This window comes from Formosa sp. L2A11, from assembly GCF_009796865.1.
Classification (GTDB): domain Bacteria; phylum Bacteroidota; class Bacteroidia; order Flavobacteriales; family Flavobacteriaceae; genus Formosa.
In genome coordinates, this window is sequence record NZ_CP047028.1 from 1038087 (window position 1) to 1095757 (window position 57671).

The 57671-nt window shown below is 31.9% G+C and carries 51 protein-coding genes (2 of these 51 cut by a window edge); 8 read left to right on the forward strand and 43 right to left on the reverse strand.

Translation table 11 applies throughout. The features are described from left to right. Positions 1-283 carry the beginning of a T9SS type A sorting domain-containing protein gene (locus tag GQR95_RS04575; protein ID WP_159022042.1) on the reverse strand. 2930 nt of this gene lie to the left of the window's left edge, so only the first 283 of its 3213 coding nucleotides appear in the window; its start codon is at positions 281-283; its stop codon lies beyond the left edge, outside the window. 570 nt (positions 284-853) lie between these two features. Next, a complete protein-coding gene (locus tag GQR95_RS04580) occupies positions 854-4153 on the reverse strand; it encodes a T9SS type A sorting domain-containing protein (RefSeq protein WP_159022043.1) in 3300 nt (1099 codons plus the stop codon). 359 nt (positions 4154-4512) lie between these two features. Here GQR95_RS04580 and trpS point away from each other — a divergent pair, with 359 nt between their 5' ends. Both trpS and GQR95_RS04590 read left to right on the forward strand, forming a co-directional pair. Next, positions 4513-5481, forward strand: a complete 969-nt coding sequence (gene trpS, locus GQR95_RS04585) for a tryptophan--tRNA ligase (RefSeq protein WP_159022044.1) — start codon at positions 4513-4515, stop codon at positions 5479-5481. A gap of 64 nt (positions 5482-5545) precedes the next feature. Further along, positions 5546-7003 carry a hypothetical protein gene (locus tag GQR95_RS04590; RefSeq protein WP_159022045.1) on the forward strand — a complete coding sequence of 486 codons (1458 nt, stop codon included), beginning with the start codon at positions 5546-5548 and terminating at the stop codon, positions 7001-7003. A 3-nt stretch (positions 7004-7006) separates the two neighbouring features. Here the strand turns inward: GQR95_RS04590 and dprA are convergent, their stop codons facing one another. After that, positions 7007-8107, reverse strand: coding sequence for a DNA-processing protein DprA (dprA, locus tag GQR95_RS04595; protein ID WP_159022046.1), 1101 nt, complete (start codon positions 8105-8107; stop codon positions 7007-7009). A 160-nt stretch (positions 8108-8267) separates the two neighbouring features. Here dprA and GQR95_RS04600 point away from each other — a divergent pair, with 160 nt between their 5' ends. Together GQR95_RS04600 and GQR95_RS04605 are read left to right on the forward strand one after the other, a co-directional pair. Beyond that, entirely contained in the window at positions 8268-9206 is a 939-nt protein-coding gene (locus GQR95_RS04600) for an SPOR domain-containing protein (RefSeq protein WP_159022047.1), read from the forward strand. A 127-nt stretch (positions 9207-9333) separates the two neighbouring features. Then, entirely contained in the window at positions 9334-9852 is a 519-nt protein-coding gene (locus GQR95_RS04605) for an acyl-CoA thioesterase (RefSeq protein WP_159022048.1), read from the forward strand. A 3-nt stretch (positions 9853-9855) separates the two neighbouring features. On the opposite strand, the gene GQR95_RS04610 is transcribed toward GQR95_RS04605, so the two are convergent. The 21 genes from GQR95_RS04610 to GQR95_RS04705 form a co-directional block, all read right to left on the reverse strand. Next, positions 9856-11085 (reverse strand): murein hydrolase activator EnvC, encoded by a 1230-nt coding sequence (locus tag GQR95_RS04610; RefSeq protein WP_159022049.1) that lies wholly within the window; start codon positions 11083-11085, stop codon positions 9856-9858. Further along, a complete protein-coding gene (locus GQR95_RS04615; RefSeq protein ID WP_159022050.1) occupies positions 11082-11852 on the reverse strand; it encodes a DUF4292 domain-containing protein in 771 nt (256 codons plus the stop codon). Before GQR95_RS04615 ends, GQR95_RS04610 begins: the two co-directional genes overlap by 4 nt. Then, positions 11852-13204 (reverse strand): tetratricopeptide repeat protein, encoded by a 1353-nt coding sequence (locus GQR95_RS04620; RefSeq protein WP_159022051.1) that lies wholly within the window; start codon positions 13202-13204, stop codon positions 11852-11854. The genes GQR95_RS04615 and GQR95_RS04620 overlap by 1 nt, the downstream gene beginning before the upstream one ends. A 20-nt stretch (positions 13205-13224) precedes the next feature. Beyond that, positions 13225-14244, reverse strand: coding sequence for a sugar phosphate nucleotidyltransferase (locus GQR95_RS04625; protein WP_159022052.1), 1020 nt, complete (start codon positions 14242-14244; stop codon positions 13225-13227). A gap of 157 nt (positions 14245-14401) precedes the next feature. After that, a complete protein-coding gene (locus GQR95_RS16725; RefSeq protein ID WP_233265999.1) occupies positions 14402-14566 on the reverse strand; it encodes a hypothetical protein in 165 nt (54 codons plus the stop codon). 85 nt (positions 14567-14651) lie between these two features. Beyond that, the gene (dut, locus tag GQR95_RS04635) at positions 14652-15086 is read right to left on the reverse strand and encodes a dUTP diphosphatase (protein WP_159022053.1); all 435 of its coding nucleotides are present in this window, start codon (positions 15084-15086) and stop codon (positions 14652-14654) included. A 1-nt stretch (position 15087) separates the two neighbouring features. Continuing rightward, on the reverse strand, positions 15088-16548 hold the full coding sequence (locus tag GQR95_RS04640) for a lipopolysaccharide biosynthesis protein (RefSeq protein WP_159022054.1): 1461 nt from the start codon (positions 16546-16548) through the stop codon (positions 15088-15090). A gap of 66 nt (positions 16549-16614) precedes the next feature. Further along, positions 16615-17115, reverse strand: a complete 501-nt coding sequence (locus GQR95_RS04645) for a hypothetical protein (protein ID WP_159022055.1) — start codon at positions 17113-17115, stop codon at positions 16615-16617. 152 nt (positions 17116-17267) lie between these two features. Next, entirely contained in the window at positions 17268-18128 is an 861-nt protein-coding gene (gene atpG / locus GQR95_RS04650) for an ATP synthase F1 subunit gamma (protein ID WP_159022056.1), read from the reverse strand. 79 nt (positions 18129-18207) lie between these two features. Next, complete coding sequence (gene atpA / locus GQR95_RS04655; protein ID WP_159022057.1) at positions 18208-19788, reverse strand: F0F1 ATP synthase subunit alpha; 1581 nt, start codon at positions 19786-19788, stop codon at positions 18208-18210. Positions 19789-19843: 55 nt separating this feature from the next. Beyond that, positions 19844-20380, reverse strand: a complete 537-nt coding sequence (gene atpH / locus GQR95_RS04660; RefSeq protein WP_159022058.1) for an ATP synthase F1 subunit delta — start codon at positions 20378-20380, stop codon at positions 19844-19846. 5 nt (positions 20381-20385) lie between these two features. After that, entirely contained in the window at positions 20386-20877 is a 492-nt protein-coding gene (locus tag GQR95_RS04665; RefSeq protein WP_159022059.1) for a F0F1 ATP synthase subunit B, read from the reverse strand. 90 nt (positions 20878-20967) lie between these two features. After that, complete coding sequence (gene atpE / locus GQR95_RS04670) at positions 20968-21168, reverse strand: ATP synthase F0 subunit C (protein ID WP_174545274.1); 201 nt, start codon at positions 21166-21168, stop codon at positions 20968-20970. Positions 21169-21207: 39 nt separating this feature from the next. Continuing rightward, entirely contained in the window at positions 21208-22290 is a 1083-nt protein-coding gene (gene atpB / locus GQR95_RS04675) for a F0F1 ATP synthase subunit A (protein ID WP_159024232.1), read from the reverse strand. Between the two features lie 129 nt (positions 22291-22419). Then, positions 22420-22809 carry a DUF6168 family protein gene (locus GQR95_RS04680; RefSeq protein WP_159022060.1) on the reverse strand — a complete coding sequence of 130 codons (390 nt, stop codon included), beginning with the start codon at positions 22807-22809 and terminating at the stop codon, positions 22420-22422. Between the two features lie 22 nt (positions 22810-22831). Continuing rightward, positions 22832-23050 carry an AtpZ/AtpI family protein gene (locus GQR95_RS04685; RefSeq protein ID WP_159022061.1) on the reverse strand — a complete coding sequence of 73 codons (219 nt, stop codon included), beginning with the start codon at positions 23048-23050 and terminating at the stop codon, positions 22832-22834. Then, entirely contained in the window at positions 23022-23429 is a 408-nt protein-coding gene (locus GQR95_RS04690) for a polymer-forming cytoskeletal protein (protein WP_159022062.1), read from the reverse strand. The genes GQR95_RS04685 and GQR95_RS04690 overlap by 29 nt, the downstream gene beginning before the upstream one ends. 31 nt (positions 23430-23460) lie before the next feature. After that, complete coding sequence (locus tag GQR95_RS16730) at positions 23461-23652, reverse strand: hypothetical protein (protein ID WP_233266001.1); 192 nt, start codon at positions 23650-23652, stop codon at positions 23461-23463. Between the two features lie 4 nt (positions 23653-23656). After that, the gene (locus GQR95_RS04695) at positions 23657-26026 is read right to left on the reverse strand and encodes a lipopolysaccharide assembly protein LapB (RefSeq protein ID WP_233266002.1); all 2370 of its coding nucleotides are present in this window, start codon (positions 26024-26026) and stop codon (positions 23657-23659) included. 106 nt (positions 26027-26132) lie between these two features. Continuing rightward, positions 26133-26840: an ABC transporter ATP-binding protein gene (locus GQR95_RS04700; RefSeq protein WP_159022063.1), complete on the reverse strand. Its 708-nt coding sequence runs from the start codon at positions 26838-26840 to the stop codon at positions 26133-26135. 11 nt (positions 26841-26851) lie between these two features. Then, the gene (locus tag GQR95_RS04705) at positions 26852-28330 is read right to left on the reverse strand and encodes a DUF5687 family protein (RefSeq protein ID WP_159022064.1); all 1479 of its coding nucleotides are present in this window, start codon (positions 28328-28330) and stop codon (positions 26852-26854) included. 109 nt (positions 28331-28439) lie between these two features. Between GQR95_RS04705 and GQR95_RS04710 the strand changes: the two genes are divergently transcribed. Then, positions 28440-29498 (forward strand): ferredoxin--NADP reductase, encoded by a 1059-nt coding sequence (locus GQR95_RS04710; protein ID WP_159022065.1) that lies wholly within the window; start codon positions 28440-28442, stop codon positions 29496-29498. Here the strand turns inward: GQR95_RS04710 and GQR95_RS04715 are convergent. Both GQR95_RS04715 and GQR95_RS04720 read right to left on the reverse strand, forming a co-directional pair. After that, a complete protein-coding gene (locus tag GQR95_RS04715) occupies positions 29495-30514 on the reverse strand; it encodes a glycosyltransferase family 9 protein (protein ID WP_370514530.1) in 1020 nt (339 codons plus the stop codon). The two genes, GQR95_RS04710 and GQR95_RS04715, sit on opposite strands and share 4 nt — an antisense overlap. 18 nt (positions 30515-30532) lie before the next feature. Then, positions 30533-31141 (reverse strand): DUF4254 domain-containing protein, encoded by a 609-nt coding sequence (locus GQR95_RS04720; RefSeq protein WP_159022066.1) that lies wholly within the window; start codon positions 31139-31141, stop codon positions 30533-30535. A 157-nt stretch (positions 31142-31298) separates the two neighbouring features. On the opposite strand from GQR95_RS04720, the gene upp reads away from it, so the two are divergent. After that, on the forward strand, positions 31299-31958 hold the full coding sequence (gene upp, locus GQR95_RS04725; protein WP_159022067.1) for a uracil phosphoribosyltransferase: 660 nt from the start codon (positions 31299-31301) through the stop codon (positions 31956-31958). On the opposite strand, the gene GQR95_RS04730 is transcribed toward upp, so the two are convergent. Further along, positions 31947-32870, reverse strand: coding sequence for a DUF6427 family protein (locus GQR95_RS04730; protein ID WP_159022068.1), 924 nt, complete (start codon positions 32868-32870; stop codon positions 31947-31949). The two genes, upp and GQR95_RS04730, sit on opposite strands and share 12 nt — an antisense overlap. A gap of 40 nt (positions 32871-32910) precedes the next feature. On the opposite strand from GQR95_RS04730, the gene GQR95_RS04735 reads away from it, so the two are divergent. After that, positions 32911-33138 carry a uracil phosphoribosyltransferase gene (locus GQR95_RS04735; protein ID WP_159022069.1) on the forward strand — a complete coding sequence of 76 codons (228 nt, stop codon included), beginning with the start codon at positions 32911-32913 and terminating at the stop codon, positions 33136-33138. Here the strand turns inward: GQR95_RS04735 and purD are convergent. Then, positions 33133-34404, reverse strand: a complete 1272-nt coding sequence (purD, locus tag GQR95_RS04740) for a phosphoribosylamine--glycine ligase (RefSeq protein ID WP_159022070.1) — start codon at positions 34402-34404, stop codon at positions 33133-33135. The genes GQR95_RS04735 and purD overlap by 6 nt on opposite strands. 142 nt (positions 34405-34546) lie before the next feature. Here purD and GQR95_RS04745 point away from each other — a divergent pair, with 142 nt between their 5' ends. Beyond that, positions 34547-35800 (forward strand): phenylacetate--CoA ligase family protein, encoded by a 1254-nt coding sequence (locus tag GQR95_RS04745; RefSeq protein ID WP_370514531.1) that lies wholly within the window; start codon positions 34547-34549, stop codon positions 35798-35800. On the opposite strand, the gene GQR95_RS04750 is transcribed toward GQR95_RS04745, so the two are convergent. The 15 genes from GQR95_RS04750 to GQR95_RS04820 form a co-directional block, all read right to left on the reverse strand. Further along, complete coding sequence (locus GQR95_RS04750; RefSeq protein ID WP_159022072.1) at positions 35778-36557, reverse strand: glycosyltransferase; 780 nt, start codon at positions 36555-36557, stop codon at positions 35778-35780. The two genes, GQR95_RS04745 and GQR95_RS04750, sit on opposite strands and share 23 nt — an antisense overlap. Before the next feature lie 11 nt (positions 36558-36568). Next, the gene (locus GQR95_RS04755; RefSeq protein WP_233266003.1) at positions 36569-37927 is read right to left on the reverse strand and encodes an undecaprenyl-phosphate glucose phosphotransferase; all 1359 of its coding nucleotides are present in this window, start codon (positions 37925-37927) and stop codon (positions 36569-36571) included. 236 nt (positions 37928-38163) lie between these two features. Then, a complete protein-coding gene (locus tag GQR95_RS04760) occupies positions 38164-39024 on the reverse strand; it encodes a CPBP family intramembrane glutamic endopeptidase (RefSeq protein WP_159022073.1) in 861 nt (286 codons plus the stop codon). Between the two features lie 235 nt (positions 39025-39259). Next, positions 39260-40195 carry a threonine/serine dehydratase gene (locus GQR95_RS04765; RefSeq protein WP_159022074.1) on the reverse strand — a complete coding sequence of 312 codons (936 nt, stop codon included), beginning with the start codon at positions 40193-40195 and terminating at the stop codon, positions 39260-39262. Between the two features lie 12 nt (positions 40196-40207). Further along, positions 40208-40693, reverse strand: coding sequence for an asparaginase domain-containing protein (locus GQR95_RS04770; RefSeq protein ID WP_159022075.1), 486 nt, complete (start codon positions 40691-40693; stop codon positions 40208-40210). A 218-nt stretch (positions 40694-40911) separates the two neighbouring features. Next, the gene (locus GQR95_RS04775) at positions 40912-41463 is read right to left on the reverse strand and encodes a RidA family protein (RefSeq protein WP_233266004.1); all 552 of its coding nucleotides are present in this window, start codon (positions 41461-41463) and stop codon (positions 40912-40914) included. A 49-nt stretch (positions 41464-41512) separates the two neighbouring features. After that, positions 41513-43522, reverse strand: a complete 2010-nt coding sequence (locus GQR95_RS04780) for an amidohydrolase family protein (RefSeq protein ID WP_159022076.1) — start codon at positions 43520-43522, stop codon at positions 41513-41515. Positions 43523-43604: 82 nt separating this feature from the next. Next, positions 43605-44726 carry a VCBS repeat-containing protein gene (locus GQR95_RS04785; protein ID WP_233266005.1) on the reverse strand — a complete coding sequence of 374 codons (1122 nt, stop codon included), beginning with the start codon at positions 44724-44726 and terminating at the stop codon, positions 43605-43607. Between the two features lie 104 nt (positions 44727-44830). Beyond that, positions 44831-46738, reverse strand: a complete 1908-nt coding sequence (locus GQR95_RS04790; protein ID WP_159022077.1) for an amidohydrolase family protein — start codon at positions 46736-46738, stop codon at positions 44831-44833. Positions 46739-46880: 142 nt separating this feature from the next. Beyond that, the gene (locus GQR95_RS04795) at positions 46881-48011 is read right to left on the reverse strand and encodes a dipeptidase (protein WP_159022078.1); all 1131 of its coding nucleotides are present in this window, start codon (positions 48009-48011) and stop codon (positions 46881-46883) included. A gap of 192 nt (positions 48012-48203) precedes the next feature. Continuing rightward, a complete protein-coding gene (locus GQR95_RS04800) occupies positions 48204-49580 on the reverse strand; it encodes a RagB/SusD family nutrient uptake outer membrane protein (protein WP_159022079.1) in 1377 nt (458 codons plus the stop codon). A gap of 48 nt (positions 49581-49628) precedes the next feature. After that, positions 49629-52958 (reverse strand): TonB-dependent receptor, encoded by a 3330-nt coding sequence (locus GQR95_RS04805; protein WP_159022080.1) that lies wholly within the window; start codon positions 52956-52958, stop codon positions 49629-49631. Positions 52959-53092: 134 nt separating this feature from the next. Further along, positions 53093-54148 (reverse strand): FecR family protein, encoded by a 1056-nt coding sequence (locus tag GQR95_RS04810; protein WP_159022081.1) that lies wholly within the window; start codon positions 54146-54148, stop codon positions 53093-53095. A gap of 115 nt (positions 54149-54263) precedes the next feature. Continuing rightward, positions 54264-54941 (reverse strand): RNA polymerase sigma factor, encoded by a 678-nt coding sequence (locus GQR95_RS04815; protein ID WP_159022082.1) that lies wholly within the window; start codon positions 54939-54941, stop codon positions 54264-54266. Positions 54942-55533: 592 nt separating this feature from the next. Then, positions 55534-57671 carry the 3' portion of a DUF5916 domain-containing protein gene (locus GQR95_RS04820; protein ID WP_159022083.1) on the reverse strand. Its footprint extends 115 nt past the window's final position, so the window shows 2138 of its 2253 coding nt (coding positions 116-2253); the start codon falls outside the window, past its right edge — the gene reads right to left on this strand; the stop codon is at positions 55534-55536.

Here is a 57671-nt window from a genome sequence, read left to right on the forward strand (position 1 = left end):
CTATATAATCTATAGTTGTATCGACCCCAGAGACATAAGTAACCCCTGTCATTGAAAGTGCATTATTTAAAGAATTGCCTGTGCCTGTCTTAGTAACTTTTAGAGAAATTTCATTGGGACTTACTAATGTGACATCTGTAATACTAATATTATTTATAGATATACTATTCTTAATTGTATTATTAAAACCTGTACCAAAAATGGTGATTTTTGTTTGAGAAGTAACCCTTGTTGGGTAAATATCTGTAACTGTTTGAGAGAACAATGATGTAGTGATTAACATCAAAATAAGGGGTAATATTCTTTTTAAGACAAAAAGATTACCATGGGGAGAAGTAATTTTTTTCAAGATATTGACAGTAAATAATTAATAAAATTTAGAAAATTTTACTACTAACATACAATATTTTAAAAAATAAAAAATAAAAAAAGTTTACAAAATTATTTAATATTAGTAGAACGCTTTTCCTTTATACAAAAAAAACACCTCTAATACCTGTAAATCAAAACTTAACAGATGTTTAAAAACTCATTCACTCAATAGCCTTTTTTATATAAAAATTTATATTCTAACAGCTTAACTGGTAGAAAACAATATTTTATTGGAGATACACCTCAAAAAAAAAGCATTTGAGAAGAGGCCATGAAAAACACAGTACACAACATGCTTTTAAATTGAATAATCATTTTAGGTTGATTAATCTTTCTTTCCATAAATAGAATGTTTAAATAAATATCTAAAAGTTTCATTTTTATGTATTAGAAACTTTTAGATATTTATGGTTAATTAATAGCAAATAATATTTTTAGTTTATATCTAAACGTTATAAATTTCTATTTTTTGGGAAGGGAATTAGTTTATTAGTTTCTTTGTTACAGTATTACCATCTTCTAATGAAATAGACACAATATATCCTCCTCTTGAAAAAGAGAAAGGAGCACTAAACTCTGTTGTATTATTAGCAGAATTATAGTTTATAACTTGTTTACCTGTTAAATCGAACACTTGAATTGCATTAATCGTTTTAGACGATTTTACATATAATGTTCCATTTTTTATATAGGTAAATGTATTCTCAACTAAAGCATCATCTACAGCCAAGGTACTCTCGTTACTCGCCGTATATACTAAAACAAAACGATCTTTAGTTTCTCCTGAAACAGCTGTAAAACTATAAGGCGAATCTCTTAAATCATGTTCAATATTTAAATACGTATCTTTTAAATAAATTTCTTGATCAGCCTCTACAAATTTACTTCCCTTAAGATTATCTATACCTATTTTATACGTTCCATTATCCGGAACATCTATACCTAACGGTACCATATCTGAATTTAAGAAAGGTAATGGACGTCCTTGAATTACCATTTTATCGTCTGATATTAATGAGTATATCTGAAAATCATCAGTGTTTATATAGGCATCATAAAGTCTATCTTTTTTCAAAGTAGCACCATTTGCATATCCTACTAAAGTACTTTTAGATTCATTCTTTTCATTTATCAAATTTAACCAAATCAATTGTTTCTCTGAAGATGCTGTATCTGATTCTGAAGTTGTTCTAAAAAAGTCTGAATTATCGTAATCATTTTCTGAAGCATCATAACGCATATCGTTAGTAAAATCGACATTAAGATCTGTTGCATCACTATCTACTTTTACAAAAAAGCCTTGCCCTGAAGCAATGTTTCCATCGAAATCTACACCTGAAGGAACAGAACCTATACCATTATATACTAAATAATCGTCTTCACTATAATTTATTCCAAAATCTTCATAAAAATCACTAGCATTATCTTTTGATAATACTATTCCGTGCATCCATAAACTTACACTTCCTTCAATATTAGTATTGGCTTCTAAAAATGAATCAGCACTTAAAGCAGAAGGATATGGATTACCTATTAAATTAAAGTTTTTTTCATCGTCGCTCACTTCTGTACCTGTAGATTTCTGTACAGCAATACTTATATCTGCATTATTTGGTGTTCCTACAAAGCTTGTAGTAAAATCGGAAGCACTAGGTACACGAGCGATATAACCTTTACCTGCAACCATTGTTTCACTAGTAACACTTATCCAATTTCCAGATGAACCATTAGCATTTCCATCTGTAGGATCCCACTTGTACATTCTTGAATTTGGAATATTAGAGATATTAAAATCTGAAACAGGAGAAGACCAATATACATAATCGTAAGTATGTAAATCGTCGGCTAAACGCTTCATTGTAATATCTCCCGAATTTATATTGCCGTCTTCATCATTAATCTGTACTAAACTCGCATTGTTTTCTAAAGTAAATGTTCCTGCAGCAACTGCGGGAGCAGTATTACCATCTTCAAGCGTATAACTTGCTTCATAGGGCTCTACTGTTATTTCATTATAAAGGGTAAGTGTTTTTTTAGAAGGAATAACAACATCATTCCCTGCTTTTACGGTACAGTCGCAACCTACAAGATCTGTATCTTCATTGTAATCATTATAAAAAATTAAACTTTTATCTTGATCGTTTATAGTTATACCTGCCTCATCATATAGACTTGAAATACTCCAAGAAGTCCCATCCCAGGAAGCAGGTGTTCCCCCTTGCGACAAAGTAACAGGCACTGTTATTGAGCCAAACTCGTTAGATACTCTTACGTTATAGGTCGCTAAATCTGATTCTTCAACGTTATCTATAGTAAGAGAAGCATCTGTATCTGATAAATCTTCGTTATATTTTTTCCATTGGTAATGCAATGCTTCATCTGTGCTAGCAGTACTTCCAGAAAACCCTCCATCTACCTCAGCAGAAACTGTAAAAGTAATGTCTGTATCACTAGGTAATCTACACACATATCTAGGCAATAAAACATCGGCGGTAGGCGCTTTTATATCAAAAGCACTTTTATTATATGCTAGAAAAGATAAATCACATTTTCCTCCTGCCATTAAATTAATATTATTTACATTCCCTATGTACGAATCTGTATCATTAGAATCATCTGTAATATCAAAATCAGACAACTCAAGACCAACCATTCTTAGTGGTCTAGTAGCATCATCTCCTAATTTTTTTTGCACAGGGGTAGAAGTCGCAAAAGACTCTTCTTTCATGCTGTAAAAATCTACATACCAAGTTGTTAATAACGATGCCCCAGGAGTTTTTTCATCATATATAATTAATTTAATGGGTCTTCCTACAACATTTCCATCTTCGTCTGCATAATAATAAACATCATAACCATTTGTACCTCCTGGTTGTGCAATTTGTGTTATTAATAAATCTGGCGTACTATCTGTTACAGCTCCCACTAATCCATTACCACTAAAAAATTTGATACTTGAATTTTGATTAAAGTTTGCAATACCTGTACCTAAATCCAGACCATTTACTCCATCTGTAATTACATCGTAGGCTGTAAGTCCCTTTATAAAATTGGAAGTTATGGTTGAACCTTCACTTTTTTCTCCATCTACATAATCTGCAGTACCAATATAGTTATCTGAACCCGCGTCCCCTTCAACTCCATTTGTAGAATATGCTTTAAACGTTTGTTCTACATACTGAGCAGGATCTGATATGTTTATTTCTCCTGACAGATTAGATTTTAACATGTCATTATCTACACCTGTAGAATACACAATACCATTATATTTAAAACCTAATAAATCATTACTATTATCTAAACGTACAGAAGAAGTAGATCTCCAAAACACAGGCGTACTATTTAAAACCTTGAGTTTAGAATAAATTTCTGTAATTTTTGTTACTGCATTTGTACCTCCTGAATTTTTTAAAACTCGAGTTCTAGGAGCAATATAATCTATATAAAAACTAGTAGCTGTGCCATCTATTTTTAAGTTCCCAGTAACATCATTTGTTGTTGTTGTTGTAGCTGAGTTTTTCGTAATTTCAAAACTCATTTCTGTAGAGCTTACAAAAGTCGTACTAGAAGTACTTATGTCATTACCTTTAATAGAAAATTCAGTTGACGATGTAAACCCTGTCCCTATAACTGTAATTTTTGTTTGGTACGTTACTCGCGTTGGAGATACACTTGTTACCGATTGACCAAAAAATTGAGTAGTAATAAATAGTAATAAAAGAAACGGTATTATTTTTTTAAAGGGCGTACAAAATTGCACGAGAGAAGTAATGTTTTTCATAAGTAGAATAGTTAAGTCTTCTAGCTATAATTAACCTCACATACTGCTAGCATACAGTAGTAAGAAAAAATTAAATACTAACTTTGATACAAAATTAAGAAGTAGAATAATTGTAACAAAAAATTCAGACCATATGCACATTAATTCCTATGAACGGTTAAAAAAACACTACAAAAGGACTGAGCCTCTGATTTTTACCGTAACACAAAGTAAGTTTTTGCTTACAATAAAAATACAACTATAATTTAGCATTCTATTTAAATAGCTTATTTTGAAAAAAAATGAAATGGTCTGTAACAATTAATTTATACTTTTTTATATAAAAAAAGTACCTTTACCTTTCAATAATTATAATTATAATGGCAAGAATTTTAACAGGTGTACAAAGTACAGGAACACCACATTTAGGAAATTTATTAGGAGCAATTATTCCTGCAATAGAAATGTCTGAAATAGATGCTAACGAATCGTATTTATTTATAGCAGATATGCATTCGCTAACTCAAATTAAAGATGCAGAAACACTTAGACACAATACCTATTGTGTTGCCGCGACTTGGCTTGCCTTTGGATTAGATATTGAAAAAGTAGTATTTTACAGACAAAGTGATATTCCTGAAACAACAGAATTAAGCTGGTATTTAAGCTGTTTTTTTCCATACCAACGTTTAACTTTAGCTCATGGTTTTAAAGATAAAGCCGACAGATTGGATGATGTAAACGCAGGGTTATTTACATATCCAATGCTAATGGCTGCAGATATTTTATTATACGATGCAGAAATTATTCCTGTTGGAAAAGATCAATTACAACATATTGAGATGACACGTGATGTTGCATCTCGTTTTCATGCTAAAATGGGAGAAACATTTGTAATACCCGAAGGAAAAATTCTAGAAAACGGTATTTTAATCCCTGGTACAGATGGCGCTAAAATGAGTAAAAGTAAAAATAACCTTATTAATATTTTTCAAAGCGATAAAAAATTACGCAAGCAAGTAATGAGTATTCAAACAGATAGTACTGCTCTCGAAGAACCAAAAGATTGGAGTACATGTAATTGTTTTGCTATTTATAGCTTATTAGCTTCAGAAGAACAAATAGCAACCATGAAAGCTAATTATGAAAACGGAAATTATGGTTACGGGCATGCAAAACAAGCGCTTTTTGAATTAATTGTAGAGCGTTATGCGACCCAACGCGAACGTTTTGACTACTACATTAACAACCTAGAAGAAATAGATAAAGCCTTAGCTGTTGGTGCAGAAAAAGCTAAAAAAGTAGCACAGAGCACTTTAGCTCGTGTTCGTAAAAAAGTAGGATATTAAGAAGCTAACACAATAAAAAAATTGTATTTTTAATTTATATTGTTTTCTTCCTAAATTATAATATATGCTTCGCTTTAAACCACTATTTTTTTTATGCCTTTTTGTGGGTATTCATTTTGGATACGCACAAGAAGGCTTAAATTTTTCAGTTAATAATCAATTATATCTTAAAGGAAATTCTGCACTAATAGGAAATAATATTGTTAGTGAAGATGATGTTGAACCTTTTGACGACAGATCTACTTTTAACGATAAAATTAAAATGCAGTTTATAGATGTAGACAACGATAAATCTACATTTAGTTCCAGTCAGGCTGTATTAACACTTCCAAAAAACTCAAAAAAAATAGCTTACGCAGCGCTATATTGGAGCGCTGTTTACAAATACGATAAAGGCGTAAAACGTACATTAAATAATCAAATTATTTACAAAGGGAACGATGAACGCACGCTAGATGTTAACAACATATTATTTAAAACTCCAAAAGGTGAATACACCCCAATTAAAGGTTTAAATGTATATGATAGTTATTTAAATTCCACATTCAACGATTCGAAACCCTATGTGTGCTATGCAGATATTACCGAAATACTTCAAAATACAGATACGCTAGACGGAAACTACACCGTAGCAAATATTAAAGCGACAGAAGGCTATATTTCTGGAGGTTGCTCTGGTGGTTGGTTAATGTATGTTATTTATGAAAACCCCGACGAAAAACCTAAATATTTTACGACCTACAATGGTTTTATAGAAGTTAATAAGAAACCCGTAGATATTACTTTTGCCGATTTTAAAACAGATGAACAAGGCGATATAAAAACAGCGCTCTCCATAGGAACTTTAGAAGGAGACAGTAAATTAAAAACAGATATGTGTACCGTTTTCGACTATAACAAAAACAAATATGTACCATTATCTACGCCTTTAAGACCTGAAAACAATTTCTTTAATAGCACCATAACTATAGATAATAAATATTTTAAAGATCGGACTCCAAATAGCATGAATACTTTAGGTTTCGACTTAGTAAAAATGACACTTCCTAACAAAAACAACAACATTCTATCTAATAACAGTTCTGAATTAACTATTAAATTAAAAACAAAAGCAGATCGTTTTTTCTTGTTTTTTGTCGCTTTTGAAACTGAAATTAGTCCGATTTATTTAGAAAATAAAAACGACGATTATTATATGACGGTAGATATTGACACCTATGCATTACCACAAAATGAAGATGTTCTTAAAATAGAGAAATTAAAAACAATCTCAATCCCCAATTTAGAACCAGGATATTACCTTGTAACCAATGTATTTTCCGTAGAAAGCAATGCCGAAAATTGGAAACAGTTTTTAAGAGAAAAAGGACACACTCCAAGATCTTATAAGAACCCTAAAAATAATTGGGATTATATTTATTTAGAAATGAGCGAAGACCCTAATGTAGTCTACCTAAAACAACGTGAGTTATCGCGACTGGATTATTTTGAAGATATATGGGTTTTAAAAATTAATATGTAACCTTTATATTAATTCGAATAATTTCCCTGGCAACGGACGAATAACACCTTTTAATTCCATATTTAACAACACACTGGCCGTTTTAAAAATAGGTAAACCACACTCTATTGCAATAGTATCTAATATTTGTTTATCTGCCGTTTTTAAAAAATTAAAAATTAGCTGTTCCTGATTATCCAACTCTACAAACAGTTGTTTTTGTATCACTTTTTGTTTTGCTTCTAACTGCCAATTCAACATATACGCAACATCTAAAGGCGTAGATAACAGCTGTGCTTTTTGTTGTTTTATTAAATTATTGCACCCAATACTTAACCTATCTGTTGGCCTACCAGGCACAGCAAAAACATCTCGACTATAGCTATTTGCAATATCTGCAGTTACTAAACTTCCGCCACGCTCGGCAGACTCTATTACAATTGTTGCAGAACTTACCCCTGCGATAATACGGTTACGTTTTAAAAAGTTATTCCTATCAAACACGGAAGAGCTCCAAAAATCGGTAAGAAAACCACCATGTTTATCAACATCTGCAACATATTTTTTATGCACTTTAGGATAGGTCTGATTCAAACCATGGGCTAAACATCCTATAGTTTGTAAACCATTTTTCATGGCCGCTTTATGCGCAGTTATATCTGTACCATAAGCAAACCCAGAAACAATAACTGGATTAAAAGGAGCGAGTTCTTCAATTAGTTTTTCACAAAAAGCAATGCCGCTCGTGGTAATTTTACGAGTACCAACAATACTAATTATACGCTTAGATTCTAAATCTATAGCACCAGATTGAAACAATAGAATTGGGCCATCTATACAATGTTTTAATTTTTCAGGATAATTAGCAGCTTTAAAATACAAACAATTAATCGCGTGTTCTTTAATAAACTCCAACTCAAGTTCTGCTGCTTTTAAATGCGTACTTAAACCTAACCCCTTTAATCTTAAGGTTCCAATACCATCAATTTTAGCTAGCACATGCTTTTTTTCTTTAAAAACAGCTTCTGCAGATCCACAATGTGCTATTAATTTTTTAGCACCTACATCTCCAATATTAGAAACATGTTGTAATGCTAAAACATATAAAATTTCATCTTCAGTCATAGTCCTATAAAACCAAATTCAATTAAAAAAGAATATTTTTAATCATTTTACTAAATTTAAACAATTGATTTTTAACACACAAGAAACTTTTTGCTTTGGTGTTAATAAAAAGTTATACACCATATTATGAACACATAAAATTTTAATTAACTTTGCATTTATGCAATTAGAAAACTACATAAGCGACCTTTTATACAGATACGAATGTGTTATCGTTCCTGAGTTTGGAGCGTTTTTAACACAACGTGTTTCTGCTAAGATAAATACAAGCACAAATACTTTTTATCCGCCTAAAAAAGCGATTTCTTTTAACGAACAAATTCAACAAAATGATGGACTTTTAGCTCATTATATTGCTGATGTAGAAAAAATTCCTTTCGAAATTGCACTAGAAAAGATAAAAAAATGTGTTGGTTCTATTAAATCTCAATTGGTTGAAAAGGAAACTATTTCTTTAGAAAACATTGGGTCTTTAACACTAAATGAAGAAGGCAAGGTCACATTCGAACCTTTTAATCATTTAAACTATTTAACAGATGCATTTGGATTAAACCAAATGGTTTCTCCTGCTATTTCTAGAATTGAATATAAACGCGAAATAGAATCTATAGAGAAAGTAATACCGCTTGCAATTACACCAGAACGTCGTAAATCAAGACCATATTTACGCTATGCTGCTGTAGCTGTTTTAGCTTTAGGTATTAGTAGTTTTATTGGTTCTAAATATTATGTAAATAAGGTTGAAAGTCACAACCAAATTGCACAAGAATCTGCGAACACTCAATTAGAACATAAAATTCAAGAAGCAACTTTTGTTATTGAAAACCCATTACCTGCAGTAAAATTAATAGTTACTAAACCTGTGGGATCTTACCACATTGTAGCTGGAGCTTTTCGCGTAGAAGAAAACTGCGATAGGATTGTTTCAAACCTAAAAGCTGAAGGTTTTAATGCAAGAAAAATTGGCGTAAACAAATACGGATTACATCAAGTGATTTACGATAGCTATGAAAGTAGAGAAAAAGCTTATGAAGCTTTAAATGAAATCAGAAAAAACGGTAATCCAGATGCTTGGATGCTTGTAAAAAACTTAGACTAAAACACATTTTAAAATTATATAAAGCGTTATAAGTATTTCTTATAACGCTTTTTTTTATAGAGGTAAAATCTAAATTTATATTTGGAAGTCACCCCTCACTTTGTACCTTTAACTCAAATAAATTTCTATGGAACCAAAAACAGCAGAAGCTACTAAAACAACATTAACAGATCTTGTATTACCAAGCGAGACAAATCCCTTAAACAATATGTTTGGAGGAGAATTACTAGCGCGTATGGATCGTGCCGCAAGTATTGCAGCGCGTCGTCATTCAAGACGATTTGTAGTTACCGCCTCTGTAAACCATGTTGCTTTTAACCATGCAATACCATTAGGTAGTGTTGTAATTGTTGAAGCTAAAGTTTCTAGAGCCTTTAAGAGCTCTATGGAAGTGTACATAGATGTTTGGACAGAAGACAGAGAATCTGGGCTTAAAACAAAGGCAAACATTGCCATTTACACATTTGTTGCTGTTAATGACAGCGGAAGACCAATTCCTGTTCCAGAACTTATTCCTGAAACTGAATTAGAAAAAGAACGCTACGAGGCTGCCTTACGCCGTAAACAATTAAGCTTGATATTAGCAGGCAGAATGAAGCCTAATGAAGCAACAGAATTAAAAGCGCTCTTTTTAAAAGACGAATAACACTTACATTTTATAAAGCCACAACGAAGGATTTTGCGTTGTACTTTCCTTAAAAATACTAAAACTTAATGTAGTATCTCCAGTAGAGCTATTGGTAAATACCTGACCTATAGCTTGACTGGTTACTACTTTATCGCCTTTCTTAACATACACTTTAGATAAGTTTTTATAAGCTGTAAAATAGTTACCATGCTGAACTAATACGGTTGGATTCCCTTTTTTCTGAACAATTATAGCATACACTTCGCCATTAAATACAGCACGAACTTCTGCTCCTGGACTTGTTGCAATACGCACACCATTACTATGTATTGTAGCCGATTTAACAATTGGGTGAGGCTGATTTCCATAACGTAATGTAACCACTCCTTTTTGTACTGGCCAAGGTAATTTTCCTTTATTAGCAACAAAACTAGCCGCTAGACTTTTAGCTTCAGGTGTTAAAGCAAAACCTTTAGCTGTTGTACTTTTTCCTGCTTTTTTATTAGATTTTGCAATAGCTTCGCGAATTAATTTCTCGATTTCACGATCAATTTTATTTGCTTCTTGTTGCTTTTGTTTAATTTGAGATGAATACGTTTTTAAATCCTTCTGAATAGAAGCCATTAAAGTACGTTGCTGTCTGCGCTCTAACTCCAACTGTCCTTGCGCTATACTATTGTCTTTTATTAACTCCTGCTTATCTGCTTTTTGTTTTAGCAAGTTTGCATTTGCAACTTTTAAATCTTCAGTTTTAATTTTAATACTTGCAGCTTGCTCTTTTTGGTAAGTTGTATATTGCGTAATGTACTGTAAACGCTTATATGCTTGCTGAAAATTGGAAGACGATAATAAAAACATAACACGACTTTGCTCACTCCTACTCTTATAAGAATGCACAATCATCTGGGCATAATCCTTCTTTAAATTTTCTAAATCCTCACGAAGTTGAGTAATCTCACGCTGATTTACTCCTATTTCGCGTGTTAGTAAATTAGCCTGTTGGTTAGTAACTTTAATTAAATTACTACGCACATTAATTTTATGATTTAAATCTTGAATTAATGATAATTGCGATTTCTCTTTCGATTTATTTTTGAACAACATGCTGTTTATTTGCTCAATCTCATTACGCAATTCTTGTCGGCGATTTTCCAACTCCTGTTGCTTTTTACTTTGGGCAAATACAGAAACACTGCTTAATAAACAGATAAAAATAACAACTAATGTATATGGGAACCGTGCTTTAATCATTTAAGTTCTATAGCTTCAAAACCTGAAGGAATTTTAAAAGGGAAATTTAATTTTTCGTTCAAAGATACAGATTTGAATTGCAAATCTATAATAGTTTCGCTTCTAGCTTCAACTGCATTTATTTTTATTTGCTTTGGAATAATCTGTTTTTTAACTTCCTGATATTTTATGTAGTCTATTTGCAGTATGCGTTGATCCTTTGGTTGAGATAATTGCTGAGACATAATTTTAAAATATGCTGGATTTATAATGTAAAACAACTCAAATAATGGCTTTTGTGCTTCTGGCTGCACTAAATATGATTCCTCGTAAACTGAAGATTCATATTCATCTGCTTTTAAACTGAAAAGAGCTTCTCCTAGCAACAAATTCTGAACTTTATTAAAGTCTAATTCTGTTCCTAAAAAGTCACTTAATAATTTATAATCTCCTTCAAAAAAAGTATTATCTAGTTTATTATAAAAACGAACTTTATCTGGAGTAATTAACAATCTTGCGGCAGAAAAAGGACCGTTTAACCATATGGTTTTATCTTTTTCTATCCTTAAATTTATGGCTACAGATTTAGAATTATCACCTTGAGAATAGACAGCTTTTACTTTTGCAGAAAGTGTTTTAAAGTTAGCTTCTTGCCTAGAATTTTCTTTAATTAATTGTTTTGTGTTTAATGTTAAGTTGGTATCGGTTTCCGTTAATGTTTTAGCCGATTTACACCCAACAGTTACCATTAAAACTCCGACTATTACAATGCGTAGTAGATGTTTCATTACTTTGAATTTTCAATTTTATTTGCTTTATCAGTAAAGCGTTTTGCTTCTTTAGGCTGATTTAAACCCAAATAAGATTTAGCGATTTGGTAATAAAAATCACTCTCTAGTGCAGTATTATCTATTATATAATCTAAGCCCATATCTAACTGCTCTATGGCTTCTTTAAACCTATTCGTTTTATTTAAAGACAAACCTGCCATTAAATACAATTCGGGCTGAGATGGATATTTAATTAAAGCGTCTTCTACTTTTTTATAAGCTACATCAAATTGTTCTAGATCAATATAAATTACAATTATATTTCTTGTAATACCATAATTTTCACCTTCCAATTGGAGCGCTTCAGAGTAATAATCTATTGCTTTTTGCTTGTCTCCTTTTGTTAAATAATATTGTGCTAATTCTACAAGTGTTTTTCCGTCTTTAGAATCTCCTACCATTGCAGAAACAGCGACAAGTTCCTCTTCGTATTCTGGATGTTTTCTAACAAATTTCACAAAATCTGCAAGCACTAATACTTTTGCTTCTGCTTTTATTTGTGGACTTTTCATGGCAATTTCCATAGATTTAATAGCTTTTTCAGGCTCATTATTATCTAAGTAAAATTTATATAATGCCAAATGTACTAATTGAGAATTCGGATTAATTTCTAACAATTTCTTAGCCGTATCGAAAGCTTTATCGGTATCTCCGCTCTCACTATAACGATAAATTAAAGCCAGATAATTAGACTCTTCATCTGGATTATTTTCTACACGTTCTTCAAGATTTTCTATTTGCTCTTTCTTTTGTCCTGTCGCATCATAAATCTGATTTCTTAAAAAATCACGTCTTGAAGACAGTCCAAACTCTGCATCTAAATCGTCTAAAACTTTAAGTGCCTCATCGTAATCTTTGGTACGCACAAACAAAGCCGCTAAATCTTCCTTATAATCCGGATGATATTTAACCAACTGTTTAAGCGTTTTTATAGCCTTATCGTAATCATTCTGTTTAGCATAAACATCGTAAAGCTCGTCTAAATACCACTCGTTATCTGGTTCTAATTTTACTGCCTTTTTTAAAGCAATTTCTGCTTCACCAAAATTTTTGAGTTTATTATAGTTTTTGCCCATTTCAAAATAGAGCACAGACTGCGTATCATCTATAGCTATACATTTCTGAAGCGCTTCTACAGACCGGTTATAGTTTTCTATACCTTTTTGCTTTAATGCTTCGAAAAATAATTCCTGAAATTGATCGTCTAAATCCTCCGTGGGTATTGTAGCAGAATTAACTTGAGCATGAGATGTCATGGAAACTAAAAATAGCCCCAAAAAACCAAACGTAATAATGGTTCTAAATCTCATGCTCATGTTATGTATCTCTCTTATTTTAAAACTGAATAATCACCTATACTAATGGTTTTAAAATTCCCATCGAATTCTACATAATTACCAATCATTGCATCATCTAAATTAGTATTTTTAATAGTTGAATGATTACTAATTATGGTATTTTTAACGGTTGAATTTTCTAAAACACATCCCATACCAATAGATACATTTGGACCAACAGTTGTATTTGTTAACACAACATCTTTACCAACATAACAAGGTTCGATAATTTTAGAATTATTAAGAATCACAGAATCGTCTATTAATTGCTCTACACCATCTGCATGTAAAAAACCTAACATTTTACCATTAGTTTCTACAGTTACAGGCTTGTTACCACAATCCATCCACTCATCTACTTGGCCTGTTTTAAAAACTTTTCCTTTAGCCATCATGCCTTTAATACCATCGTTAATTTGGTATTCTCCACCATTTATAATGTTATTATCTAACACATGCTGAAGTTCATCTTTAAGAACGGCTATATCTTTAAAATAGTATATCCCGATTACAGCTAGATCACTAACGAATGTTTCAGGTTTTTCAACCAATTCTACAATTTCTTTACGCTCGTTTAATTTTACCACACCAAATGCTTCTGGCTTATCTACTTTTTTTACCCAAATAACGGCATCTGCATCCGGATCTAAATTAAAATCGGCACGAATTAACGTATCTGCATAAGCCACAACTGCGGGACCAGAAAGAGACGCTTTAGCACTCATAATCGCATGACCAGTTCCAAGAGGTTGATCTTGTCTGTAAATAGATGCTTTTGCTCCAAGGTCGTTTGCAAGTTTGGTTAAACTAGCAACAACATCGTCTCCAAAAAAAGCAGGATCTCCTAAAATGAAGGCAATTTCTTCTATAGGTTGGTTAATTACTTTTGCAATATCTTTTACCAAACGGTGAACGATAGGTTGTCCTGCAACAGGAATTAATGGTTTTGGTACTGTTAATGTGTGTGGGCGTAATCGCGAACCGCGACCAGCCATAGGTACTATGATTTTCATATATATGCCTGCGAAAGCAGGTATCTTTTAGTTAAACTTCATCCCTAAATACATAGGAACATTCTATCTTAGTTTGTTATAATTTCAATTTAGACTTAAATATATCCAATAAGGATTCATTTCTTCAATTAATTTAATTTTTCCAATTCCTCTCCCTTTACTTAAATTGGCGCGCTCTGGTCACCGCTTCATTTCCGTTAGAAAATTCTTCAAAATAAATTAATTTGTCACAATTATATTTTGCAGTAAAAGCATCTGGATATACCCTTAATTTATGTTCTTTAACGCGTTCTTCAATATCATTTGTTACCTCAATATTCAAAACACCTTGAGGCTATAATATTCATAATATAGACAAACCATAAATTCATTTTTATCGAGTTAGAGATTCCTGCCTACGCACGAAATTACTTCTTCCCAGTACTTCCAAATCCACCTTCTCCTCTTACCGTTTCAGAAAGTGATTCTACTTCTTCAAACTGAGCTTGTTCGTGTTTTGCAAATACTAATTGTGCAATACGTTCTCCGTTCTCAATGGTGAAATTTTCGTTAGATAAGTTAACCAAAATCACGCCTATTTCACCTCTGTAATCGGCATCGATAGTTCCTGGAGCATTTAGTACGGTTATACCATGTTTTGCAGCTAAGCCGCTTCTAGGACGCACTTGTGCTTCGAAACCAACAGGTAATTCTATAAACAATCCTGTTTTTATAATTGTGCGTTCTAAGGGTTTTAAAGTAATCGCTTCGGCTGTAAGCGCACGTAAATCCATTCCTGCAGATGCTTCAGTTTCGTAATGAGGTAATGCGTTATTCGATTTATTTATAATTTTTACTGTCATGTTATCGTTTTAATAGACTTTGAATATCTTCTTTTTCAAACTTATAAATTATCAGCATGAATACTGAAAGTAATCCGATACCAACTACATAATTCTCTCTAAAGAAATAAAATGAAATAATTGAAAAGGTTACTGATATTGATATATAAGCACTTATTTTTTTAATGTTATATGGAATTGGATAATATTTTCTTCCGAAATAATAAGACAACATTACCATACTGCTATATGCAGCTAAGGTTGCAATTGCAGAACCTACATAACTAATAATTGGTATAAGCCAAAAGTTTAAAACTAATGTTACTATAGCCCCAAAAATAGAAATATACGCCCCAAATTTAGTGCGATCTGTAATTTTATACCACACAGATAGGTTATGATACATCCCTAAAAACAGATAAGCTAAAAGGATAATTGGCACTACAGACATGGCCTGCCAATAGTCTTCACTTTGTATAACAATTACCTTTAAAAGGTCTGCAAATACAATAACACCTAACAAGATTAAAGATCCAATGGTAACAAAAAACTCTAAAATTTTGGCGTAGCTTTTTTGCGGATTTTTAGTATTAGCGTGGCTAAAAAAGAAAGGTTCTATTCCTAAACGATATGCGGTAGCAAACAACGTCATAAACAACGCGAGTTTATAACAAGCCGAATACATACCAACTTGTGTATCTGCAATATTTTCAGGTAATATTTTACTTAATAAAATACGGTCGAATGTTTCGTTTACAGAAAAGGCAATTCCAGAAATTAAAACAGGAAAAGCGTAACGCATCATACGTTTCCATAAACTGGCATTAAATTGATATTTGACTTTTATATAAAACGACAGTAATAAGAGTAATGTTACTGCACTAGCTACTAAATTAGCTATAAAAATATAATTGATTTGATAATCTTCTTTGCAAATAGTATCTAGAAAACCAAGATGATAAGACCAATCTTTTAAACCTAGAAGGAAGAATAAATTAAGCCCTAAGTTAATTACAACATTCACAATTTTTATAATCGCGTATGTCATAGATTTTTCGTTAGCACGTAACCATGCAAAAGGTATAATAACCAACGCATCCAGAAGTAAAATCCAGATAACAAGTTTAATATACTCGACCTTAATTTCTGTGATATAAGCAATCTGATTTTGAAATATCAATGCCAATCCAAAAAACACAAAAGATGAAATTGCTAAAGAGATGGTAGAGGTTCCTACAACTACATCTTGGTCTTTCTCCTTATTAAAAAACCTAAAAAAGGCGGTTTCCATTCCATAAGCAAGAATAACATTAAATATTACAAACCAAGAGAAGATAACCGATACGGTACCATATTCCGCAACCGAGTTTAATACTCCTGGCGACGTATATAATGGCACCAAAAAAAAATTAAGCATACGAGGCAGCACTGTTGCTAAACCGTAAATAAATGTCTGTTTAAAAAGGCGTTGTAAGGTGCTCAATATATTGAATATTCTAGGAGGATAAAAGTATTGAAATCAGTAGAACTAAAAAAGGAAACACACTAATTATTGGTGTTTAGGTCTTGCCTTAGGTATTAATGGTGCTTGTTTACGATACAGACCCTCATATTTAAAATATTTAACATCTCCTGAATCTGTATAACGAATTATACATGCACTATCTTCTAACTGAAACTTTGCCTGTTTTTCTGTACTTTCTAAAACCATTTGGTCTGTAACAGCATTAGCTTTTAAAATGGAGATATTTTGATTAGATGCATTCACTTTACGACCTACAAACAATAACGGATTATTGTTATTTTGTTTTAATGGTAATTGATAGGCTTCAAAATAAATACTATCTAAGGTAATATTGGCAGGAAGTGCCTCTTGTAAATCTACAAATATATTAATACCAGAGCCTCCTGTTTTTACTCCAGATGTCCAAGATTTTGTATAGACTTCTTTAATAGCAACCGGAGCTTCTTTTTCAATTTTTTGTGAAGCACAGTTTGTAATAGAACTTAGCAAAACACTAAATAAAAAAAAGATTTTTAAAAATTTCATAGTGCACATTTTGTATTTAATAAAGATAGTAAAAGCAAAGATACAGTATAAAAAAAGCCTTGCTAATTGCAAGGCTCTATATTGTAATGTGACATTAATGTTTAGACTACTATCTAAAAATTATTATAATTTGCTTAATCTATTAGTAATTACTAATTATTAAGAGCTTCTGCACCACCAACAATTTCTAATATTTCATTAGTAATTGAAGCTTGACGTGCTTTGTTATAAGTTAATTTTAATTGATCTCTTAATTCTGTTGCGTTATCGGTTGCTTTATGCATAGCCGTCATACGTGCACCGTGCTCGCTTGCAAACGAATCTCTAATCCCTTTAAATAATTGATTTTTTAAAGACTTAGGAATCAATTGTTCTATAATTTCTAATTTTGATGGCTCAAAAATATAATCCGTATTTACATTTTCATCAACTTCAATAGGTGAAATTGGTAAAAACTGCTCTGTTGTTACAATTTGAGTCGCTGCATTTTTAAATTGATTGTAAACAATATCAATCTGATCGAAATCACCGTCTACAAACTGCTTCATTAAAGATTCAGCCATTCCAGAAACATTTTCAAAAGATAAATCATCGAAAATATCACTTCTATTTTCTATAATTTTATTTGTTTTCTTAAATGCATCATTTGCCTTTTTCCCAACAACAAGATAAGATATGTCTTTACCAGCATATTTTGTTTTAGCCAGATTATTTACCTCTTTAATAATGTTAGAGTTAAACGCACCACACAAACCTCTATTAGAAGTTACAGCTATAAGAAGTACTTTGTTTACTTCTCTTTGTTCTGAATATTTATTAGATATATTAGAATCTATAGTTGCACTTAACGTTACTAAAAGTTCGGAAAGCTTGCTTGAATAAGGACGCATAGCAGTAATAGCATCTTGCGCTTTCTTAAGCTTTGCAGCCGATACCATTTTCATGGCACTGGTAATCTGCATCGTTGAAGATACCGAAGCTATTCTGTTACGTATTTCTTTTAAATTTGCCATGTTTTATACTAGAATAAAGTATTGAGTATTCAGTAGTGAGATGGTTTAAACAACCTCACTACTCAATACTAAAATCTAATTAAGCTTTAAATTTTACTGATAATTCTTTTGCTACGGCTGTTAATGTATCTGTAACTTCATCAGTTAATTTTCCTGATTTTAAAGTGCTTAATACATCTGCATGCTTAGCTTTTAAAAATTCAAGGTAATCACTTTGAAATTCTTTTACTTTATCAACAGGTACGTCTTTTAATAAGTTTTTAGATCCTGCATAAATAATTGCAACTTGATCTTCTACTTTAAACGGATCGTTTTGAGCTTGTTTTAAAATCTCTACGTTACGTTTACCTTTATTAATTACATTTAAAGTTACAGCATCTAAATCTGATCCAAACTTAGCGAAAGCTTCTAGCTCACGGTATTGTGCTTGATCCAGTTTTAAAGTACCTGATACTTTTTTCATAGATTTAATCTGAGCGTTACCACCAACACGAGATACAGAAATACCTACGTTAATTGCTGGACGTACACCAGAGTTAAATAAATCTCCATCTAAGAAGATTTGTCCATCTGTAATAGAAATTACGTTTGTTGGGATATATGCCGAAACGTCTCCTGCTTGTGTTTCAATAATTGGTAAAGCTGTTAAAGAACCACCACCTTTTACAATTGGTTTTAATGAATCTGGTAAATCATTCATTTCTTTAGCAATTTCATCATTATTAATGACTTTTGCAGAACGTTCTAATAAACGAGAGTGTAAGTAAAATACATCTCCAGGATATGCTTCACGTCCTGGTGGACGTCTTAATAATAAAGATACCTCACGGTAAGCTACAGCTTGTTTAGATAAATCATCAAAAACAATTAAAGCTGGTCTACCAGTATCTCTAAAATATTCTCCAATAGATGCTCCTGTAAAAGGTGCATAAACTTGCATTGCAGCAGGATCTGATGCGTTTGCAGCTACTATTGTAGTATAAGCTAAAGCTCCTTTTTCTTCAAGGGTTTTAGCAATTAAAGCTACTGTTGATGCTTTTTGTCCAACAGCAACATATATACAATATACAGGCTCACCTGCATCGTAAAATTCTTTTTGATTTAAAATGGCATCAATACAAACAGCAGTTTTTCCTGTTTGTCTGTCTCCAATAACCAATTCACGTTGCCCTCTACCAACTGGGATCATAGCATCAATTGCTTTAATTCCTGTTTGTAACGGTTCTGTTACTGGCTCTCTAAAGATAACACCTGGAGCTTTACGCTCTAAAGGCATTTCGTAAGTTTTACCAGTGATTGGTCCTTTACCATCAATAGGGTTTCCTAAAGTATCTACAACACGACCAACAATACCTTCACCTACATTAATAGATGCGATACGCTCTGTACGTTTTACTGTTGTTCCTTCTTTAACAAATTGTGAAGGTCCTAATAATACTACACCTACGTTATCTTCTTCAAGGTTTAATACAATTCCTTCAAGACCATCTCCGAAATCTACTAACTCACCATATTGTGCATTAGCTAATCCGTAAACACGTGCAATACCATCTCCTACAGTTAATACTGTACCTACCTCATTTAGAGTTGCTCCTGCTTCAAAACCTTGTAGTTGTTGCTTTAGGATTGCTGTTACTTCAGCTGGTTTTACTTCTGCCATTTTATTTAGATATAAGCTCTAATCGAAATAATTTCCGATTAAAAAATTTATAAAATTAATTTAATGAAAATTCTTGTTTTATTTTATTCAGCTTATTTGCTACACTTGCGTCGTATTGCAAATCGCCAATACGTAATACGAAACCACCAATAATGTCTTCGTCTATTACGTTTTTAACTTCTACTGTTTTACCTGTTAATTCTTTTAGTTTCGCTAAAACTTTAACTTCTAAATCGCTAGTTAATGGTACTACTGTAGTTACTGTTGCTAGTTCTGCACCAGATAACTGTTCAAATAATTGATTGTATTTGGTAGCGACATCTCCTAAAATAGATATTCTTCTATTTGTAATTAAAGTATCGAATAAATTAACAGTTAATGGAGTGATGTTATTAAATATTTGTAATAACGCCGACTTCTTAACAGCAGATTTTACAACAGGACTTTCTAGCATATCGCTTAAGTCTTTACTGTCTGAAATAGTATTAGCAATTAAAGACATATCTGTATTTACGACTTCTGCCGAATTACTACTTTGTGCTAATTCTATAACTGCTTTTGCGTAACGTATTGCTGCTCTTGTTCCTGCCATTATTTCTAGTTTAAAGAAGATTTACCTAATAAAGATTCAACCAATTCTAATTGTTTGTCTTTATTTGATAATTCACCACGTACCACTTTTTCAGCAATTTCTAAAGATAATTCTGCAACGTGATTTTTAAGTTCGATCATTGCCGATTTCTTTTCGCTTTCAATAGCACTTTTTGCAGCCTCAATCATGTTATGAGATTGTTTCTGTGCTTCATCTTTAGCGTCTGAAATAATTTTATTTTTAATTTCTCTAGCATCTTTAAGCATATCTTCTCTTTCTGCGCGAGCTTCATGAAGAATACGTTCGTTATCTGCTTTTAAATTTTGAATTTCTCTGCGAGCTTCCTCTGCAGACATAAGGGCCTTATTAATAGAATCTTCTCTCCCTTTTACGGCTCCTAAAATAGGTTTCCAAGCGAATTTCTTTAACAAGAAAAAGAATATAATAAAAATTGCCGTGGTCCAAAAGACTAAACTTTCTGGTGCTATTAAATTCATAATTTATATAATTATAATAAAGTTGATTTTTGTTGAAAAACATCCTGTAACCAACCGTTACAGGATGTTTAGTTTTTCTTTTTCAAAAAATTATTTTGCGATCAACGCAACTACCACTGCGAAAAGTGCAACACCTTCAATAAGTGCAGCAGCAATAATCATTGCAGTTTGAATTTTTGAAGCAGCTTCAGGTTGACGAGCAATTGCTTCCATTGCAGATCCACCAATTTTTCCAATACCTAATCCTGCACCAATTGCAGCTAATCCAGCACCGATTCCAGCTAATACCATAGTAATAAATTTATATAATTAATAATTAAAAAACTCGATTTAATGATGGTCTTCGGCAACAGCCTGACCAATAAATAATGCCGATAATAATGTAAACACATAAGCTTGTAACGCTGCAACTAATAACTCTAGAGCACTCATAAACAGTACAAAGAATCCTGAAACAGGAGCAATAGCAGGTGTTTTAAATATAAAAATTAAAGACACTAAACTTAATATAATAATATGTCCAGCAGTAATGTTTGCAAATAAACGAATCATTAATGCGAATGGTTTTGTTAACATTCCAATAAACTCAATAGGAATCATAATTGGATATAATGCTTTAGGCACTGGCGGCATTAAAATATGTTTCCAGTATGTTTTATTACCACTAAACGTTGTAACTAAAAAGGTAATAAAAGCTAAAACAAAAGTAAAGTAAATGTTTCCTGTTAAGTTAGAACTAAAAGGAAAGAAAGGCACCAAACCAATAAGGTTGTTAATCCATATAAAGAAAAATATAGTTAATAAATATGGCATAAACTTAGCATATTTATGTTCTCCTATATTAGGAATAGCAATATCGTCTCTTACAAAAGTAATAAGTGGCTCCATGAAACTAGCTAATCCTTTTGGTGCTTTATCGTTTTTCTTATAAGATCTTGCTACTGCAGAGAACAACAAGAATAATATAATTGCAGACAAAATCATTGAAAACACATTTTTCGTAATTGAAAAATCTAAAGGACGTGCATCAAAATTAAAAGCATTTTTATCATCTGCTGTTAACGTCTCATATTTATCTGTGTAATAAATAACTTCTGTATCACGAACAAAAGAGTGTCCTCCTTTTTCTACAACGTGGTGACCGCTGTTATCGTGATGAAATGCTTTTGAAGAAAAAATGGTTAACCCATTATCTGTCCATAAAATTACTGGTAAGTAGAAAGAATATGCCTCGCCATCATAATCGAACATATGGAATTCGTGAGAATCTCCAATGTGTCCATTAATTAAATCGTTTGCATTAAATTCTGTCTCTTCTTCCCCATGTTCGTTCCCGTGTTGGGCGAAGCTAAAAAACGGAAGTACAGCCAAAATGACTGTTACTAAACATTTGATAGATTTTTTTGCTATCATCATACTTTTTTAAATATAATTTACGGTCTCCAAATTTTGGTGCAAAAATACATTTTTAATTAACATTATAAAGTTAATAACTAATTTTTTTACTCTTAAACCACCACTTTTTGAGGAATTGTCAATTTTTTAAGGTTTATTAACTAATAGCTTTACAACAAAAACAGTTTCGATAAGTAAGTATATAAAATAAGGTACAAAAAAGCCTATAACATCGCCCTGAGGAGTCTCTTTAGAATTTAAGATTAAAGGAAGTAGAAACACAATGGTAGCGAACATTTTAAGAACACCACAAGTCATAAATGCAAAACCAGTTTTGTCTAAAAAAACACTATTTACATAAATAACCGAAGTATAAACTATTACTGTAGCGACAAAATGAAACACATAAATACTCCAAGTTGATAAATAAAAGACATGCGAACTTTCTAATTTCTGAACTAGAAATGTTTGCAAGACACATAAAACTATAGTTAACGGCACTAATACCATTAAAAAAGAACGTAATTTTTGTTTCATTAAAACATAAAAATTTTTAATCTTAATTGTTAAGATTAGTGACTTGCTTAATAATTTGATACATGGCGCCAATTACACCAATTAAAGAAAAAATAACAGTATAAGCACTGTATTGGTTTGGGTATTTACCATCTAACTTAATACCTACAAATGTCATCACTCCTATTATAGCTATCATTTGGAAAGCCATACCAGAAAATCTGACATAATTATTAAGCTGTTTTTTCTTTAGTTCTTTCATTTTTAATCGCTTTCACACCACTTTTCATAACACAAGTTACATCAAAATTCGCTCCAGGATCTACGGCTAGTTTAGCTACAGTAACATCGCCTTGAATATCTGCAGTAGATTTTAAAGTTAACGTACCAGATAATTGTAATTTACCAGAAAACTTACCTTCAAAATAAGCATCTGTGCCTTCTAAAGTTCCGTTAATAAATCCGGTTTTTCCAACCACTACTTTTCCAGGTGTTTTTAAATTTCCTTCTACAATACCGTCTATTCTAAATCCGCCCTCACTACTTAAATCACCTACAATTTTGGTGCCTTGAGCTATAATATTTTGATTTCCTGATGCGTCCACACTTTGTTGTTTTTCCTTTTTGCTATCCTTAAACATAGTAATTAATTTGGGGGAATTAGTTTATAAATTATTTTGAGTTAAATATTTTTTCTAAATTTTTATGAATCTGCATCATTTGATAATTATCTGATGAGATTACGAAATAAGGTTTTGTAATCTTATTCTTATCTTTCTTTTCAAACAAATCCTTAAATCCTTCTGCGACTACTAAATTACTAAAACCATGAACAATAACAAAAGTTGTTGTTATTGAATACACATCTTTAGACGATGATAAATCGTAGTATCTTACTTTTTCTAATTCTATATTTTAATTTTTCAACAAAAGCATCAATATTTTTCTCCGAGGTATTATCGAATTGATAGACAACTTTAAAACGCGTTCCATAATCGTAATTATAAAACTCTGATTTTTTTAAACCAGGTAACACATTGCGTCTTAACTCTTCTGCTCTTTGTCCTTCTGGAAGATTAGGGTACGATAAAGCAACATCGTTTAATGCTTTTAAATAAGCCTCGAAACCATATAATCTACCTGTAGCTGTTGCTTTTAATAAATCGAATTTTGCAACAATATCGTCGCCTTCAAAATCATGAATATTAACTTCGCAAAGCGCAATAACATCTTCATACTGCTGGGCCTCAAATACTTTATGTACCTTATTATACATACTTTCCGGGCTATTTAAGTCTTGAGCAACGGCTTGATCGGGATTACGTAATATTTCTGCGTAACGCGAATCTGAATGATTTGTTAGTATATCTTTTTTTATTATTTCTGCTTCACCACTTTCTCCTAACAATTCATAATCTTTATATAAATTGTATTTTCCTGGTACAATTAAGCGATCTTCGGGGTTACTTATTAAAAGCTCCTGGAGCTTACTTTTAGATAATTCGTAATCACTAAATTTTTCTTTATAGATAACACCCAATTGAAAATAGGCATAGTTACGTTCTTTAGTAATACTATCTATAATTTTTTCGTCGATAGGAATTTGATCTAAATAAAATTGTGGCTTATACATATCTCCACTTAAATCTAAACCTTCCTTTTCTGTAGACACAACAATAGCAGTTGGGCCAGAAAAACTCATATTAGACCAACGCCAGTTATCTTCATTTTTTCTATCTCCCCAATTTTTTATAAATTCATTCTTACCGTAAGATGCTGTTGTGTTATTGTAAAAATAAAATGTGTTGGCAATTTTATCTGCACTTTCGCGATCTTGAAAAGACGAACCTTTAGTATTTACATTAAACCCAGAATTAGAACTTAACACTTCTTGAGCTCTAGCTGCCGCTTCTTGACGCTCGTATTCTAATTCGGCTTTCATTTTTAATTCATCTGTATAGGTTTCAAAAAAGGTTAACCGCTCGGCCTCGGGTAAGTTTATTAAATGAATAACGCTATCGTTTACTTTAGAAATGTCTTCATAATAAATAACATCGTCTAAATTATCACGTTCGCGTTTTACTGTTCTATACCTTTTAGAGTTTAATTTAAGATTGGTTAATGTACTATCAAAATAAGCACCTGCCGTTTTATACTCGGCATCATTAAAACTTAAATCTCCAAGAATTTTATAATTTCTGGCATTTAATTCTTTGTCGTTTCGACGAGTTCGTAACGATTTATTGTAATATACAACACCTAAAGAATCGCTATTTGTTGCTAAGTAATATTCTCCTATTTGATGATAAATACGACCTAAATACGGACGGTTTTCACGATTTTCTTCTAGTTTCGCTAAAGTTTCTGAAAACGCTAATTTATCTCCAGTTTCGTAATCAAAATTCTTAGCTTTTTCTATATAAGCTCCGATGTAGTAATCTCTAGAAATTTTACGATTCATTTTTATAACACGATCAAAAGTAATATTCGCACTATCCTTATACCCTAAGGTATTGTACAATTGGCCTTTTATAAATAAAAAACGTGCACGTTCTTCATTTTTGGGTGTTACTTCTGCTGCAATTTCTAAATATGCAATTGCCGTATCTACAACTTTAATATTAAGATAAGCTTGTGCTAAAGTAGATGTTGCGTCTGATAGTTCCTGCCCTTTTAAATGTTCTAAATTTAATAATCGCTTTAAATTTTTAATGGCCAACTCATCGTTATCTAAACGCATGTTGGTTTTTTCTCGCCAAACACGAGCCACATTAATTTTATCGCTTAACGGATATTTATACAAAATATAATTAAAGGCTTCTAGAGCAGGAATAAAACGCTGATCGAAATATCTAGCCTTACCTAAAAGTAAGTAAGCTTCGTCCATTTTAGGGTTTTTCTCTTTCCCTTTAATATTCATGGAATGCTTTTGAATGGCTTTTACCGCTTTCCTTTCTGCTCTAGAAAAATTCTCATTTTTAGATTGCCCAGGAAGCATAGCATCATCTGTAAAATCTAAACGTTCTAATTGAAGTACATTCCAATAATCGTCATGATATTCTTCATTAAGGCGATCACGACCGTTTTCTAAGGCTATATTACCATTATAAAGTATATTATAATCTGTGGCCATTGCATGAAAATTTCTACTTATAAATTTGTCCTTTTTTCGAGAACAGTTTACGAGTAGAAAAGCAGAAATACATGCTATAAAAATGACCTTAAAAGATGTTTTCAACGTTGGGATATTTAATCAAATAAATAACTATAAACTCTTGCTATTATTATGCAAAGCGGTAAAAATAAGCATCTTTTTTGATTAACCTATAAAAATAGAATGACATTTAAACTTCTGCAGAGGCTGCAAAATAAGATTCTAATTCATGAAGTGTTTCCCCACTGGTAGCGATATCTTTTACAACCTCACCTTTTTCTAGTACTACAATACGTTCGCACACATCTGTAACATGCATTAAATCGTGGCTAGAGACAAGTACAGTTACTCCTTTTTGTTCGGCTAAATCTTTTATAATATTTTTAAGTCTAATTTGAGTTGTTGGATCTAGATTAGCAAAAGGCTCATCTAAAATAATAACTTCAGGATTTCCGATAAGTGCAGCTACAATTCCTGCTTTTTTCTGATTTCCTTTACTTAAATCTCTTAAATATTTTTTCTGATGTAATATTTCGCCGTGAAAGAAATCTTCAAACTCATTAACAAGCGCATCGACATCTGCTTTATTCTGACCGCGAAGTTCTCCAATGAAATAAAAATATTCCTCAGCAGTTAAGTAACCTATTAAGAAACTTTCATCTATAAAAGACGATGTAAAAGGTTTCCAATCTTCACTTAAATTAACCTGAATATCATTACTCGTAATACATCCAGTTGTTGGCTGTATTAAATCTAGTAACAAACTAAAATATGTTGTTTTTCCGGCTCCGTTATTACCAACTAAACCAAAACTCTGACCTTTAGGAATTTCTAAATGTTCTATGTTTAAAACCTGATTTCCGTTGTATTTTTTTGAAAGATTTGTTGTCGTTATCATACTGTAATATTTTAGTTTTCTTGATCGAAAGCAGCGATCATTTTATATTTAGAGGCTAAGTATTTTTTGGTTATAAATTTCATTAGTTTTTCATGAAACACAATACCAATCAATCCTAAAATTATTAAAGCCAATACTCCTATTTCAAAGCTGAAAAAATAATTAAAAATTGAAAAAATAATAATTGGAAAAACAATTAAAGGCAACCCAATAATCCACTGCACAGCTCCTGTACCTTGAAAGTTAAAAGCAGCTTTTTCATTTAAATTTATTTTCTTTCGGTTAAAAGAACCTCCATATAAAATAACATACGTATTTACACCAATATTATAAATAGCAGCTCCAAAATGTGCAAGTAAAATTTTCCATCCAAAATACACGTAAGGAATACTTAAAACAAATAAAATAATAACACTTAACGTCATTAACGTGTATTTAGATTTTAAGTATTGTTTATACTTTATGTTTTGGCTCATTAGCATTTTATAATACCCGCTATCCCAGGCTGGAATAAATTGCCCAAAGTTGATTAGAAAAATCCCTGTGATAAATATTCCTATAATTATGAAAAAAAACGGCTTGTCTTGATACGTTGGATTAGGGTAAAATACTAACCCATAAAACAGACCTAAAAACAACATCCAAACCGAAGATTTTGGTCTTTTATTACGCCAAAGTAGTTTTAAATCTAATTGCATAAAAGGTGCAATATCTCCAAACTTCTTTGTCCACTCTAAATTAGATGCATTTACTTCTTGAGTTTTTGTTTTTAAAGAACTATCTAAAAATAGCTTATCTCGAAGTATTTTAAAATTAAATAGATATAAACCAATCAATATCAAGATAGGAACAACCAATAATAGAGGATTATTAGCAACAGCCTGAATTCCTGCAGCTAATAATTCTGAAATATTAATGATTTCAAAATGATTTAGAGCAAAAAGACACCCTGAAACACCAATAATTGGCAAAAAGGATAATTCTGTTTTAGCAGAAAGACTTTCTATAATAAAATTTAGATAATTATTTATAAGTGTAATACTAAAAATAGTAAGCATCCATATTAAAATTACAGACACATTATAATTATTAAAAATAAGTGTAACACCAAAAGGAACGATTGCAAATAATGGCAAAAAATTAAAAAAAGATAAAGCAGATTTACCTAAAACAAAATTTACGATTTTCCCGCGTTTTATAGGCAAAGTAAGTAATGGCTTTACACTCATTACTGGTAATTTTTGAAAGAAAAACCGAATAACTAAATCACCTAAAATCCAATAGAAAATAAAACTATTAAACATTACAAAAGGATCACGTTCTGGGAATATTTTTTTAAGCATCGGAAACATGCCGACACCTAAAGCTAAGAACATGAGAATAAAATACAAGGCGAAAAAGCCCATCAATATTTTTAACCCTAAGCTTTTTCCAAAGCTTGCAGACCTGGTAAATTGTTTCCATTCCAGGTTTAAAAAATGTTTAATCATAGTTAATGTGGTTGGTTACTCACTAATAATAAGTAATATTAACACACTTTTTGTTACAAACAAAAGTCTTTTTAAAACTATGTTCTTATTTTTGTAAAAAATAATACTAATGGCATTTCATAAACTAGCAATACAAAATATAAATAAAGAGACCGAAGCTGCGGTAACAATTAGCTTCGAAGTTCCTTCTTCTTTAAAAGATAAATTCAGTTTTAAAGCAGGACAATACATTACATTAAAAACAGAAATTGAAGGAAAAGAAGTACGCAGAGATTACTCTATTTGTGCATCTCCAAAAAGCGGAGCATTAACTGTTGCCGTTAAAGCGGTAGAAGATGGTTTGTTTTCTAAATACGCAAATACAACCTTAAAAAAAGGAGATGTTTTAGAAGTCGCAGAACCAAACGGACGTTTTATCTTTGAGCCAGATGCTTCAAAAACAAGAACAATTGCTGCTTTTGCTGCCGGTAGCGGTATTACGCCTATTATGAGTATTGCTAAAACTATTCTAGAGGAAGAACCAAACAGTCATTTTATTCTTATCTACGGAAACAAAACACCTAAAAACACCATCTTTTTCAAAGAATTATTAGCACTTCACCATGAATATATAGATCGTTTTTCTATTCAAATGATATTTAGCCAGTCTCAAGAAGATGATGCTATGTTTGGTAGAATAGAAAAAAGCACAGTAAATTTCTTATTAAAAAACACCTACAAAAAACAAACCATAGATACTTTTTATTTATGTGGCCCTGAAGGCATGATTACCACAACAAAAGATGTGTTGATGGATTTTGGAATTGCTGAAACTAATATTCATTTCGAATTATTTACAGCTCCAGTTACGGCAGAACAAACAAACAATACTGCTACCGCTAGTGATGGTTCTACCTCAATAAAAATAATAGTAGACGACGAAGAAACAGAATTCGTTATGTCCCAACAACAAACTATTCTCGAGGCTGCACTAGCAAAACACATAGATGCACCATATTCTTGCCAAGGCGGAATTTGCAGTAGTTGTATTGCTCGTGTTACAGAAGGTTCTGCTACTATGAAACAAAACAATATTTTAACAGATAATGAATTAGCAGAAGGGTTAGTATTAACATGCCAAGCATGCCCAACAACACCAACTATAATTGTAGATTACGACGACGTTTAAATCACCGATATAATTTTATTTACAATGGTTTCTGGAACAATTGTTCCAGAAGCCTTTTCATAACCTTCAGGAAATTTGTTTCCGTAAATAGACGTCGGAATTAAAGGAAATTCTTCCCTACTTGCTGTTAAAGTATAATCGCTAGGCTGATTAAATGGTGCAAAGCCAGCAAATGGATGCGTAACACCCCAAATACTAATTACTTTTTTACCAAGCATAGCCGCCATATGTCCATTCCCAGAATCCATAGACAACATTACATCCAAGTTAGAAATAATATCTAATTCTTCATTAAAATTTAATTGTCCAGCAAGATTAATAACGTTTTTAAATTTAGACTGAAATCCATTTAAAACCTCAACTTCTTTAGCTCCTCCACCAAATAAAAATACCTTATATTCTTTAGACAAGGTTTCAATAACAGTCTCCATCAAATTAATAGGATACATTTTACTATCATGAGCTGCAAAAGGCGCAATACCAATCCATTTCTTGTCATGTGAACCTGTTATCGCTAGAAGTTTTTCAGATAATACTGCAGATGCTGCAAATGTAGGATTTGATAAATCAACAGGAAAACCTAAGTCTTTAAAAACCTCAGCATAACGCTCAACCGTTGATGGTAACTGCTTAAAAACGGATCCACTTATTAACGCTTTCTTTTCAGATCTACCTTTATCTATTTGAGCAAATGATGTTCCTAAAAAAAAGATTTTCAGGATTTTAGAACGCAAGACATTATGAATATCTGCTACAGCATCAATATTTAATTTTTTAAGTGATTTAGAAAGCTTGTACAGTCCGAAAACACCTTTATGTTCGCCTTTTAAATCTGCGTCATAAACAGAAACCTGATCTAGATCTCTAAAAAAAGGTTCGAAAAAAGGACGCGTTAAAACGGTAACTTTTAAATGAGGATACTGCGTGGTTAACGCTCTTAAGACAGGTACAGACATAGCAACGTCCCCCATTGCAGAGAGACGTATAACTAATATATGTTGTGTTTGTTTTGACACGATTAAAAAAGTAAAGACTTATTTTTGAGAACGCAATACAGGATTAAGTTCATCGTCGTTATACATTTTCATTTGTTTGTACACTTTCATGTATTTATCTCCAGAAGCAATATCATTCAATAACGTATCTATCGCAGTAGATAAATCTACACGTTGTTCTAAAAGAATATCTAACTTAGTTTGACATGCTTTTTTATGAGCTTCAGAAGCATCTTTACGAGTTGCTTCTTCCTCCATGTGATACACTTTTAAGGCAAGAATAGATAATCTATCTACGCCCCAAGCTGGACTTTCTGTATTAATTGTAGCGCCTACTTTAGGTTTTACATTTTTATATTCTTCTAAAAAATAACTATCAATATACTCCACCATATCTGTACGATCTTGGTTAGAAGCATCAATCTTACGTTTCAACGTTAAAGCTGCAACAGGATCTATTTGCGGATCGCGAATAATATCTTCGTAATGCCATTGCACGGTATCTATCCAACATTTTCTGTATAATAAATGTGCCAATAAATCGTCTTCCTTACTATAAGGATTTGAAAATTCCTGATCTACAGTATTTATTACGTGATACGTATTTATAACGTCCTGAAATATGGTATTTGCCTTAGTTGTAAACATGATTTTTATTTTAAAATACAAACCTACATATTTTTTAGTTAAACACATTCATTTCATATACAATGTAGATTCACGTTTCCCTAAAATTTAAATAGATATTACAAACGTAAATATACTTCTATTTAATTAACTTTACCAGATACCATAAAAGAGAACCATGCAGATTCACAATTTATCTAAAGAAAACACCATTTTAAATGTATTTATGTCAGAATTACGAGATAAAACCATTCAAACCGACAACATGCGTTTTAGACGAAATATTGAACGTATTGGTGAAATACTGGCTTACGAATTAAGTAAATCGCTTCATTTTAAAGCAAAAACAGTTGAAACTCCTTTAGCGACTACAGAAATTAGTTTACCCGAAAACGAGATTGTTATTTGTTCTATTTTACGTGCCGGAATTCCATTACATAACGGATTATTAAATTATTTTGATGCTGCCGAAAATGCTTTCATTTCAGCATATAGACATCATAAATCTACTCCTGAAAATTTCGAAATTATAGTTGAATATTTAGCTTGTCCTTCTCTAGAAAACAAGACTTTAATACTTGCAGATCCTATGCTTGCAACAGGACAATCTATGATGGCAACTTACGAAGCATTAAAACCTTTTGGAACACCCAAAGAAATACATTTAGTAAGTGTTATTGGTGCAGAACAAGGTGTAGAAAACGTATCTAAACATTTTAATGCAGACACCCATTTATGGATTTCTACAATAGATGAAAAACTAAATGAAAAAGGTTATATTGTTCCTGGACTTGGTGATGCTGGAGATTTATGTTTCGGACAAAAACTACAACAATAACAACAAGAAAGGCACAAAGATTAATAGCCCAAGAAAGATTTCCTTAAACCATTTCTCTTTAATAATTTCTAAATAATTTGTAATTATTACGGCTAATGGAGCAAATAAAAAGAGGAATTCACCGCCTTCTTTTTCCGGAGACAAAACCATAATACCAAATGCAATAAGTGCTGCTATTAATATGATTTTATAAGCGGGTTTAAAATCACTTTTTTTAGATTTAATGGTTCTGATATAAAAGAACGACGACCATAATCCGAAAGACACCAGCATGGTGACTCCTACAATATATTGTGTGGTATTATAGGAATTGAAATCTAAATTAATGGCCGGTAAAATATCTAACGCGGTAAAAAAATCGTCGTGTACAATTACAGAATACGACACTCCTAGTATAAAAACTGAAGCAAAACCTATAAGAGGAACGATCCAATCTTTAAAATTTGTATTAGAATGAAACAATAAAGCAGCATAAATAAGGACTACAAAAAGTATAGACCAGAAATAAAATAATGCTGCAATAGCAATCCAAAATCCCGCATCAAACAATTTCTTTTTTACATCAAGTTGCGATCTTAAACTTAAAATTCTACGTGCTGCTAATAGAATAAAAAAATTAGAATACACGATATCCTGATTCAACATCGTTTGCGGTAAAGCCATTAAGAATAAGGCATATATAAGTATTTCGTAACTACTTTTCTGTGTTAATTTATTTTTACTAACTAAGAAATCTAGTACTAATATGGAGCAAAAGCTCACACTAAAAATAAAGAAATACTTTATATAATGCTGCAATAAATCTGAACCTATGGCATATTTAGTATGCGCAATAAAAAACGTACCAACTGTAATAGCGAATACGACTAAAAAATTTATTGGTTTAGATTTACTAAAAATACTTGTAATCATTAACTCTTTTTGTATTTTTGTTTGGTAAATATACCATACTATGAAAGATTTTTTTTACGCGATACAGGATTTATTTGTAAACGTATTGTTTCAACCTTTAGATGCTTTAAGAGCATTAGAACTTAAAAACTGGTTTGCAGCCAGTACAATCTCTTGGATTTTTATATTAATTGGTATGGGATTTTTCGTGTACTGGATGCTTCAATTGAAAAAATTTAGTGACAATAATGAAGAAGATAAAAGTATATCTTCTCACTCTTTTCTATAAATCAAATCCAATATCTTTACGATAATACATCTTATCAAAATGTAGTTTTTCTATATTTTGATAAGATTTTTTTATGGCTTCTTGGTATGTATTTCCGTAAGACGTCATTGCTAATACACGACCTCCTGTAGTTACTACTTTCCCATCTTTTAAATCTGCTCCAGCATGAAACGGGATAGAATCTTGAATAGTTTCTAATCCTGTAATTTCTTTTCCTTTCTCGTAAGCTTCAGGATATCCGCCAGAAACCGTCATTACTGTAGTGGCTGCACGTTCGTCTATTTCTAAATCTATTTTGTTTAAAGTTCCGTTTGCAACCGCTTGTAATAATTCAACAAAATCGTTTTTAAGTCTTGGTAAAACCACTTCGGTTTCAGGGTCTCCCATACGTACGTTATATTCTATAACCATTGGGTCGTCTCCTACTTTAATTAAGCCAATAAACACAAAACCTTTATACGGTAAATTGTCTTTTAGCAAGCCTTCTATTGTTGGCTTTACAATACGCGTTTCTATTTTTTCTAAAAATTCGTCTGTAGCAAATGGCACTGGAGATACGGCTCCCATTCCACCAGTATTTAATCCTGTATCGCCTTCTCCAATACGTTTATAATCTTTAGCTGTTGGTAATACTTTATAGTTTTTACCGTCTGTTAAAACAAAACAACTCAATTCTATACCATCTAAAAACTCTTCAATAACCACTTTTGTACTTGCAGCACCAAATTTAGCATCTACTAACATGGCTTTCAATTCGGCTTTAGCTTCATCTAAATCATTTAAAATTAAGACCCCTTTTCCGGCTGCTAATCCATCTGCTTTTAAAACATACGGTGCTGTTAAGGTTTCAAGAAACGCATACCCTGCTTCAACATTAGATTTATTAAAACTTTGGTAAGCTGCGGTAGGAATGTTGTGTCTAAATAAAAATTCTTTTGCAAATTCTTTACTTCCTTCTAATTCTGCGGCCGCTTTTTCTGGTCCAATTACGGCAACATGCTTCAATTTTTCATCGTTTAGGAAGAAATCATGAATACCTTGCACTAAAGGATCTTCTGGCCCCACAACAACCATATCTATATTATTTTCTAAAACTAAAGTTTTAATTGCTTCAAAATCGGTTACGCCTATTGCAACATTTTGCGCAATAGCTGCTGTCCCTGAGTTACCTGGAGCAACAAAAAGCTTTTTACATAATGGACTTTGAGAAATTTTCCAAGCAAAAGTATGTTCTCTTCCGCCAGCACCTAGAATTAAAATTGTCATATTGAATATAGTTTGAAGCAAAAATAATTGCTTTTACGCTTAAAAAATAATTATTTTACAAAAACATATACCACATTCCCTTTTGAAGATATTCAATCTTACTTTACAGTTAAATGGTTTCCCCTTAAAGGAAGCAAAAAAAATGCTTTCTAATATTCAGAAATTAGACGAAACTGAATACGAAAACTATTTAAAATCGAAGAAACGAGATATCCTTGATTATCATTTAAAACACAATACGTTTTACAAATCGTTTGGAAAACATATCGATTTAAATAACTGGAATTCTGTTCCCGTAATGACAAAACGCGATTTACAACAACCTTTAGAAGACAGACTTTCGGACGATTTTACACCTAAAACCGTATACTTAAATAAAACGTCGGGCTCTTCAGGGAATCCGTTTGTGTTTGCCAAAGACAAAATGTGCCACGCCTTAACCTGGGCAGAAATACAAAATAGATTTGGTTGGTACGGTATCGATTTTAACAGCTCTTTACAGGCTCGGTTTTATGGCATTCCTCTAGACAAAGTGGGTTATTATAAAGAACGTTTTAAAGATAAATTAAGTAATCGCTATCGGTTTTCAATTTTCGATTTAAGCGATAAAGCTTTAGAAACATATTTAGATACTTTTAAAACCAAACCGTTCGATTATATAAACGGATACACAAGTGCCATTGTACAATTTGCTAAATATTTAAAGGATAAAAACTTAATTTTAAAAACAGTTTGTCCAACATTAAAATGCTGTGTGGTAACTTCGGAAATGCTTTTCCCTGACGACAAGTTGCTTTTAGAACAACAATTTGGCATTCCTGTGATTAACGAATATGGTGCATCTGAATTAGATTTAATTGCCTTTCAAAACCCGAACGATATTTGGCAAGTAAATAGCGACACCCTTTTTGTTGAAATTTTAGACGACAAAAATAAGCCTGTAAAAAACGGTGAAGAAGGTCGCGTGGTTATTACATCTTTATATAATAAAGCACAACCTTTTATTCGTTACGATTTAGGAGATATTGGCATGCTTTCTGAAACTAGCACTTTACAGAAACCTATACTAAAAAAACTTATTGGAAGAACCAGTGACATGGCTATTTTACCAAGCGGAACACGCGCAGCAGGGTTAACGTTTTATTACATTACAAAAGCTATTATTGAAGACGACGGCAATGTAAAAGAATTTATAATTACCCAAGAAACCAAATCGACATTTAAAATAGATTACGTTGGAAAATCTGAAATTCCTGAAGTAAAACAACACGAAATTATAGCCGAGATGAAACGTTATCTTGAAGACGGACTACATATTCATTTTAAAAAACATGAGGCCTTAAAGCGCTCTAAAAGCGGAAAACTAAAACAATTTAAATCTTTGGTACCTCAATAGTGTTTTTAGACTTTACAAAAAGGTATTCGTAAAGAAAAAGGGCCATACAATACAACGCTTTTAGTGTTGAAAATTCTAATCCCGTTTTATAAACCGAATAATTATATTTTATGAGTCCAAATTTATTTGCCGACATAGAATCGGGCTGTAACCTATAGTTTGCTAAAGATTCTTGTATGCCAATAACAGGGTGTTTTGTTTTCTTAACAGCAGCCAACCACAATAACCAATCTTGACGTTTTCTCAGGTTTTTAGTATAAATTTTACCTAACGTTTGGGTATTATATATTCCTGTTAAATTCCCAACATAATTACATTTTAGTAATTTTTTATACGTGAGTTGCTCTAAAGCTTTCACTTTTTTACCTAAAGGATTTCCATCTGCATCCATAAGATTGTAACTCGAAAATGACACATCTAATTGTTTAGCCTCCATTATTCCAATTTGTATTTCCAGTTTATTAGGAAACCAAATATCGTCTGCATCTAGAAATGCAATGTATTTCCCTTTAGCCTCTTCCATACCTCTATTTCTAGTTATGGCAGCTCCAGAATTTTTAGCATTTTTAAATAATAAAATATTTTTGTGGACTTCTGTAAATTTTGAAATTAACCGTAAAGAATCATCAGAAGAACCATCGTCTACAAGAATAAGCTCCCAATTTGTAAAGGTTTGAGACAAGACACTTTGAATAGTCTGAGAAATAAATTTTTCAGCATTATAAACAGGAGTAATAATAGAAACTAAAGGATTCATTCGTAATCTAATTAATAGGCTTTATCTTCTCCTTTTAAGGCGTTTAACATAGTCTGAAAAATAATTTTAATATCTAAAAGTATCGACCAATTTTCAATATAAAAAATATCGTATTTTACCCGATTTATAATATCCTTATCTGTTTCAACCTCACCTCTAAATCCGCTTACTTGCGCTAAACCAGTAATTCCAGGTTTTACAAAATGGCGCACCATAAATTTATCTATACGTTTAGCATACATGTGTGTATGACTTACCATGTGCGGTCTTGGACCAACTACAGACATATCTCCGAAAAACACATTATAAAACTGTGGCAACTCGTCTATACTTGTTTTTCTAATAAATTTTCCAACCTTAGTAACTCGTAAATCTCCTTTAGTGGCCTGATACATATTTGCTTTTGTATTAGGCGTCATAGATCTAAATTTATAACACTGAAATTCTTTATAATTAAATCCGTTTCTGGATTGTTTAAAAAACACAGGACCTTTAGATTCTAACTTAATAATAATTGCCAAAATAGGTGTTAACCAAGATAGAATAAAAACAATAATAAGAACAGAAAAAGCGATATCGAAAAGACGTTTAAAAAACAGATTTACATCTTCCTGCAAAGGAATATTTCTAAGTGAAAGAATAGGAATAAAATCGTAATATTCGTACTTTAATTTTTTAGTATAGATCTCTTTATTATCTGGTAAAAATTTTAAAATCTTTAAGTTATTATCTGCAAAGCTAACTACTTGTAAAATCTGATTATTAGACAACTCTGCAATCGAACAATAAATCTCATCTATCTTATTTACTTTTATAAAGTGGAAACACGCTTCTAAAGCAACCTGATTTTTATCTTTTAAACTAAACACTTTTTTAAGAGAATACCCGTATTCAGGATTTTTTGTAAAGAATGTACTTAACGCACTAGTTTGTCTGCTTCTACCAATAATTACAGTATTTCTTACGTTTCCGCCAAACGAAGCACGATACTTTTGAAGTAAATAAAATATAGTAAATTTTGCTAGCGTAATAAGCCCAAAAACAGACCCGACATAACTTAAAACAATACTCGTTTTTATATTTAAATGATGTCTGAAACCAAAATAAGCAAAGACAATTAATGTAAAAAGTACAGCTTGCTTAAGCAGCAAAGACATAATGGTGACTTCTCTTGTAAAACGATAAACTTCGTAAAAATTAGAATACAACGACAGAATAATCCAAATGGAAGACACTAATGATATATACAAAAGCGGATGAACTATAGGAAAAAAGAACATTAAGGCTAATCCATTTATTATAGACAAATCTATGGCATACGAAATCGGCCTTAAATAACCAGAATATCTACCTTGCTTAAATGTACCCACTTATATATATTTAATTTTCAAATACTTAATAATAATAAAAAAATAACCTCTTAAATGCTTCAAAATATTGAATGTGCAAAAATAACAAAGTATGGCGGTATATATAAAATGAAACGGATTTATTATTAGATATTAGTTATGAGAATATATTTACAATAGTCCTGTTTTTACTCAAGACGAAACCTAGCATATAACAATTTAAAAAAACTAATATCAATAAGATTAACCATTTAAAATCACACTAATATTTCGGATTTTGTCTTTTTCTTATTATAAAATATACCAATACCAATTATTGTTATGATTTGTGCTAAAATGGATAAATATGATCCTTCAAACCCGAAAGCAGCTCCATTAAATTTATTAGGATCTATTATTTTAAATTCAACTAAAGAATAAGCATCCAATCCGCTCACATTAAAACCTAAAAGTGATTGAAACAAATTCCAACTTAAATGTAAAGCTATAGGAAACCACAAATTCTTAGTATAGAGATATGATAATCCCAAAAGAATACCTGCTAAAAACAAATTTACAACTGCAAATAAATCGATATTTGGATTACCTAAATGCATTGCTGCAAACAAAATAGAGGATACAATTAACGCTACATATTTATTAAAAGAATACATTAAATTTCGCAATATATAACCACGTAAAAGTGTTTCTTCTACTACAGCAACTATTATAAAAAGTAATATAGTGACTAGAATTTCTTGAAGGTCGAAATTTATTTTAACAAAAAATATTTCGTTTAAGGACACTAGAATTCCATAACCTAAAACCATAATAACCAAACCAACAGCAAGACCAATTAGAACATCGTTTAATCTATTTTTTGTTTGAAAACCAAGATTAACAAAAGGCTCATTATCTAATTTCTTCATAAAAAACCAAAGCAACAAAAAGGTACCAACCAAATCAAACGATTTAATAATTAAGTGTTGCATTGAAGTTTGCTGAAAATCACGATCCATAATATCTATTCCTGCAATAAGTGCACCTGCAACCTGAAACAACCCTACAACTAAAAAATAGGGCAGAATAAGTATTAATACTCTTGTCCACGCTCCTTTTTTCAATCCTTCTTTGTCCATGCTTTGTCTATCTATATTTTCTGTAAAGGTAAAATTTTGAAAAAGAATACCGTTGCGGTTTTTCCGTAAACAAGAAACTTAATAAAATTGTTTATACCTATAAATAGATTTACAGGCTTAACTATTTTAAGCCATTATAAGCCACAAAAAAAGGGGATATAGCAGCTAAAAACCATATCCCCGTAACAAAATAACCAACTATCAAAATTCGTTAGAATCTTTATTTCCTTCTATATTAGAAAGGCAAATGACTTAAATCTACATTTCCTCCAGAAATAATAATTCCTATTTTTTTATCTTTAAATGTTTCTTTTTCTTTTAAAAACGCAGCTAAAGCAACTGCAGAAGATGGCTCTGAAACGATTTTAAGACGCTCCCAAATAAGCTTCATTGCTGCTACAATTTCTGCTTCGGTTACTCGAGTAATCTTTTCTACATGCTTCTGAATAATTGGAAAATTAATATTTCCCAATTGCGTTTTAAGACCGTCTGCTATAGTATTTGCAGATGTATTAGATTCAATTACACCACTTTTTAATGATCTGTAAGCATCATCTACTTCAAAGGGTTCGCCTCCAATAACTTTACATGTTTCAGAAAAGTAATGCGCGGCTAATGCTGTACCTGCAATTAAACCACCACCACCTACAGGCGTAAACACATAATCTAAATCTGGTACCTCTTCTAAAAGCTCCATACAAGCTGTACCTTGGCCTAGAATAACATCTAAATCGTTAGACGGATGAATAAATGTAACACCTTCTTTTTCTTGAATTGCTTTTGCAGTAGATGCTCTTGCTTCTAGAGTTGGCTCACATTCAATAACAATTCCGCCATAACCTTTAACGGCTTCTTTTTTTACACCTGGAGCAGAAGACGGCATAACAATAAATGCTTTTACACCTAAACTCTTTGCTGATAAAGCCAATGCTTGCGCAAAATTACCAGAAGAATGTGTAACAACACCTTTGCTTTTTTGTACTTCAGAAAGATTCATAATTGCATGAGTTGCACCACGCATTTTAAAGGCTCCCATTTTCTGAAAATTTTCGCATTTAAAAAACAAATGCACACCAGCAATACCATCAATTAATTGAGATGTTAAAACCGGAGTTTTATGAATAAAAGGCGCAATGTCTTTATGAACTTGTATTAATTCTTCTTTTCCCATGATTTTAAACCTTTAATAATACTGACCTGTTTCTAGATTTCTTTTAATTTCTGATCCTTTTTTTACAAGGCCATGCATCGCGATATAAACACCAGATTCCACTAAACTAGCTGTTGCCATTGCTGCTCCTAATTGTATTGGCGCATCAGAATTAGAGAAACGCTCTGGAAGCATAGCTCCCGTAATTACAATAAGTTTATTATTAACATGTGCTTCTAGATATTTAGCGGTTTCAATCATGGTGTCTGTACCATGAGTCACAATAAATTTGTGTTCTGGATGTGCGTTAATTAGCGTTGCTAAATGTGCTCTATCATTGTCTGTAATTTCTAAACTATCTTTCTGGCAAGCAGTAACAATTTCATATTCAAAAGAAGGATTTAATTTCTCTAAAATTCTAATTGCAGCAGGTTCTCCAAACTCGAATGCCCAACCTTTTGTGGTGTGCGGATATTCTTTATCTATTGTGCCTCCTGTTTGAATAAATATTAGTTTCATTTTAATTCTTTTAATTACAAAACAACTCGTTTTATCACTTCAAATTTAGGTTTTATTTTATAGTTATAGTTTCTAAATACACTAGAACAATTACTTTATAATTTAGAAAAACTAGCCTCACTTCCTCTATAAAAAGATTTACTATTTTATTGCTAGCATCTTCTTTCGAAAATCTGTAAGGCATTTAATTATTCAATTGTGTTTGTATAAATTAAAGCTTACTCATAAACCTCAACAACCAATTCAATTTCAACAGCCTGAGCACGTGGCAAAGACGCCACACCAATAGCTGCACGAGCGTGTTTCCCTTTTTCGCCAAAAACATCGACCATTAAATCTGAAAACCCATTAATAACTTTTGGTTGATCTAAAAAGTTAGGATCTGAATTTACCAAACCTAAAACCTTTACAATACGTTTTACTTTATTTAAATCGCCAAGCATATCTTTTAAGACTGCTAATTGATTAATTGCGGCCAATCTTGCTGCACCATAACCTTGATCTATAGTAATATCCTGACCTAATTTTCCTGTAATTTCTGTACCATCTACACGTTTAGGCCCTTTTCCTGCTAAGAAAATAAGATTCCCAGTTCGTACACCGTTTACATAATTAGCAACAGGTTTTGGAGGCTCTGGAAGCACAATATTTAAAGCTTCTAATTTTGCTTCTGGATTATAATCTTTTTCAGGAGTCTCTACGGCCTCTTGTTTTGCACAACTGGCCATTACCATCGCTACAAAAAATATACTTAGAATTTTACGCATCATTTTAATTTTTAATTTCTTTTATGTTTTATAATTTTTTCTATCGTAATTATTACTCTCTTGGCTTAAAGTCTGCCGCTTCCCATAATGGATTACTCTTGTAATAATTTCCATTTGTAAGTACCGCAGAAACCGTTCTTATGTTAGAAATATCTAACAAAGGGTTTTTATCTAAAATAGCAATATCACCTTCTTTACCAACTTCTAAAGTTCCTGTTTGCTTATCTAATCCCATCGCTTTTGCAGGAATAATAGTAGCACATTTTAAAGCTTCTAAAGGTGTCATTCCACCGTATTTTTGATACGTTTCAAGCTCTAAATACAAACCAAAAACAGGTACAATATTATCTGTTCCGGCTACTATAGGAACTCCTGCTTTATGAAATTGACCAAGAATACCCATCGCTTTTATATAATCTGCTTTTGCAGCTTTTGCACGTTTTGGAGATAAACCTGTTCTAAATCTTTTACCTTCAAATAACTCGTAAGCCATTCTATCTGCATCTGGCTCGATACTCTCAAGAACATCTCCTTTTGGCATTGCTCTAGCAACATCTAAAGCGATTGTTACATCTAAAACCGTTTTATGTTCTAAAAGAAAAGCTGTAGCTTCATCAATCTGCTCTTGACTAATATCATTATTTAAGATATAATTACTTCCTAAATCTTGTACTTTCTGTCCTGGAAATAACACTGTTAATATTCTAGAACGGTGACTTAACATATCCATTCCTGCTTCAATAGCACCACGTGCATTACCAATTGCATTTGGTACGTGACCTGTAATTGTCATCCCGCGTTTATGTCCTTCTTCTGCTAACACTTTCGTTAATTCTGGCGTTACAGATGAATAAATTTTTATTTGCTTATAGCCGTTAGATGAATATAAATCTGCAACTTTTTTTGCTTCTTCAACAGTTCGCGCTCTTACAACTCCATTTCCTTGTATTCCTGCTCCATCAGTCATTCCTGCTAATAAAAGATCTGGACCTAAAGCGCCTTCAGCAATTGCATCTCTAAACGATGTAGCGAACTCAAGTTCATTACCATTATCTCGAAATGTTGTTACACCACCTGCTAAATATGCTGGTGCCCATTGTACTTGGTTAGAATGCGCATGCATATCCCAAAGTCCTGGTATTAATGTTTTTCCTGTTACATCTATAACTTCTGCTCCATCAGGGATTTCTACTTCTGAACGTTTTCCTATTTGCGAGATATGGCCATCTGTAATAATTAACGTCATATCTTCTTGTGCAGCATCAGTAAGACCATCTACAAGGTTTCCTCCGACTAAAGCTTTTACTTTTGCTTGAGTTCCTTTTAAATCTTTTGTATATTTTGCTAAAGCAGACATTTCTTCTTCAACATTTCCTTGAACAAAAAGTGGTTTTGCTTCTTCGTATCCCTTTTTAATATATTCTCTAATTTGAGTATTCGCTTTAACTAAGGCAACTAAATTCTGAGACTCATCTACCCAAACAGTTCTTCCTCCCCAGTTTATACCTTCTACAACATATCTATCTAAAGGCACTTTTTTACCTTTAATTGTTGCAGTGTCTTTTTTAATAAAATTCATAGACACTTCCCCTCTTGGTAAAATTGGAATACTTCCTGTTCCGCCTTGTTTAAAATAATAATGATACAACATCATTTCTACTCCAGCAGGAATATTACTATGCACAGGAAAAAACTCTGAGTTTTTAACCTTTACAAAATCTCTGTTTTTTTCCCAAACAGAAACACTATCTCCTGTTCTTTTTACTTCTAAATTAACAATAGTATCGTTACCTTTTATACGTCTGTTAACATAGAAAGAAGGCTCTAAATTCATGTCTAAATGCAATTCTGCCTCTACTCCTGTAACTCTACCTCTTTCATTTTCACCTTGAAGCGATTTAACAATAATAGAATCTTTTGTTGATGAGATTGAATAACTTTCTTCTCCAATTAAAGACTGCCTTCTGTACACCAAAAAGGTCCCTTCATCTTTAATATTTTCCCATTTTGAGGGCGCGGTTGAACATCCTGTAACTAAAAGCAACACTCCTAATTTTAGCAAGTGGCTTGTTTTGTTAAACTTAAATTTGTTATATATCATTGTGAATTCTTTAAAATATTATAATTGTAATTTGGAATTAAAATCAAGGAAATTTAGGGGTGAATTTATTGAAGTAGAAAAGGTTTAATTCGTCTGAATTACTTTCAATAATGTCTAGTTTTTTATCTCCGTTTAAATCGGAAGTTAAAATATCGTAGGTACTAAAATCTTGATCGTTTAATTGATTTTTTTTCCAAGAAGAAGTATCTCCTGAATTAATAAACACATTGTTTGGAGCTCCTACATTACCTATAATAATATCTGTACTACCATCGCCGTTTAAATCACCAATAGACAAAGAATACGATTTATCTGAACTCTCGTCGAATACAATTTTACGCTCGTATGTTCCCTTTTTATTTCCAAAGTAAATCACGTTAGGCTCGCCTATATTTGCAGTAATAATATCTTTGTAACCATCTTTATCCATATCAGTAACAGCTACAGATCTTGTAACATCGTTACCTGTTCCGTAAGGTATTTTTTTACTAAAATTTAGTTTCCCGTCGTTTAAGTAAACATAGTTTGGTTGGTCATCTCTGTTGGCTAAAATTAAATCTAAATTACCATCGCCATTCATATCGGCAACCTCAACATCTATAGTAGAATCTTTTTTGTTTCCAAAACCAATAACCTCTGTAAAAACACCATGTCCGTTATTTAAACACATCTCGTTTTCACTTCCTCTATTTGTAATTAGAATATCTAAATCGCCATCACTATCTATATCTGCAACAACAATATTTCTTGTATGCCCATATTTTGCGCCAAAACGATCTCCTTTTGTAAAGTTTCCAGCACCATCGTTTATAAAGATATAATTGGGAGCCATATCGTTTCCTACAGCAATATCTAAATCGCCGTCGCCATCAAAATCGGCAAGTTCTGTAGAATAACTTGTTTCTTGTTCTGTTCCTAAACTTTTAGAAACGGTAAAAATTCCGCGACCATTATTTACAAAGATCTTATTCTGGCCTGGCCAATGCCTACCATTTGCAACTATAATATCTATATCGCCATCGTTATCGATATCGCCAATTCCCATAGAAGCTGTGCGTTCTTTATGAATACCTAGAATTGTTCTACTATTATTAAAAAAACTTGATTCTTGAGCTTGAGCGGAAAGCATACAACTTGAAAAAAGAGCAAAGAAAATGTACTTCATAATTTACCTATTAATTAGTTTAAGTCTACTATTATAATAAGTAACTAGGTGTCTTTTTATAGACACATTTTTAGCACTGAAATTTTATTTCTTTAAAAATAAGATTATTTAAAGTACTTAATCCCCATAGCTTCATAGAGCGCTTTGGCGTAAAATAGGTTTCCACCTTTCATGGTCCATTCTACGTTACCTATATCGTTAATATCTTCTAGAGGGTTTCCATCAATTAAAATAAGATCTGCTTTTTTGCCCACTTCAATAGAACCATATAAATCTGAAACACCAGTCATTTCTGCAGATTTTATTGTTGCCATCTTTAAAACTTCTGATGTAGGAATTCCTGCTTGAACATACAATTCTAGTTCTCTATGATATAAAAAGCCAGGAAGTCCGTCTGTTCCAGGAACCACTTCTATACCTTTCTTATACAAATCGAAAACAACATCTAGCATCTTTTGAAAGCTACCTTTATAACGCGCTACTTTGTCTCCAGATTTTGGTAATCCGCCACTATAATAATCGCGCTGATTAAGTAATGGCAATCGCTCTATAATTTTAGCATACGTTGGACTTGCTTCTCCTTTTACAGATACAAACATGTTCTCGAAAATAGCAACTGTTGGATCTATACGTATATCTTTTGTTTTTAAAAGCTGAACGAAATCTAAATATTCTTTAGACTCTAAATCTATATCTACGCCGTGGTATGCAGACATAGTATGTCTTAATGGTGTTCTAGTATCTATGGTATCTGACATGAAGTTAAGGAATACCATATTCATATGCTGAATCTCGTTATACCCCTGATTAATGGCTTGTGTTGCCGTCATAAAAGCAGGAATATGCCCGCTAACTCGCATGCCTAACTCGTGAGCCCTTTTTGTTAAAGGCACCACCCATTCTGGACGAATAGAACTGTATAATTTTATTTGTTCGTAGCCCAAATCTTTATAATCTTGTATTTCGGCTAAGCCTTCTTCTAAACTGCTTACTACATTTCGCTGATTGGCGTAAGGACCGTCTCCATCTATAATACCACAAAATGTAACTATACGCGGACCTATAATTTCATTAGACGTAAACTGGTTGTTCAAACCTTTTAATTGCTTATTATTAGCCATATCTCTAACAGATGTTACACCGCCGGCAATATGCAACATCCCTCTAAATTTGGTGTTGTGTGTATGCATATCGAACATTCCTGGCAATAGTGTTTTTCCGTTACCGTTAATAACTTTTACATCTTTACTTATACTATTTTTGTTGGTAGGATTTATAGATTTAATTACATCCCCATCAACACATACATCTTGATTTTTTAAGACTACACCTTGGGCTGTAAAAACATTCACATTTTTAATAACAACCTGATCTAGTTTATGCGTTAATTCTTTAGCGACACGAGCTAAATATTTGTCTTCAAGAGTGTCTTGAACACCTTTCATTTCTAAACGAAATGCTTTTAAATCTGTTCTAACCACGTGTAAATTTCCAGATATTTTAGCAACCATGTCGTTACCAATCATCCATAAATAAGTAGGATTCATATCGAGTCCTTTTATCATTAATAAATTTACGTCTGTCTTGTTAGAAAGTGTTAAAGGCGTATTACTAATAAGTTCTACTTCGCCTTTTGGGTATAATGTTACTTTTTTATTTTCTGAAGTCATTAAAAGTTTAGCAAGGACTTCGTAAATGGCAGGAGAGCCATCGTATCTAAAATAAAGGGCGTCTCCATAGAAGTCGCCCTTGTTTTCACCCTTTGGATTTAACCAAGTGGCTTTATTATTTTCACTTTTAAAAAATTCGTGTATAGAATCTTTTAAATAATTCACACCAGTAACAGATTGAGATGTAATATAGCCTTTTGAATTAAACATTAAGTCTTCTTCAAATTCTGGACCACGACCGCGATCTGTATACGTGTAATAATAGTGTGAACTGGTGTCACTCGTATTCCTTTTTTCATATTTACCGGCTAACCCTTCTCTAAAAACAACATCGTAAACCATCTTTTCTGACGTTTTATTATCAGTTTTTAATGATTTTTTACAGCTGTTTGTTACTATTAGAATAAAGAAAAGAGCGCATATATATTTCATACTTAAAGGAATGCATTAGGGGATAATACTTGAGTTTTTTGTTATCTGTAAATTAAGATTTTAAAGTATCTTTATAATAGCGCAGCCAATTAAGACCTAATATTTTTTCAATATCGCCTGTACTGTATCCTCTTTTATCTAAAATTTTAGCAACTTGTAAATAACGATCTGGTTGGTCTAGCTCAGGAATCCATGGCGGCCATTGTACTTTATACGACGGTTTAAAACGTGTTAACCTTGGCACATACCAGTTTTCTCTAGTTGCTCCTGTTGCTTCTAAACCTTGAATAGCAAAATCTGCAGCAACACCAACATGATCTATTCCTGCTATTTTAACAGCATGATCTATATGGTCTACATAAGTTTCTAGTGTCGTTTTAGTTCCTAATTCCGGACCTATCATATACCCTAAACATATAATTCCTATAACACCACCTTTGTCTGCCATAGCTTTAATTTGCTCGTCTGTTTTAGCTCTTGGATGATCTTTATACAAAGCTTCGCACATAGAATGATTAAAACATGCTCCAGATTTACTAAATTTAATTCCGTCGTTTGTGGTTTGGCGTCCGCAGTGCGATAAATCAACAATAATTCCAAGCTCGTTCATACGATCTAAAGCTTCAAGTCCGAAATCAGACAATCCGCAATCTGTACGCTCAGTACTACCGTCTCCTAACAAATTTCTTTGATTGTAGGTTAACTGAATCCAGCGTGTTCCAGCATCGTACAATGTATCTAGATTTTTTATAGATTTCTCCATCATTGTGGCATTCTGAAATCCATATAAAACGGCTGTTTTATTTTCTTCTTTTGCACGAATAAAATCGTCTGCAGTTGTTGCTTTAATAAATACATCTGGATTCGTTTTAATACGATTATCCCAATCTGTCATATCATTTAAAGCCAATTTTAAATTCCTAGAAGTTAAAGATGCACTAAAGCCTGTATATCCAGATTTCGCTAAAGCTTTAAAAGAGTCTTCTCCCCAATCTCTTGGTATGATAAGACCATCTACAACCATTGCTTTTTTGTAAAGTTCTTCAATCTTACTGTCCTTAAGATTTGTAAGTAAACTGTTCGATATATTTTGATTAGAATCTATATTTACAGACTCTAACATCGAAGTAAGCGCACTTACTGTCTGACCAGGAAAAAGCGCACCCAATGACCCTAACGACAATAGTTTAATTAATTTTCTACGGTTTTGTTCCAAAATATTATAGTATTTCTATTTGAAAAGACACATGAAGATAGACAAGAAACAATTCTATTTTTCAAGAATTATAAATTATCATAAATTGAATCTTGTACACACACATTGAAAATACAAATCAATGTGTGCAACAAGTATATTGAGTAACAGGATTATGAATTAGTATCCTGGATTTTGTTCTATATTAGGATTTACATCAGTTTCATCCTGAGGTATTGGTAATATATTAGTATCATCTCCGTATGGAATCTCGCAAATGCTAGATGTACATTGCGTTCTTACAATATCTTCTTTTTTTCTCATTAAATCCCAAAGTCTTTGTCCTTCAAAACATAATTCTAATCGTCTTTCAAGCATAATTTCATCCATAAGATCTTCTCCTGTAGCCGTAACAGCTTCTGCTGTTGGAAGTGCTCTTTGACGCACCACATTTAAATCGTCTTGAGCACCTGTAATATTTGTTCCAAGTTCTGCTCTAGCTTCTGCTCTAATTAAATATAATTCAGGAAGACGCATAACTTTTACATTATCGTAACCAAGAACTTCAGGGTATTTATTTACTCTATAAGGCGCATAATCTCCTGTTAAAAGTAAATCGTCTATAAAGACATCTAATCTAACATCTCCTTCTTCATATAATGACACCACATCATTAGAGGGTAAATAATCTCCATAACCACCTACTGCAGCAGCAAGATATAAACCGGCAATACTATTACCTCCTTCGTTATCTGTTTCTGTATTTGAAATTTCGAAAATAGATTCTGAGCTATTATCTACAGACCATACTGTTGAATAATTAGAATTTTCGACTAAAGTGTAGCCTGAATTAATAACTTCTGTAGCCAGAGCTTCTGCATTTGCCCAGTCTTCTTTATATAAATATACTCTGGCTAATAAAGCTTTAACAGAAGTAGAAGATAAGGTGTTGGAATTAGAAGTTCTAGAGGTATCGCTCATTAAAGATATAGCCATTGTCATATCTGAAATAACTTGGTCGTAAACTTCTTTAACCGTATTTCTTTCTGGTTCTAAAGTAGGATCAAATTCAAGTATAATTGGCACTCCAGCATGACTAGCATCTGAGGTATATGTGTAATGTTGAGCAAATAATTTTACCAAATCAAAATACACTAAACCTCTTAATGCGTAAGCTTCACCAATAATATGATCTTTTTCATCCTGAGTAGATTCTGTAACATCTACATCTGAATTGATGATGTTATTTAGTGCATTATTTGCAAAGTACATCCCTTCCCATAGAGAACTAGCTTGAGAATCATCTACATTTTGTACGTGCTCTGCAAAATCTACAATTCTATTAGCAGATAAATTTTGTTTTACATCGTCTGCCATTACATCAGGAATCATAAACATATATCTTCCGTAGTAATATGCGCCTGAAATTTCATCGTAGACACCAGTTACAGACACTTCAAGATCTTCTAAGTTTGTTATAGCATCATCACTTGAAACTGAAGATTGAGGGGTAATTTCTAGAAATGATTCTGAACATGATAAGAAAAGTCCTATCATAATCAATAATATTATTTTATTATAATTTTTCATAAGTCTTTTTTTAATTTACAGTTGAATATCTAGTCCTAAAGAAATGGTTTTCATTGCAGGAGTAAGTCCATTATAACTACCATTTATAGATTGTTCAGGATCTATATACAAATCTTTATCTTTTGTAAATGTTAAGATATTTGTTCCTCTTGCATATACTCTTGCTGAGTTAAGTTTCAAAATAGATGTTATTCTTTCAGGTAAACTGTATGCTACAGTCAAGTCTTTTAAACGAATATAACTACCATCGTAAAGCCATCTTGTAACATTTCCTTGATTACTTCCTGATTGTCCTCCCCATTGAAATTTAGGGAATAGGGCATTTGTTTTTCCTTCAACCCATCTATTCTCATATAAATACGTAGCAGTACTTCTAGGTGTTAAACGACCATCTCCTAAAGATCCTTTTGCTCTACTATCGTGTAAGTAATTACCTGAAGAATACATGAAGTTTGCATTTAAACTAAATCCTTTATAAGATATAGACGTATTAAAACCTCCATAAAAATCTGGTGTTGCAGACTTACCTACTAAGTAACGCTCTGCATCTCCAATATCATTTGTTGTTGTTGTTTCTGTTGCATCTGTATAATATAATGGGTCTCCATTAGATTGATCTACACCTGCCCAACCGTACATGTAAAAAGATTGAAAATCTTCTCCAACTTGTCTTCTAAATGCACCAGATGTATAATCATCATCAAGTTGTGTAATTTCATTTTTTAAGAATGTTGTATTAAATCCAATATTCCATCTCAAATCTTTTTTATCAATAATATTCACGTTTAAAGTTAATTCTAAACCTGTATTACTCATTGATCCATAATTTTGAGTAAGCTCTGTAAATCCTGTAGTAGGAGAAATTGGTACGTCTAAAATAAGATCTGAAGATTTTCTTTTAAAGTATTCAACAGTACCACTAACTTTTCTAAATAAAGCAAAGTCTAAACCAATATTGAAATTTTCTTGTGTTTCCCAAGTCAAATCAGCATTTTCTAATTGAGATGGTGTACCCCCTGGAGATCCATCGTAATCGTCTCCGTAACCATATAATCCTAAAGAAGCAAAGTTACCAATAGCAGCGTTACCTGTTAAACCGTAAGAACTTCTTAGTTTTAGCAAATCGATAAAAGTTGCATTATCTAAGAAATTTTCTTTTGCAATATTCCAACTTGCACCTACAGAATAAAAAGTTCCATATCTATTATCTGCACCAAATCTTGAAGATCCATCATTTCTTACACTAGCAGATAAGAAATATTTATTATCAAAATCGTAATTAGCTCTTAAAAACATAGAACTAAAAGTATATTCACTTTTTGTACCTGCAATTGCAAATTCTGAAGCAGCAGTACTTAATGTTTTAACAATATCGTTTGGAAAATCTGTTCCAGAACCAGAAAATGATTCGTTAACGGTTTGTTGCGCTTCATAACCGGCTAACACATTAAAATCATGACTTTCTCCTAATGAAAAATTATAGTCTAAGGTTTGTGTTCCTACCCATGTTTTTTGACTCACATTTCCTTCGTAAGCATATCCATTTGTATCGTAACCAGTACCATAACGACGGTTATAATACGTAGATTCATTTATACTAAGAATATCAAAATTCCATTGCGATCTAAAGACTAAATTATCTAGAATATTAGCAGATATTGCAAAGTTATCAATAATTCTATTGGTCTTTGTTTCCCATAAATCTTCTCCGCTTAAACTACCTACTGGATTACTACCTATTGGAAAATAAGCTACATGATCTGCATTGTATTCACCTTCTTCATCGTAAATTGGAATTAATGGCGATAATTCTAATGTAGACTTAAAAGGGTTGTTCCAAGAACCTGCGTCTGGCGCTGTACTAGACGTTATATCTGAAATAGAAATGTTATTTGAAATGGTTAAGAATTCACTGGCTTTATACTCTAAATTAGCACGTGTACTAAATCTATTAAAACCATAACCTATAATATAACTTTCTTGATCCATGTAACCTGCAGACATAAAGTATTTTACTTTATCTGTACCTCCTCTTACACTCAAGTCGTAACTTTGTGTTATACCTGTACGCGTAATAGCATCTAACCAATCGGTATCTGTTGCTTCTCCTGTAGAAGGGTCTATTTGTTGCGTATACAAATTATCCATTTGGGTTTGCGCTTCTGCAGTTGTAAGTCCAAGATTTACATAACCTTCTATATACAACTCTTTATACTGGGCCGCATTTAATGGCTTTAAAATATTTTTAGAGGCCTGAGAATTAAAACCTGTTAGTGTTTTTAATTGTATAGTTGCCTTACCAGATTTACCTTGTTTTGTATTAATTAAAATAACACCATTTGCTCCTCTAGATCCATAAATTGCTGTAGAAGCAGCATCTTTTAGGATACTAATACTTTCAATATCGTTTGGATTGATAGACGACATAACGTTAGAACTTGCTCCATCATTATCATTTAAAGACTGGCTACCAGCAGAAACAGGAATACCATCAATAACATACAAGGGTTCACTAGAAGCGTTAATAGAACCAATACCTCTTACTCTAACTTCTGTATTAGCACCTGGAGCACCATCTAGTGCAGAGGCCTGAATACCAGCAACACTACCACGAAGGGATTGCTCGAATGAAGATGTTGGCGCTTGTTCTAACTCTGCCCCTTTAACTACTGCAACAGCACCTGTTATGGCTTCTTTTTTCTGAGATCCGTAACCTACTAAAACAACTTCTTCTAAAGATGCTGCATCTTCTTCCATTACAATGTTAATAGTAGACTTTTCTCCAACTTTAATAGTCTGTCCTACCATTCCCATAAAAGAAAATACTAAAACAGATCCGTCTTCAACCATTAAAGCATACTCACCATCAAAATTAGTTTGCGTTCCTTTAGACGTTCCCTTTATATGAATATTAACACCAGGTAAAGGCAATCCATCTGGTCCTGTAACAGCTCCAGAAATTTTTCTTTCCTGTACTGCAACGTCTTTAATAGATGTACTTATTTTACGTTTTGGACTTTTAACCACAACTTGCTTTCCTTCAACCTTATAACTTAAATTTGTTTCAGAAAAAGCAGCATCTAAAACCTTCTCTATATTAGCATCTGTAACTATTAGAGATACTTTTTTATTTGAATTCAAAACATCATCCTTGTAAAAGAAAATGAAGTCACTTGAATTCTGAATTTCTTTAAAAAATTCTGCTATTGACATCTCTTTGACATCAATATCAATTTTTGTTTGTCCCCTCAACGTGTTTCCATAACCCGCCGTAAGCCCTAAACTAATAAATAATAGAAATATTCTCATAAGCGTTAGCATTCCTATGTTTGAGTTTTTTTTCATATTTTTGTGTTTGATAATTAAATGTTGCTGTTCATTACAGCAATGTGATTAAATTAAGCCAGAGGATGTTGGCGCGTCTTCTGGCCTTTTTGACTAATTCAAAATAAGTGTTTAATTCATAAAGTGATTTTGGATTAATTAATGATTATTTTATCGTTTTCTATGGTATAATTCATATTTGTACTCGCTGCAATATTTTGAATTACTTTTTCAATATCTTCATTTAAATCTAAATACCCAGAGAAGCTTTCTTTAGCCAACTCTTTATTTGCGATTTCAATTTCAACATTATAGTATCTCGATATTCTATTAATAACATATTGTAAATCGTTATTTTGAAATACTAACACACCATCTCTCCATGAAAAATAATTATTAACATTAACTTTTTCTGAAACAATCCCTTGTGTATCTTTATTATAGGTTGCTTTTGTACCTGGAGTTATTTTAATTTTATCGGCGTATTTATGTGTTTTAGGATCGTTGTGATAACTAATTTGTACACTTCCGCTTTTTAAAACAGTATTAATAGCTTCTTCGTCTGTATAACTTGTAACTCCAAAAACAGTTCCTAAAACCTCAATTTCTTGATCTTTAGATTTCACTATAAAGGGGTGACTTTTATCGTGAGCGACATCAAAAATAGCTTCTCCTTCTAAATAAATTTCTCTTCTATCTCCGTTAAAAGCAACAGGATAAACTAATTTAGATCCAGAATTTAACCAAACTATAGTCCCATCGGACAAATTAATTTTAGAACGTTTTCCGTAAGGAATAATAAGTGTATTGTAAGATGTTTTACTATTTCTAGACGTTTCCTGCTCTATTTCTCTACCTTTTCCAATAGTTAATGTTTTTCCAGAATTAGAATAATTAATATTACTATTCTCTTCTTTTATTTTTAAATTTTCTCCATCTCCTAAAATTAGAACAACCTCGTCCGACTTGCTAAAATCTGTCACTTCAGAAGTGTTTACAACATCTGTAATAGATGTTGTTGGTTCATTATAAAAATAAAAACTCAATCCTACTAAAACCATCATTGAAAACGTTACAGCCATGGTTAACCCTTTACGACTTTTTTTACGCTCAATTTTATTAACAGAATTAAAAATTTTATTCTTTAAAGCAACCTTCTCCAAATTAGTAATTGGCAAAATTTTGACTTTATTAGATCCATTATCTTTCATAATGTATTGTATGCTGTATTTTTATTATTAAAACTCCCTATTATTAATAGCAACTTTTTTGCTTTATATAGACGTCTTATTTGTATTATTTATTTTATTGGGGTGATATCGGCTTTTAGAATAGAAAAAAGAAGTTTAATTTTCTTAACACTTTGATTGCGCGATAAATTGAAGTTCTTGCAGATTGTACAGAAACACCTATAATTTCAGAAATTTCTTCGTACGTTTTTTCTTCTTCAAAACGAAGAGACAAAACATTTCTTTGTTTGTCGCTTAAGGTTTTCATAGCATTTCTTAATTTCATGTTTCGTTCCGAAATATGTTCTTCTGCTATAATATTCTTTTCACAAGAATCTGAATGTCTTTTATTCAAAGCCTCTGTTTCATAATCGAAATCGTCTAATGAAACCGAAGCATTCTTTTTATTATACTTTTTATTTATTTTTCGTTTTAAAGACTTGAATAAATAATATTTTACATTATCTGTTTTAGAAAGGTTAGCTCTGTACTTATATAAGTCTACAAATAAATCGTGAATACAATCCATAACATAGCCTCTATCTTTTGAGTGATACATGCCATAAGAGAATAAAATATTGACATATCTATCGTAAAGTTCTCCTAAAGCTAATTTATCGCCTTCCTTTAATTTTTTCCAAATTACAGCATCCGATTTTTCTTCTGGGAACATTTTACTCGCACTTGATTCTGTTACTTGATTTAGCGCTGCCGAATCAATATCAGGATTGTTTTTTGCGACTAGAGCTAAAGCCAATTCTCCATATTCTTGCATAAAATTTCGATTTACTTTTGTATTTGAATTTAAAATGTAACAACTGCTACACATTAAATTAAGTAAATCATTACGGGGTTATAGACTAAAAATATTTTTTTTTAACAAAAAAGATGGATTTCTCAATAAAACAACAAAAATTTAACACTTTATTCAAATAAAAATACTCAAATTATCAAATCACTATCTTAAAAATCAATTTTGGGACTGTTTTTTTTGTTAAAATGAAATTTAAAATCATCTAATCACCATTAAAAATCTATACTTAAAACATGATTTTTTTTAAAGATGTTATTTAGGCAAAGCCCCAATTACACTCAATTTAGTCTCTTAAATTTTCAGAACATAATACCGCTTTAAAATAAGATTTACACTTTAACATATTTTAAATTCACATACAAACAAAGGCTATATATTTGCTTAAGCATACTCTTATTAATACGTAGACAAACTTTAGCTTTTATTAACACTAGAACACACGTGATTAAAATTTTATTAATATAAATGAAGATATAGACCCCCTCATAAACAAGAGAAACAGAGCAAATGAAGCTCTGTTTTTTATTCTATTCCTTATATTTTTTTGAAGGATTTATCTATTAATATCGAACCAATAGTTTATTTTTAAGAAAACACCTTTCTGTACAGGCTCGTAAGGCGATGTTGTTTTTACATCATTATATGTTAAGAATACATCTGATAATGGCGCATATCTCCACTGTAATCTAGACACCAATAAAAAGCTTTCTGCTTGAGAACTATATTGTATATCTGTATTAAAAAATAATTTTTTACTAAAGGTAAAATTAAATGTTGGACCTAAATACCATAATTGATCTGAAGAATAAGGTTCGGGAAGCTGAATATCATCATATTGCGCTTGTAACTCTAATGTAAAGTATGGTTGAAACCTGTATTGAAATGTTACATCTGCAGTGAATTTATGCCCGTTGTAAAAAGCCCCATACATTGTAGAACCCTCTGTCCAGAATGCTTTTCTTTTATCTGACTGGAAACCCAATTCTAAATCATTGTAAGTATAATCGCCAATTGGTAAAGAAATAGCATCATCAGACGTTCCCACAGGATCAAAAGCCTTACTTAAATGAATAAAACTATTGTTTCCTGTAAGAGAAAGCATTTCTCCACTATTAAAATTAAACTCAACATAGGCTGCATTATAAATTTCTCTTGGAGACAAATTATCTGAAGCTCTCCAATACGAATTATTACTTGCACTAAACTCAATTGTATTTATAGAACCTGTTTTGGGATATAATCTATATTTTGCATTAGGATTTGCTCTTAATATATCCACACGCTTAGTGTAACCAAGGTCTGATTGAAATCCTTCATCTACATACTGAGTTGTTAATCCTAAAGAATATTTTCTTTTTTCAACATTTATATCTGTTCCTGCGGAAATTCCATTAGTAGACACTCCCGGAGTAAAAGATTTATGTACATACACTTGAGCATCTATAGTATTATCTTGAGAAAAGAAATTAAAATCTGAGCCAACAACGCGATTATACCTTGTTTTTCTATTTATAGAATCTGGCACTCCATCATAAACATCGTCATAATTTGTTGCTTGTCTGTTTACAAAAAACACACTTACATTAGATTTTTTAAGTACTTTATGTTCTGCTGCAATAATTAAGTTATTATTAGCAGGAATATAACCACTTTTATCTCCTCCTGTTTGTACATCTAAAGCTCCAATTCTTAATTTATTATTTATTTTACCAGTAAATTTCGCCCCAGCATTAACATCTACAATATCTGTATTACCATCACTATCTGTATCTATACCAATACGTCTAGAATAAAAAGGAAGTGCATTACTCGTGTCTCCAAATCCATTAAACAAATCGCCATTATCTATAAAAAACTGACGTGTTTCATCTTGCTTAATTTCAAATTGAGTAACGTTATTCTGGCTTGCAGCCACATCTTCACTAGAAAAATCAGGATTAACAGTTAAGTCTAACATGAAGCTGTTTTTAACCGGTATTTTAGCATCAAAACCAGCTTTAAACTCAAAAGAGTCTTCATTATTCACATAATCTTTATTAAACGAAGGCGTTACATAAGGAATAATAGAAATAGGACTTTTAGTTTGCTTTAGTGGTCTTTCGAAAATTAAATCGCCGAAAAAACCTTGATTAAACTGATTCAGGTTCTGTGGTACTCTTGCCCAAGAACTTTTTGTGTTAGATTGTGTGTCTGATCTCATTGTATTGAACTTCCACTTACTTACACCTTCTTTAAATTTAAACGCAGACATCGGGACTCTTACTTCAGAAATAAAATAACCATCATAGATTTTAGATTCTCCAAGCCATTTTGTATTCCAGTTTAAATCTAAATCCCCATCTACTCCTCCACCATAAATAATTCCTTCACGTAATACACCAAAAGGATTTATACCGAACAGAAATGCATTGGTACGATCACTATACGTATCAAACATCAGGTTAATAATATCTGCTCCACTTATACTATAATCTCTTTCGTAAGAAGGTGTTTTATAATTATTACCAGGTGCATTTCCTTTAATTGCTACATATAAATACTCTTCATTATAGAGTATTCTTATCTCTGTTTGATATGCTGTTTCTTTTGTGTCTGTAGGAAAATATTCTGTAAAATTACTTGTAGGAACAGCAAGCTCCCACATAGCCTCGTCTAAAACGCCATCTATTTTAAATGTATTATCTTCTACAT

Coding starts and splice junctions, on each gene's coding strand:
- GQR95_RS04580 (WP_159022043.1), bottom strand. CDS start 4,153: ATGAAAAACATTACTTCTCTCGTGCAATTTTGTACGCCCTTTAAAAAA.
- trpS (WP_159022044.1), top strand. CDS start 4,513: ATGGCAAGAATTTTAACAGGTGTACAAAGTACAGGAACACCACATTTA.
- GQR95_RS04590 (WP_159022045.1), top strand. CDS start 5,546: ATGCTTCGCTTTAAACCACTATTTTTTTTATGCCTTTTTGTGGGTATT.
- dprA (WP_159022046.1), bottom strand. CDS start 8,107: ATGACTGAAGATGAAATTTTATATGTTTTAGCATTACAACATGTTTCT.
- GQR95_RS04600 (WP_159022047.1), top strand. CDS start 8,268: ATGCAATTAGAAAACTACATAAGCGACCTTTTATACAGATACGAATGT.
- GQR95_RS04605 (WP_159022048.1), top strand. CDS start 9,334: ATGGAACCAAAAACAGCAGAAGCTACTAAAACAACATTAACAGATCTT.
- GQR95_RS04610 (WP_159022049.1), bottom strand. CDS start 11,085: ATGATTAAAGCACGGTTCCCATATACATTAGTTGTTATTTTTATCTGT.
- GQR95_RS04615 (WP_159022050.1), bottom strand. CDS start 11,852: ATGAAACATCTACTACGCATTGTAATAGTCGGAGTTTTAATGGTAACT.
- GQR95_RS04620 (WP_159022051.1), bottom strand. CDS start 13,204: ATGAGATTTAGAACCATTATTACGTTTGGTTTTTTGGGGCTATTTTTA.
- GQR95_RS04625 (WP_159022052.1), bottom strand. CDS start 14,244: ATGAAAATCATAGTACCTATGGCTGGTCGCGGTTCGCGATTACGCCCA.
- dut (WP_159022053.1), bottom strand. CDS start 15,086: ATGACAGTAAAAATTATAAATAAATCGAATAACGCATTACCTCATTAC.
- GQR95_RS04645 (WP_159022055.1), bottom strand. CDS start 17,115: ATGAAATTTTTAAAAATCTTTTTTTTATTTAGTGTTTTGCTAAGTTCT.
- atpG (WP_159022056.1), bottom strand. CDS start 18,128: ATGGCAAATTTAAAAGAAATACGTAACAGAATAGCTTCGGTATCTTCA.
- atpA (WP_159022057.1), bottom strand. CDS start 19,788: ATGGCAGAAGTAAAACCAGCTGAAGTAACAGCAATCCTAAAGCAACAA.
- atpH (WP_159022058.1), bottom strand. CDS start 20,380: ATGGCAGGAACAAGAGCAGCAATACGTTACGCAAAAGCAGTTATAGAA.
- GQR95_RS04665 (WP_159022059.1), bottom strand. CDS start 20,877: ATGAATTTAATAGCACCAGAAAGTTTAGTCTTTTGGACCACGGCAATT.
- atpE (WP_174545274.1), bottom strand. CDS start 21,168: ATGGTATTAGCTGGAATCGGTGCTGGATTAGCTGCAATTGGTGCAGGA.
- atpB (WP_159024232.1), bottom strand. CDS start 22,290: ATGATAGCAAAAAAATCTATCAAATGTTTAGTAACAGTCATTTTGGCT.
- GQR95_RS04680 (WP_159022060.1), bottom strand. CDS start 22,809: ATGAAACAAAAATTACGTTCTTTTTTAATGGTATTAGTGCCGTTAACT.
- GQR95_RS04685 (WP_159022061.1), bottom strand. CDS start 23,050: ATGAAAGAACTAAAGAAAAAACAGCTTAATAATTATGTCAGATTTTCT.
- GQR95_RS04690 (WP_159022062.1), bottom strand. CDS start 23,429: ATGTTTAAGGATAGCAAAAAGGAAAAACAACAAAGTGTGGACGCATCA.
- GQR95_RS04700 (WP_159022063.1), bottom strand. CDS start 26,840: ATGATAACGACAACAAATCTTTCAAAAAAATACAACGGAAATCAGGTT.
- GQR95_RS04705 (WP_159022064.1), bottom strand. CDS start 28,330: ATGATTAAACATTTTTTAAACCTGGAATGGAAACAATTTACCAGGTCT.
- GQR95_RS04710 (WP_159022065.1), top strand. CDS start 28,440: ATGGCATTTCATAAACTAGCAATACAAAATATAAATAAAGAGACCGAA.
- GQR95_RS04720 (WP_159022066.1), bottom strand. CDS start 31,141: ATGTTTACAACTAAGGCAAATACCATATTTCAGGACGTTATAAATACG.
- upp (WP_159022067.1), top strand. CDS start 31,299: ATGCAGATTCACAATTTATCTAAAGAAAACACCATTTTAAATGTATTT.
- GQR95_RS04730 (WP_159022068.1), bottom strand. CDS start 32,870: ATGATTACAAGTATTTTTAGTAAATCTAAACCAATAAATTTTTTAGTC.
- GQR95_RS04735 (WP_159022069.1), top strand. CDS start 32,911: ATGAAAGATTTTTTTTACGCGATACAGGATTTATTTGTAAACGTATTG.
- purD (WP_159022070.1), bottom strand. CDS start 34,404: ATGACAATTTTAATTCTAGGTGCTGGCGGAAGAGAACATACTTTTGCT.
- GQR95_RS04745 (WP_370514531.1), top strand. CDS start 34,547: ATGCTTTCTAATATTCAGAAATTAGACGAAACTGAATACGAAAACTAT.
- GQR95_RS04750 (WP_159022072.1), bottom strand. CDS start 36,557: ATGAATCCTTTAGTTTCTATTATTACTCCTGTTTATAATGCTGAAAAA.
- GQR95_RS04760 (WP_159022073.1), bottom strand. CDS start 39,024: ATGGACAAAGAAGGATTGAAAAAAGGAGCGTGGACAAGAGTATTAATA.
- GQR95_RS04765 (WP_159022074.1), bottom strand. CDS start 40,195: ATGGGAAAAGAAGAATTAATACAAGTTCATAAAGACATTGCGCCTTTT.
- GQR95_RS04770 (WP_159022075.1), bottom strand. CDS start 40,693: ATGAAACTAATATTTATTCAAACAGGAGGCACAATAGATAAAGAATAT.
- GQR95_RS04775 (WP_233266004.1), bottom strand. CDS start 41,463: ATGATGCGTAAAATTCTAAGTATATTTTTTGTAGCGATGGTAATGGCC.
- GQR95_RS04785 (WP_233266005.1), bottom strand. CDS start 44,726: ATGAAGTACATTTTCTTTGCTCTTTTTTCAAGTTGTATGCTTTCCGCT.
- GQR95_RS04790 (WP_159022077.1), bottom strand. CDS start 46,738: ATGGTTTACGATGTTGTTTTTAGAGAAGGGTTAGCCGGTAAATATGAA.
- GQR95_RS04800 (WP_159022079.1), bottom strand. CDS start 49,580: ATGATAGGACTTTTCTTATCATGTTCAGAATCATTTCTAGAAATTACC.
- GQR95_RS04805 (WP_159022080.1), bottom strand. CDS start 52,958: ATGAAAAAAAACTCAAACATAGGAATGCTAACGCTTATGAGAATATTT.
- GQR95_RS04810 (WP_159022081.1), bottom strand. CDS start 54,148: ATGAAAGATAATGGATCTAATAAAGTCAAAATTTTGCCAATTACTAAT.
- GQR95_RS04815 (WP_159022082.1), bottom strand. CDS start 54,941: ATGCAAGAATATGGAGAATTGGCTTTAGCTCTAGTCGCAAAAAACAAT.